Here is a 57,671-nt window from a genome sequence, read left to right as displayed (position 1 = left end):
CAGTGTGAGGACGGTGGCTGCGCCGTACGCGTCGATGGTCTCTGGGCTCAGTTCGGCGGCCGTGAGAGGTCGCTGGCTCTGCTCGGTGAGAGACCGCTGGATGGTCGCGATGACGTCTGCGCCCACCGCCCGTGCTGCGCGTCGCCGCCAGCTGGCGAGCATGGCGGCCAGCGGTCGGGCGGTGTGCTTCGGAGGGCGGTTCATGAGCGTTGCCTGCTGCCGCAAGACGTACATTTCGCGGCGCCCGGGTGATACGTCTCGGCCGTCGAGTAGAGCGGCCAGGTTGGCCTCGATCTGCTCTGTACGAGCGGAGAACTCCTGGATCAGGTCGTCGGGGACCGTCTCGATCTCGAACGCGGGGTTGCGTTGTGAGCCGCGTTCGCGGAGCTCCCAGTTGATGCCGAGCCTGCGGCTGAGATTGTCGGCGAGGAAGACGTTGTGGATCTCGGACATCGCGACGGCGGCACGGTAGAGGACACGACCGTCGAGGGTTCGCCATTTGAGGTCCGGGCCCTGCACGCGGTTTGCGACGACTACGTGGGTGTGGAGTTGGGGGTCGCCGGCGCGGGTGTCCCAGTGGTCGAAGGCCGCGGCGAGGAGTCCGCGGGCGTCGAGTTGCGCTAGGCCGTCGTGGCCGCTGCGGGTGAAGGCGGCGTGCTTCTCGATGAGGTCGAAGACGTCGTGGACCGCCTCGTGATGAGCAGCAGCTATCTGCTCTTGGACGCCGACATCGGCCGTCGCCCACAGCGCGGAGACCGACTTCACTGGGGAGAACGTGAGGTCGAATCCAGCGACTGCCTGACGTGATTTTTGGCGCATCTCGGCCCGTCGGATTTCTGCGATGGCGGCTGCTCGATCGGCATCGCTGAGGTCGATACCGAGAGCGCGGATCTGCTCTTCGATGCGTTTGGACGGGGGCTTGTAGACCCGGTACGGCTCGCCGAGCGTTCGTCCGGTAAGCGGGTCCTCGGCACGACCAAACAGTGCCTCCATGTGCAGCTCGGTGACCTCGTCTCCGGGCCGCAACTGGCCTCCTCCGAGCCCTGCCAGACCGGATCCCAGCCATCGCCCGGGCGGGTATCCGGACGCGGCGTAGTACGCAGTGAGCGGGGTCGCCATGCGTCGGTCTACGTCTGCCGTGGCGATGTGGCGAAGCAGGTATTTGTAGCCGTCGCCGGCGGTCAACCTGTGGATGCTCAGCACTTCGAGTGGCCGTTCGAGGTGTCGCTGGGCGGCGGTGTTGTGCGCTGCATATCGGGCTCAACGGCTGGGACGTCGAACAGCGAATCCCGGTGCGCGATGCCGCGGCCGCTCCTTGGATGCAAGAAGTGTGACGGTGCTGGCCCTGCCGTTGACGCCGAAAAAGTTGTCGTCGGCATCCGTTGGACTCACGAAACACTAGCCAGAGCTCAACGGAGGGCTTCAGATGAGCACACCTAACGATCCGAATCGGAAGCGAATCGCCGAACTTGTGAAGCAGGCGGAGGCGATCGTCGAAGTGATCGAATCGCAGACCGTCGACGGCAGATGGGCGATGACCGCCTTTAGCCGGTACAAGTTGTGCGACTTGCTAGAGATCGCTCCTTACGGGCCTTACGAGGGGAGCCTCGAGGGTGACCCAACCGCGCTACTTGAGGATGCAGTACGAATCGCTGAGGCGCTCGAGGTACCGGTCGAGGATCTCAGCTGGCGACTGGCGCTAGGTGATGCGCTTCGTACGGCGGCAGCAGACATCCGGATGGTGCAGGATGCGCGCGACGTATGAGGACATGCTGCGCGTCGCGCGACGCGCAGCCGTCGAAGCCGCTGGGTCGAGGTACGAACATCGGTCGCAGGCCGTCGACGATTGGAAGGCTGTCGTTGCGGCTTTGGCGAACCACCTGCGCTGGCTGAGACATCGACTTCGGGCGGCGGACCTGTACGACGTACCCGCGGTGCAGTCTGATCGGCCACTTGGGCGGCTAGCTCAGGCGATTGGAGCCGGCAGCGATCTGCTCGCGAGCCAAGACGCGGTGACAGCTCGTGCACTCGACAGCCCTTGGTGCCTTCTGGTTGCGAGAGCAGAGGTCGCATCGATCGCTCTGAGCGGCGCTGAGTGCGTCATGGGCAACACTCGCAGCAAGACAGCTGAGCGGCGCCGGCTGATGAGGTTGATGACCGAGCTAGAGGCGCTGGCTGACACCGGCGTACTGCGGAGCGGACTGGGTGAGCTCGGCGAGCTTTCGAGCGGCGGACCACTCACGGGCGATGACGAACTGTCGATGCTGGCGCGGTACGCGTGTCGTTGGGAGCGTGCCGATGTCACCGTGGCTGTGGGGTCGCTTCTGACCCGTGACCTACGATCATCCACCGCACAGATCCGGTCCGTCTGCGGATACATCTGGCACCTGACGGACCAGTTGCTCGCGTCATCCCACGCCGAGTTGGAGTCACGCCAACGTCTGGATCTCGGCGCGCTCAAGCGAGCTGTGCACGCGGCAGAAGCCGGAACATTGCGGGTCGCAGAGTCCTGGCGGAGGCGACTGTCCGATCTGTACGGGCCGACTGGAAGTCAGAGCGAGGCGATGTTCGCCGTTCTGAGGACCGCCTTGGACGAGGTGGTGCGGCCCGGTGGCCGCCTCCTCGGCGCGGACGAGCTGATACCGGACAGCGCGACCGCTGCCCGGTTGCTTGAGGTCGTCGACGAACTGCTGTGGTCCGCGGAGCAGATGGCACGACGACAACAGCGAGCATTCGCAGCGCTGGTAAGCCAGGGACGCTTTCTGGTACCGCGACAGGACCTGAGCAGGCTGGACCTGCGATATATGCGGCGGCCAGCGCATTCGAGGCCGCTCCAGACTCGCTGGCTGCGGACGACGCAGCCAGCCTTCTTTGCCGACCTCACCGAATACCTGGCCTGGAGCGCTGACCATCTCGAACGTGCCTCACGGGTCGCACGTCGATTGGCCGGTACATCGAAGGAGCGTCGGCCTGATCCTGCCGGCCCGATCCGCAGCCCCGCGCCGTACCTCGAACTGCCAGAACCCCCCAACGCTGAGTCCGAACATCGGAGGTTGTTATGAGCGACGCCCGCGAAATCTGGATCGCGCTTAGACACCAGGCTCAACTCAAAGGGTTCAGGGTGCTAGTGCGGCCAATGGAGCCATCCGCGATGGCCTATTGCTCCTATGAGCCAAAGGAGATCGTCATCTCAGATCGGCTTGATCCGATCGAGGCGGTCTCACGACTGGCGCACGAGGTGGCGCATCTGCACCTGCATGCTGACCTCGGAGGTCCGGACGATCTCCAGCATCAAGGCATCCGTGAGATCGAGGCGGAGCTTGTCGCGTACGACGTGCTGCAGAGCAACGGGATCAGACCAGACGACTCGATGATTCGCTATATGACGAGCTGGGCGAAGACCGTGACGTCCCAGAGGCCTGTCGAACTGGTCCAAGCTCTCGCCGACAGTCTCGTCGTGGAACGACGACTCCTGAGTACCTCGGTGCAGAGCTACGTGCGTGCGCACCTGCGTCCTTCAGCCTCGGTCGACGATCTCGGGCCTGATGGGCCGGGGTTGTGACATGGGCGCAAGCGAGAGAGCCGCCGCCCTGCGGCGGGCGCGAGAGCGCCAAGCGAAGATCGAGGCCGCGACGGCCGTCGTCGTCGCGGCACAAAGTAACGTGGGGCGAGCGATCGAGGCGAAGAATCAGGCGATCGAACGCCACGACGAGCGCATCGTCGCGGCCGAGGAACATGTGCAGTCGGAGACAAGCCGACTGGCGAAAGTTTGCGGGTCTGCCGAGGCCGCTGCGGAGATCCTCGGGGTATCGCAGCGCGACGTTCGTAGGATGATCAAGGCTGAGCGGAGCCGACAGGCCGGACAAGCCGCGGGCGGGGTGCGTCACGATGTCCTCTGATTTCGATCCACTGTGGGACGTCGACCAGGTATCGGCGTACCTGAAGGTTCCGAAGCGCACTCTCTACCGATGGCGATCCCACGGGTACGGGCCGCCGGCTCGACGCGTTGGTCGGCACCTCCGATATCGCGCCAGCGAAGTGATGTCGTGGTACTCAAGTCTCCCCGGCGGTGTCCGCGCCGAGTGGTAGACCTGAGGGACGAGGTGAAGGGTCTGTCATTTGGGGCGGTCCGTCTCACGTGTGAGCCGGTCTGCGATCCGCTGTAGATCGGATTTGGGGACCACGGACTGCTCGGCGCACGAAGCCAGCAGAACCGAGACGGCGCCAATTGCTAGGTCGAGCGCGTCGTCCCACCCGTAGCCGTAGACGCGCTCCCAGGGGCGACGGATGCGTGTGACGAGACGATTTGCCGTCCGCCGAAGTCGTCGCGACCCGTGGCCTCGGTGTGTGAGCGCAGGCATGTACTCATTTCCGAGGGACGTGATGAGGAAGGCGGGTTCCTGCCACTGACAGGGGAGACAGCGGCAGGAACCCGCCTTTCTCGTGATGCTTCACTACGCGGTGAGGCGCGTCGTGAAGTGGAAGGCGTGACCGACGCGGAGACCGCCCTCTCGGCACATCAGCCACGCCGGCTCAGGACAGCTGCGATGAGCTGCCAAGGACCATGGGATCGGCGTCGACATCGAACGGATCAGGGTCGAACCAGCGAATCTCCGCGGCGCCCAGGTGAGCGTGAACCTCGAGCAGATCGCCGATGCTCGGCCAGAACGTCAGGCAAGGGTGCTTGCCCAACCACTGCATCGCAATCCACTGATGGCCGTCGCCTGTGGGCGGGAACTCAACCAGCAGTGCGACGACGCCAGTTCCTCTGATGCTTGCCGGATCACGGTAGTTGTACAGCTCGCCGCGCCGCATCATTCTCGGCCTCGCGTCAGGTCGTAGGCGACGTCGACCGCCATCGCCAGGGCGATGATCAGCGTGCTCAACAGCAGGCCGCAGAACTGAAGCGTCACAAGCCTTCTCCATCAATCGGTGACTACTCAGCGACATCGCCGAGCATGGCTCAACCTTGTCGCCGACTGGCCGGACAGCAGAACCATGTCCTCAGACATTTACGGACATTTCGTGCTACTGTCCGATCAGACATTTACCGACATCTACCCTGGAGTTAGGGCGGTGTTCCTAGTGAACACGGTGCTTCGGCGCGCTATGTACGACGCAGGCCTGACGGAGCTCGATCTGGCGGTCGAACTGGCCGTGGACCCCAAGACCGTGCGCAACTGGATGCGCGGTCAGGTACCTCACGCGAGCAGCCGCAGTGCGCTGGCGGCTCTCTTGAATGTTGAGGAGTCAGTGCTCTGGCCGATGACCAGGCGCGTGGCATCCACACTGGAACGGCCCGCGGGGCTTGTAGGGGTGTATCCGCGCCCTTCGGCGGTGAGCCGATCCGACTGGTTGTCGTTGTTCACGACCGCAGAGGTTCGGATCGGGATCATGGCGAGCGACGCACCGTCGCTTCTCGAGGATCGCCAGCTGGTGGGCGCCCTCATGGAACGCACCCGGATTGGGGTGCAGACACGCATCATCGTCGTGTCGGGGGACCAAGCCTCTGTCGACCGGCTTTCCATCGAACACGTTGGGATCGAGGTGAGGCTCCATACGGAGGGTCTGTACAACTCGATCTACCTCGCCGACGATGACCTGCTCGTTAACCAGCACTCGTACGGCATGGCTGCATCGGAGTCGCCGGTGTACCACTACCGCCGTACTGAGCAAGGCGACATGTTTGACACTTACCTCTCCAGCTTCGAGGCCATTTGGGCTTCCGCTCGTGGTGCACGGTTGATCGACGGGCGAGCCTAGGCAGACATCTGCGTACGTGAAGACTTCCGGCCCTGCGGTCCCCTTGTCCAGTACGACGTCGTACTGTCGAAGGGTGATGGTTGTTGAGGAGGCAAGGTCACTCGCGAAGCGTTTGCTGTGCGAGCAACTACCGCGGCGCTGGGCCCACACCCAAGGTGTCGGCCGCCGGGCCAACGAGCTCCGCGGGATGCTGGGAGAACAGGCGCAGGTGGTCGAGGTGGCCGCCTGGCTGCACGACATCGGCTACTCGCCAATGCTGCTATCGACCGGTTTTCACCCGCTGGACGGTGCGCGGTACCTGCGAGATGTCGTCGTAGCCGATGAGATGGTCTGTCGCCTGGTAGCCCATCACACAGGAGCGATCGTTGAAGCCGATGAGCGGAGCATCCCAGAACTTCGTGACGAATTCCCGATGCCTGATCCGGATCTGCTGGACGCTCTGACCTACTGCGATGCGACGACAGATCCCGACGGATGCAGAGTCGGGGTCGAGGAACGGCTGAGCGAGATCTTGATGCGCTACTCGAACGAGCATGTGGTGCACAAGTCGATCCTGCGTTCGGCGCCTGCCATCAGAACGTCTGCACTGAACGTTCAGGGACGGCTGGGCGTCAATCGAAGTAAGGGGTCGAGCCGGGGGAGAGGTAATGCGTGATGCGCTGGCGCATCGAGCGGTGCATCTGAAGGTTAGCCAAGGCATCGCGGGCGACCCAGTGGACCTGGCTGCTCTCGTCGCTGGGAGTTGGCTCACCGCCGGTCGCGCGGGCCCGCAGGAGGATTGAGAACTCCTGCCGAGCCTCTCCGTTGCTGGTGTACAGGATGATGTGCTTCGGATCGGTGTAGATGCCGAGAACATCGAGGATCTGGCAGTCGATGCCGGTCTCTTCCTTGGTTTCGCGTACGCCGGCTTGTGACATCGATTCGCCGAGGTCGATCGCGCCTCCGGGGAGCGCCCAGTTTCCGTTGTCGGATCGCTCGATCATGAGGATCTCGCCGGCGTCGTTCTCAATGACGACGTTTACTGACGGGACCATGCTGTTGGGCGCTGGCGCGTCGGGGTCGTCGTAGTAGTCGATTCGTCCAGGCATTAGTCCTCCGTCATGGGGGCGGAGTCTTTCCAGACTCGCTCGAAGCTCTCGAGGTAGTGGGTGGCCAGTTCGCCGCCAGGAATCTTGCGCAAGTACCACACGGGTGCCTGAGCTGCCGGCAGGCCGTAGATGTGGGTGTTGACGAACAGGCGGTCGTCGGCCCGGAAGATCGAGTTGTAGAGCACAGTGCGGTGAAGCCTGAACTCGACGCCGTCGACGGTGGCAAGATCGCCGTAGAGAGTCACGGCGTTCCGGATCTTGGCGGCGAGCGCGTCGCCGATGCCCTCCTCGCGACCACGGTTCAGCACCGTCTGGTCCAACGGATCGCCGAGAAGGATGCGAATGCGGGCACCCGCCTTGGCCTTCTTCCGGAGCAGGCGCTGGATGCCGGCATCCTCCGCTAGGAACAGGCCGGCGTACACGAGAATGCCGATCTCGCTGTTTCCGGCACTGAGCAGCTGGCGCCACTCGTCGCTTGGTACGTCGGAGCGCTGTGGGTAGACCTTGACGATCTCGCTCTCGGAGACGGCGGCGGCACGGTCCCGCGTGAGGGCGTCCGGCCAGAGGTAGGACTCCTCCTTGTCGAGCCGCTTGGCTATCGCGTGCCGGTTACGCGGGAACGGGAGCAAGTCGTTGAGGACCCAACGTTCGACGGACTTCACATTGACGCCGAGGTCCTCTGCCAGGGCATGATGGGTGAGGCCATGCTCAGCCATCGCCGCTCGCAGTCGTTCATTAGGCACGAGACCTAACCTAAGACATTTGAGGACATTTTGGTGCCATTCCAGATGTCTCGGAGATGTCGGATGATGCCGTGACGCTGTCCCTCCGGTGCGAGGCATCCTGCTTGCAGGAACCTCAGGAGGGACCATGCGAGGCAGAAGGATGTACGCATTCGAGATTGCGACCCGTGGCCGCGACGGCTCGTGGTCGACGGTGGCATCCGGGTCGGGGCAGTTCAGTCGGCCGCCGAAGGCGAGCGTACGGAGCATCGCCGAGCGGTGGATCCATGAGGAGACCGGGCGCTTGAGCGGTGGCCGGCTGCTGGTGGTCGGACGGCGGCGTGGCGTTCCGCGAGGGTTCCTCGCCACTGTGCGGATCCGGCTCGTGGATCCGCAGGGCGACTATCCGCTCGCCTCGGCGTACATCGGACTCGATCGCCGGGACCACCGCCAGTTGCCTGTCGCGGAGCGGCTCAGCCGTGGCTGACAGTGGGCGCAAGCCCAACGAGCTGCTCCGGCGAGCACGGGGCTCCGTGTCGCAGGAGGTTCTGGCCGAGAAGGTCAACGCGACGATCTTCCGTGCGACCGGCAAGGGCGCCGGGATCAACGCGAAGATGATCTCGGCCTACGAACGCGGGTGGTACACCTGGCCGGGTGACGACGTGCGTAGTGCGCTGTGCGAGATCTTCCAGGCGCGAACGCCTGCGGAGCTCGGCTTCTACATCAGCCGACCCAAGCGTCGGCCGCCCGCGTCCGTTGAGCTGACGGCACTTGCCGGGAAACCCCTGACTTCTGATGCTCCAGTGAGCCTGGTGGTGCCGTCGGGTCGGTCGTACTTCGGGACTGAGCTCTCGGCGCACTACCAGGAAGCCGAGCGGCACAGTTCCAACCTCCTGCTGATCACGCCGGACGAGCAGCTGTTGGAGCAACTTCGTCGACCGGACCGGCGTTCCCTGGTCGTTGTGGCAGATCAGGAGCAGCGGAAGTACGTTGCTGACGCTCGGCGGGTCGTCGACCGGGCCCGCAGCGGGCAGGTGTCGCAAGCGGTTCCGATGGCGAATATTGTTGACGATCTGACGGTCGGAATCATCTGGGCGACCGCAAACGCCGACTCAGCCTTGCTTGCAGATGACGCTCAGCTCGAGCGAAGCCAGCTGTACGTGACGCATCAACAGAACCGCGCCGCCTCGCGAGGAGACGTCGACGAGGTGCCGTCACTGAACCGGGTGGCTGCGCACTGGCTGGGGTCGCAGTTCTGCTCGCGTTACATACTGGGGCACCTCGACGGACTGGGCGACGATCCGTTGTTCTGGACCCGTGAGCAGCGTGGAGAGGAAGCTGCAGCTTGGTTGCTATGGGCCCATAAATTCGAGTACCTCCGGGGCGTCTGGCGCAAGTTCCCGCGCGCACGGCGAGGGTTCTGCATCCCGGAGAGCGAGGTCGAGGCATCACCCAGTTTCGAGCGGGTGATGCTTCTGCTGTCGATGGCGCTCATGGAGGCCTTCGGCATCCGGGTGCAGATCAGCGCCGAACCCGACCACGGTGAGGTCGAGGGCTTCGTCTTGGCCGATCGCGCGATCGTGGCGAACTGGCTGGGCAGTCCGGGGCTGTGGTGTGTCGAGGCCAGCGCGTCTGCGTCTCGGCTGACGACCTACCGTCAGATCAGTGAGCAGGTCGGTGCGGAGTCGTTGCTGACACAGGAGACTCCGCTCGGACGTCTGGCGGCAGCTGCGGAGTACCTGCGGGTGCCGTGGGAATGGTTTCGGCGGAGATGTGGCGAGCTGGCGGCGGTCGGTGTCGACGACATCTGCCATCCACGAAGCCGTCTAGTGTCGACCCGCGGGCTGAACACCGCGCTTGGCTACGTTGCTCACATGGATGTTCTTGAAGGAGATGACTTTGCGCGCAGCTGAACTCACCATGGGCCGGACCTTCGCAGTTCATTTCGATCACGGCGACGACTTCTACGCCGCCTTGGCCGAGTTCTGCGCGGAGCACGACGTACGGCAGGGGTTCATCCCGATGTTCATCGCCGGCATGCGGGACGTCCAGCTCGTCGGCACCTGCGACAAGCTGGAGAACCCGGACGCACCCGTGTGGAGCTCAGTACATCTCGAAAACGTGGAGGCCGTCGGCGGAGGCACTCTCGCGTACGACGAGGAGACCGGCAGCGTGCTTCCGCACATCCATGTGTCGGTCGGGCTGAAGGCGCAGTCGGCAGTCGCACACACCAGTCATCTGCTCGGTGCCAAGATCCAGTTCCTCACCGAGATGTACGTCGTCGAGGTGAGCGGGCCGACGTTCTCGCGTCAGCGCGACCCTGGTCTGTACGACGTCCCGCTGCTGTCCTTCGGGTCCGCTTGGACAGATCGACCTGCGCCCTAGCTTCCTGGCAGTCCTTGATTGGTAGAACGAGGTTCTGAATCGTCTGGGTGGTCACGACTGTCGGAGTCGTGGATCACGTGGAGGCTTGGAAGAGGGCGGCGAAATCTCAGGCAGAGAAGGAGATTGCGGCGCGAGACGCGGTCTCGGGTGAGCGGCTTATCGAGGTGAACGCTGCCGCTGCCAGGTTCTATCGGCGAGAGTTGAAGTGTGACAAGAAGACCTGGGTTCGGGACTTCCTGATGCGCGGCGGGGTGCCCGAGTTGCTCGCACCGGACTCGCACTGGGCATTGGGATTCGCCCCTGATGCCCGTTCGCGTCTCGTGGACCACCTGAGATCTCAAGGGTTCAGCCTGGCTACGGTCCGCGATTCCGGACTCGGACTTCTTGACGCTGACGGGCGGACGGTCGATCGGTTCAGGGATCAATTGATGCTGCCGGCAAGGAACGATCGCTTGCAGGTCACTGGATTCGTCGGTGTCCGGACCGGCGAGCGTGCACCGTACTATGCGGCGTCGCCGGCGACTGCAGTTCATGGGCGGTCGGCAAGCCTGATCGGCGTTGCCGAGCAGTTCGACCTGCTGGACGGCGAAGCTCAACCGATACTGGTCAACGACCCGCTGGACGCCTTCGTGATCGAGCGGCTCAGCCGGCTGGGCGGAGGCCGGTGGGTCGGAATCCCGTTGTGCGACTCACTGCTGTCGGCCGACCAGGCAAGGATCCTGGGTTCCTACACGGCAGCTGACACGGTGATCGTGCTGGTCACAGGCAAGAGGGCAGCGCAGCGAGTTCTGGCAGATTGCTACCGCGATCTCACCGGATTCTTCCGAAGGGTGCAGGCTGTCGAGCTTCCTAGCGGGAATACGCCGGCCAGGCTTGCGCTGGCGCCGGGCGGCCTCCAGCGGCTCCATGACGCACTGCTACGTACACGCCCGCTCATCGACTACCGACCGTCCCGGGGGACAACTCGTTCGATGCCGCCAGCGACCGAGGTCGATGAGGCTCCAAGGCCAGAGTTGCCCTGATGCATCCGGCTAGGATTCGAAGCGCGGTGGCAAGATCGTGACTGATCTAGCGACTGCAATCGGTCGGTAACCGGATCGCCACAGAATAGGGGCTGGCGTCAACAGGTTGCTCATGGCAACACTGGCAACGTGGCCAAGCTGTCGGCCGATCTTCTCGGACCGGTCGGGTTGGAGCTTGCCCGGGCGGTTGAGCGACTGCCCGGGCAACATGGTCTGCCGGTGGCTCCGAGCTCGAGTTGAAGTGGGACGGGTTCCTTCACTGAACGAGCCAAGCTCGGACGATGTCGAGGCTTTACGGTCCCGAGCACGGCTGGGTCCGGGACATTGGCGTGCCCCATCGGAAAGCCGCTTGTGTCCCAATGCGTGATCGGCGTCTTCGCCTTTTAGCCCGGCGAGGATCGGCGAAATATGCCGCTACGTCTCGTGAGCGGTGATCGCACTGGCATCGAGGCCGGTGGCTTTCGCAGACTGATGCGCTGGTCTGTCTAGTGCGGTTCGTGAATGACTGGGTGGGCGCTGGGAGTGGGGTCCCACCAGGGGTAGTTGGGGATGCGGCTGGCGAGGGTTTCGCGGTAGGTCTCGGTGAATGCTGTGTGGATCGTGGCCACGACCTCGGGAGGGACTCGTTCGGGTCGCCATCGCAGGACTCGGCGGAACTGCAGCGCCTGGTCGACCAACGGGACGACGGCGGTGCCGGGTAGTAGGTCGATGGTTGGCGCGCAGGTCGCGATTCCGCGGCCGGCGGCGATGAGTTGCGCGATCTCGGCCTGGCCGAGTTCGTCGTACCGGAAGTTCGGGGTGAAGCCGACCGCCTCGCAGGCCGCTCGCTGGGCGGCGATCGCGCCGTCCCGTCTGCCGGCGGGAGGCACGATCCAGGTCTCGTCGGCGAGCTCAGACAACTTCACTTGCGTCTGCTCGGCCAGACGGTGATCGGCGGCCAGGATGATGAGGGCCGGTTCGGGGTCGACCATCTTCTGTTCGTGGATGCCGGGCGGGCAGGGCGGGGCGTAGGCCTCGTCGCAAACCATCAGCATGGCGATATCGAGCACGTCAGCGGCGAGCAGATCGGTCAACAGGCCGCCACACGGGTCGACCTGGGTCCGGATCTCTCGCCCCGCCAGCTCCTGCTCGAGCCGTGACAGCCAGCTGGCGAACATTACAGTGCTGATCGACCCGAGCCGCAGTGGGCTCGCCGCGCCGAGGTACTTCGAGCTGGTGTTGACCAGATCGTCCAGGTCGGCCAGCAGCGCTCGTGCACGGCCGACGACGTGCTGGCCCAGGGGAGTGGCGACCACGCCGCGAACGTCGCGCTGGAACAGCTCCCCGCCGATGACCGCCTCGATCCGGCGTACCTGTGCGGTCAGCGAGGGCTGCGAGACCTGCAGAGACGCTGCTGCCTTGGAGATGCTCCCTGTGTCAGCCACCCGGCAGATCACGCGCAGGTGGCGGAGTTCCAGCTCCATAGGCGGCAGGCTATACCTCCTTGGGATGTCTCTGCGGCGCGCGATGGTGCAAATCTTTTCTCACGCGGATCCGTAGCCGTTCACGCGGCCGCCATTTTGAACTGAAACGTGCTCCCGCCCGCCTAGTGAGGAACCGACATGCCCAAATCCCGCAAACACCGCTTGGCCATGGCCATCGCGGCGACTGCCGTAGCAGCCCTGAGCGCAACCACAGCGGGCAGCGCTCTGGCCGCCCAGAGCTCCCCGGTCGCGCAGCCGACCGGGAACTCGGCGCCGGCCAAGCAGACGGTAGAGGCGGCGCAGGCCGTCGTCACAGCGGCGACCAAGGCGGCGTTCGCGCACGCCGCGGCCACCGGCTTGGGCAAGGACGACAAGCTCACCGCCGTCGACGCCCTGGTCGACCCCGACGGTAAGCAGCACGTCCGCTTCACCCGGACCCATCAAGGCCTCCCGGTGCTCGGAGGTGATCTCGTCGTCCACCTCGACGCGCGGTCCGGTTGGGCCGGTGTGACCCGCGCCTTCCACCAGCAGGACCTCAAGGCCGGGGGCGTCGCCCCGAAGCTCACCATGAGCCAGGCCAAGAAGAAGGCCGCCGACGAGGTCAAGGGGACTGCGGCCAACGCGAAACTCGTCCTGAAGACCGGCGCGTCGGGTGTGACGCTCGCCTATCAGGTGCGGGTCGTGAACAGTAGCAGCAAGGAGTCCCCGGATCGCGAGATCCTGATCAACGCCCGTACCGGCGCTCTGATCAGCAACGCCGCCGTGACCGACTCCTTCATCACGCCGCAGGTCCACGACAAACTGCGCAAGCTCGGCGTCGCGGCCACGCCGAAGTCGGGCTTCGCCGCCGGGGTCTCAGGTTTGTCGGTGCCCCAGGCAACGGCCGCCTACCCGGCGGCCGCGGTCGGATCCGGTACGTCGCTATTCGCGGGCGTCGTCCCGCTCAACACCGTCCAGACCGCCGCGAGCTTGTACCTCCTGCAGGACTCGACCCGCGGCAACACCCAGACCCGGACCGCGAGCAACACCAACACCAACAACTTCACCAAGGGCAGGAGCTACACCTCGCCCACCAACAAGTGGGGCCTCAGCGACGCCACCAAGCCTGCTGTCGACGCGCAATACGGCATCACAAAGACCTTCGACTTCTACAAGAACGCCTTCGGTCGCAACGGCATCAAGAACGACGGCGCCGGCGCGCATGCGCTCGTCCACTTCAGCCAGAACCTCGGCAACGCGTACTGGGACCCGAACTGCGACTGCATGCTGTACGGCGACGGTGACGGCGCGACCTTCAACAAGCCGCTCGTCGTGCTCGACGTGACCGGCCACGAACTCAGCCACGGCGTCGTCGCCGCCACCGCCGCGCTCGAGCCCACCCGCACCGACTGGCGCGGCAACCAGTTCGGCGAGCCGGGCGCGCTCAACGAGTCCCTCGCGGACATCTTCGGCTCCAGCACCGAGTTCGCCACCAACAACCCGAACATCCCTCCGAACTACCTGCTCGGCGAGCAGCTCGGCCTGGCGCAGACCTTCCTGCGCCGCCTCGACCACCCCTCGCTCGACAAGCTCGAAGGCTCCGTGGACTACTGGTCGAAGGCCGCCTACGACACCGAAGTGCACGCCGGCTCCGGCATCTCCTCACACGCCTACTACCTGCTCGCCGAAGGCAGCGGCGCGAAGACCATCGGCGGCGTCAACTACAACTCCCCGACGTACGACGGCTCCGCGGTCGCCGGCATCGGCCGCACCAAGGCCACGGCCATCTTCTACCGGGCAATGACCCGGTACATGGTCTCCACCACCGACTTCCACGACGCCCGCGTCGGCACCCTCCAGGCCGCATCCGACCTCTACGGCGCGGCCAGCGTCGAGTACCAAACGGTCAATAAGGCCTGGGCCGCAGTCAACGTCACCGCGGCCAACCGCTGAGCCACAGATCAGCGGTAACCCGAGGGCGCTCCCGCATCGCGGGGGCGCCCTCATCTACGTGGTTCAGCCATAACCTGCCTATTACCGACCGTTGCGGCAACGCGAGGGCGAAGCGATTGCAACCAGGCGGTAGCCGGATCGCCACAGAGCCTGGGCCGGCGCGAGCGGTGGCCCAGGGCAACACTGACAGAGTGGCCAAGCTGGCAGACGACTTGCTCGGGCCGGTCGGGATGGTGCTGGCCCAGGCGGTGCCTGAGCTGCCTGGGAGGAACGGAATGCCGGGTGGCTCGCAGTTCGAGCTAGGACGGGCGACCGGCTGGAGCCATGCTTCGGCTGGAGTAGATGGTCTGCGTCGGCCCTGGAAGAGCCTCGACCGAACCTGCCCGGCAGAAGGCGAGGGTTCCGCTGCGGGGTCTGGCGGCTGTGGTGTTTCTGGCTGGGAACAGGCGGGAGCAGGTGGCGTTCGAACCCATGGGTAGAGAAGTCCACCAGGTCGCGCGCGTTGCGGATAACAGCGCGCGCGACCGCTTCCACTATGCGCCTTCGAGCCCGGGTTGCTCGCGGCGGTGTAAGTCCAGCTTCAGCGCGGCAGCTTGCGGGTGTCGATCAGGTCTTGGGCGACGTCGCGCAGCTTGCGGTTGGTGTCTTGGGAGTAGCGCTTGAGGATGGCGAAGGCGCGGTCGCTGTCGAGGTCGAAGCGTTCCATGAGGATGCCCATGGCCTGGCCGACGATTTTGCGGGCGTCGACGGCCTGGGCCATCGTCTGCTCTTGCCGGGCGGAGGAGAGGGCGACTGAGGCGTGCCGGGCGAGGATGTGCGCGATCGCCTCATCGTCGATGCCGAAGCTGTCGGGTGTCTGGTTGTAGAGCGACAAGACGCCGGTAGTGCGGTCACCGATGATCATCGGCACGTGCAGAGCGGTGCCGATGCCGACTTCGAGGGCCTTGTCGCGCCAGTCCGGCCACTGACACTCGGTGGCGATGTTCGGGATCAGCAGGACGGTCTGGGCTGCGAGGGCGGTGATGAGCGGCCCGGTCCGGCTGTCGATCTGGTGGCGGTAGAGCTCGTCGACGACTGGGCTGGTGACGGCACCGATCTCGATGTGTCCACGGCTGCCGGTCAGGATGACGCCGGCGTGGGTGCAGTTCTCGGCTTGGAGGGCGAACTCGACGACGGCCTGAACGGTTTCCTCGACTCCTGGCGCGTCGTGGAGCTCGATCGCGAGCCGCGCGAAGGTGTCGGCTGCTGCCGAGGTGTTCGGGTCGATCGAGTGCACGGCAGCACCCGAACCGGTGGCAGCCTCTGCTGGGCGGCCAGCGCGGGAGAGATCCATGGCGACATCATGCCCCGCGCGGACGCCCTAGATCCACGCTGGGCGCACCGTGAGATCGGCATCATCGGGTGTCGTGTTGGCGTGATGCAACCGAGCCGATGTCGCCACGAAACCGGGCGTCGATGAGACATGTCCCCGGCGGGTCGCGAGGGTGACACTGGGGCTGTGGGCAACGTTTCGCCCGGACTGGCCGGGCCAGTCGCGTTCGAGCTCGCCGAACCGGTCGGGCAGGTTCCCGGCGAGCACGCCATGTCGGGTGGTTCGAGGTACGAGATGAAGTGGGACGGCTTCCTTCACTGAACAAATCAAGAGGTTCGTGTCACTGGCTCACCTGGCTCGCAGCTTTCGCGGCTGTTGATGCTGAGGCTGTGTTGGTGAACTGAAGGTGCTCCTGACCAGCAACGACGTGATTTTGCCGAGGCGGCGGCGCGGGGCGAATCGAGGAGCACCTGCGAGGTGAAGGATCGATCCGGGCGGTTGCGCACAGAGCTGGGAAGCTCGACCCGCAGCTTCTAGGGAAGGCCGCCGTTGTGCACTGTGTAAGAGTCCACCTCGCTCAGTTCCTGGGCCGACGGCGGCTGGAAGACGGCCCTGGCCCATCGCAACTCGTCCTGTGTCATGGGATAGGACGCTGGCTCAGCCTGCTCGTTCCGAAGCCGGAGACGCTCCCACAGCGTTTCGTGGTCGACGTCGAAGACGTGCAGTTCAATCCGAGCTGAGCAGGACCTGGCATCCGCAAACTTCTCGGTACGTTCCTCGCGCATCCAAAGACCGTCCTCGAGGATCACGTCCACGCCGCGGCGCAGCAAGGCGAGTGCGTGGCGGTAGAGCACGCCCTGCAGCCGCTCGTGGAAGTCGGTCTCGGCGTGTCTCACTCCGAGGGCTGCTTGCCACTGGTCGGCGCTCAGGCGCACCCCTCGTCCCTCGGTTTCCAAGCGCGCGGCCAGCGTCGACTTGCCCGATCCAGGCAGCCCACAGAACAAGGTGAGGGTTGGCTTTGTCCGCGTAGAGAGGAAATCACTTCGAACCACGTGATCAGCATGCCCCACGTCACCGGTCCACTTGGAGCCTGGCCCGCAGTCGGGGCGCACGCGGGCGCAGCGTACTGGTGGCGCAGTAGCGCCGACCGGTAGGCCGGCAACGCGCGCGGCTGCTCCAGCTGCACCGGATCGTTGACGCCGAGCATCCGCTGCGGCAGGTAACCGCCGGCCCGGGTGGCCAGCTGCCAGCCGTACGACGGTCGCAGCACCCTGGCCACCATCAACGCGTTCACCCCTTGCGCGACCGAGGACAGCGGAGTCCGCGGTAACACCTCCGAACGCCAGGCCTTCGGGGCGAGGTCGGCGCCGCTGGCCAGCCACCGTTGCTCCCACGTATCGCCGCCGAACCGGTCCAGCCAGCCCAGCACCCGCCGGACACCGGTCCAGGTCGCCTTGCGGCTCGGGAAGACGCCCAGCACCACATCCAAGACGGCCTCGATCGTCGCGTCCAAGCCGAGGTCCTGCATTCGAAGGCCCACCGCACCGATCGGTAGGTCCGGAGGCTGAAGACCCAGGTCGTAGGCTCGACGCGGCAGGAGCCGGCCGGTCGCTCCGACCAGCAGGTCAGGGGTGACCATGCTCGGCGGTGACAGCAGCCTGGCCGTCGGTCCGGACGCCGCCCTGGTCCGGGCCGCCTGGATCCGACGTGGCGGGCGCGGATCGGTTATGAGATCGGAGCCGACGATCGGTGGAGTGGTCACGTCGGCAGTCCCAGAAGCTCCCGCACCGCGGCCTCGTCGTAGGCGGGCTCGATCACCGGACCGGCCGGTCGCGGCCGGGCATGATGCTCCAGCACCTTCGCCACCAGATGCTCCAGCCGCGGCTGCGTGTAGATCTGCGTCGTCGAGACGCTCGCATGGCGAAGGATCGTCTGCACATCAAACAGCGTGAACGCCGGATCCGCCAGCAGCCGTGCAGCCGCCGTGTGCCGCAGATCGTGCAGCGTCCAATTCGACCCCAGCGCAGCGTTCGCGCGCTGCAGCACCGCGCGTGCCGCGTGGTACGTCAGTGGGCGCGGCACGCCTTGCCGGGTCCACCACACCGGGCCGCCCGGCTCGATCGGCGGCCGTTCCTGCTGTAGATACAGCGCCAGCCACACGAACGAGTCCACGCTGGCCGGGGTCGTCGCCCGCAGCCGGCTGCCCTTGCTGACCACCGTGATCTTGTTCGCGCCCGAGTCCAGGTCGTCGCCCAGGCGCAGCCCCAGCAGCTCGCGGGCCCGCACAGCACTCGACAGCCAAAACGACACCAGCGCCCGATCGCGGTGGCTGCGCAGCACGCTGAACAGAGCGTCGTCGGCGTCGTCAGGGATCGCTCGCCACGTCGGTCGAGGCACCTTCTGCCGGTACCTCGCACGACGAACCACCACGAAGTCGTCCATCGGGTTGTGGTGCGCGTAAAACCGGCCAGCCGACCGCGAACGCTGAGACGGCACCGGATTCACCAGCGGCCCGAGGCCGGAATCGCACGCCCACTCGTAGAACCCGAACAGCACGCTCAACTGATGGTTGATGGTCCGGGCGGCGTACGTCGTACCCAACACCGGCTTTCCCGATCACCGGATTCACCGATCCCGCCGGCGGCGCCTCTGGGCGGCGACTCAGCCGCTGCGGCACCGGTGACTCCCGCAGCAGCTCCACGAACTCGCGTACGTCGCTGCGTTCGGCCCGCTCCCACGCCGTCCAGCGGCCCGATCACGCTAATCGAGCGCCCGAAGAGTTCAGTCAACTAGCCGAGCCGCTGCCGTCCGCTGCCGTGATGGAGGCTGAGGGTCGACGATGCGGATGCGAGATCGGGCGAACCAGCTTTGGATGGTTTCTTCCCGTGTCGGGTCCGGCAGGTAGATCACAAGTGCCGACCAGTCGTGGGCACTGACGAGCCGCCACCACAAGATCAGCCCGGGGCAAGCGGGGCCGCCTGGCGTCGGCTGGACCCAGCAGAACCGCCGTCTAGGATCCGGCGGTTCGGGAGGCGAATAGCTGTGTCTCCTAGTCCCCATAACCTCATAGTAGAACATCTGTTCGAGATGATATCGATCTGGGTGATCGCCCTGATGCCGCGGTGTCGCTCACGCGAGCGCTCGTCGCCAACGAAGTGAGGGCGTGTCCGCGCGAGGCTAGCGCATAATCTCACTTATGTGCTAGGCAATCGAGAATCGACTTCCAACCGAGCAGTCGGGAGCCTCGCGCCGAGGTCATGGCAGCAGGGTCTAGGCCTCCATGCGTCGCGTTGTTCTCCGTCACCGGCCACGGGCAACAGCCGGTCTGCACGCGGTCGCGATCAATCCAGCTCGCTTACTCCGAGGATTCGACGTTGTCCTTGCGTTGCGGATGATCGCGGTCAGAGCGCTCTGCGAGGTGCAGGGGGACAGGCTTACGCGTTCGGTCGTCCCAGGCAACGGCCTGATGACATAGGCGGGCGGTCAGTTCCGCTAGCACTGCCGGCTTCCAGGTGCCAGGTTTGGGAATGGTGATTTCGATGGAGGTGAGAGCGTGCCAGTCGTCTGAGTTGAGGCGCTCCTTGTTGGCAGGCAGGGTCCATCGCGTGTAGGTGGCGCCGGCCCGGGAGTTGATTTGCTGTCCGCGATAGGACTTGGATGGCTGGGTCAGCAGCCAGCTCAAGGTGCCGGCCTCGTTGTGCTCGTAGACGTAGGCTCGCGGCAGATTTGGCTGGTGCGGATCGGCTACGGAGCCGCCGTGGCCGCGGTGAGTTGCTTGAGGAACGCGGTCACCACTTGCACAGCGAACGACGGCAAGGTCAGGGTGATCGAGGGAGTCACCCGGGAGCGGGCCGCGACCGAGCGCAGCGTCGTTCAGCCCTGGCCATACACCCTTGCAGGACTCGGCATCGACGAACAGCACGACCGGAAGGTCGTGAGGGAACCCGGCTGCCTGCAGGGCCTGGTCGACGTAGGCGCGAATCTTTTCCCGGTCGTTGAAGCTGCGGGACAGGCCCTCGATCCCGATGGGCTCGCCGTAGTACTGAGCGTTGCTCTCGCGATAGCTCGTCCAGGGGCTGCCGTGAGCAGTGCTGGACTTGACGAGCCAAGGGTGATCGGGGTCAGGCCTTGTGTAGAGCGCGGTGAGGCGGATGACCAGACTGTTGGCGGCTTTACGTCTATTCTTGCGAGGTGGGGTGTGCTGGCGAATGTGAATGCCGACGAGGACGGCAGAACGGTCGAGGAGGTTCTTGCCTCGCTTGACCAGTGCTGTTCCGAGGCGATCGTCGATGACTCCAGCCTGGCGGAACAGGTCGCGCACGGCGCCGATCGCCGGATGGTCGGTGCCGGCATCAGAAGACTTCGGTCCCGACTCTAGCGGCTTGTCTCCGGCCCTGTTCTTCGCGGAGGACCGCGGCTTCGGCGGTTCCCAGTTGGAGTTCACGAACTGACAGACGACGCCGCGGTTTCCGAGAAGCCGACGTACAACCGGCTTGGCGTCGCCGGCAGGACGGTCCTCTGGGTCCCAGTAGGTCTCCGCAAGAACGGCGACCGCGGTTCCCGTCGAGCTCCGAAGCCAAGGTTCGTTGCCGATCTGACGCTGATGGTCCCCATGCTGCAGCAAGTTCCCGCCTGCTGCCATGATCACGCTGAGGCGAGGAGTCAATTGGATGACCTCGCCGTCGAGGATGCCAAGAAGCGGGTTGGTGTGCTCGAGGCTGTAGGGACCCATCGCGTCCTGCATCCGGCGTCGGACAGTGGGTGTCGAGTAGAGACAGACAATTCGAAGCCCTTCGAGCCCGCTTGCCTGGATGGCGGCGTCGATCTTCGCCGCCGGAATCGGGTGATCTTCGCTGTCTTTGACACTCAGAGCGCTCTTGGCATAGCGCAACGGTGGGGAAGCCAGTTGACGACTGACGTGTTGCCCGAGCTGATACAGGAAGCGCACGCCAGGACCTTTTCCAATGGGGTGGCGTAGCGGCTTGCCGATGGGACGGACAGGGCCGGCGTCGCTTCCGAACTCGGTGGGGAGCGTGATCGCCCTGAGGTCCAGTGCATCGATGACGTCCGCGGTATGGCCTTGGAGAAGCGGGGCCTCGCGCCCCTTTTCCGGGTAGGGAGAAAGTACCGGCAGCTTCAGGACGGGCAGTCGTGGGTCGTCGCCTCTGCTGATGTAAGTGTGCTTGACGAAGGCCCAGCTCATCGGGTGTCGCGCGACGTGGGCGTCCAGGCGTAGGTAGAGATGTGCCGCGCCGGGTAGCGTCGTGATGGTTGTCGAGATGTACTGGGTGGCGTGGCCGGTCTTTGCGGGGCCGAAGGGCCGACTGATCGGGTCGTCGAAGGCGATCAGGTTCCCGTCGGTATCCATTCTGAGCTGGATGCTTCGATGGCCGTCGATGACGAGAGGCGCAGCGGCGATTCGTTGCGCGAGTGTCCAGCGGGCAGCTTCATAGACCCAGCCGGGCGCGGACACTGCTGTCCCGGGGGCAGAGTCGATGAACTCGGCAAGCTCTCTGACGTCGGGTTTGTCGTCCACCGGCAGCAGAGCGGCCAGCTGGTCCGAGGAGTGGTCTCCGGTGGTCAGCTGTTCGAACTTCCGGATGGCGGTGCGCAGTACCCAGGGTTCGATCGGCTCGGTTGTCACCAGCAGACCGGAATCGGGCGACCCATAGGTACCGGGAAACAGGTGAACAGGCTGTCCTGTGACCGCGGTCAGCGCAGTGGTGAGGGCCGAGTACCTCGGCATGACTTCGTCGCGTCCCAGCCGATGGCGGAGCTGGGACGTGATGCCGTCCCAGCCGGCCAGGAAGTCGGAGGTCAAATGATGGAGAGCGACGGTGCCGAGCGTCTGTGGATCGATGCGGTAGGTCAGGGTGTGGAGACCCTTGTCCAGATCATTGGTCACGGTGTTCATCGTCTTCTTCTTGTAGGTCGGCGAACGCGAAGATGGCGTCCAGGGTCGAGCCGTACAGCGCTTGCATCAGCTCCAGCTCTCCTGCCGCGTCCCATTCGTCGCGGATATGACGGATCAGGGTTGCCAGGTCAGATCGGCCGGAGGCGTCGTGGAAGGCATAGTCCACGAGATGGATCTCGGCGGTGTCGCCGCCACGGCGAGCTCGGCCGGCCAGTTGGATCAGCCCGTTCAGGATCTCTTTGACGATTGCTGCTTGGACGCTGGTCGGCAATGCCACGAAGTAGGGCAGGCTCGAGAAGAGGCGGTCAAAGGCTCGGGCCGCCTCGATCCGCATGTTCTCCAGGACATCTGCCGGGCTGTCGGTGGGTGTGGCAATGGCGTGGACGTCGGCGTTGACGTGGGCCAGCAGCTCCGCGGGCTCGTCCAGGATGGGAACCGGGCGGATCACCAGCCAGACCGATCCGATCTGTGAGCGACCCTGATCGTCGACGATATTCAGGCCGCGTTCGGTTCGCGCCAGTGGGGCGATCAGGACTGAGCCTGGCTCGGTTCCAACCGTCCGGCCGAACTCCTCGAGCCGATCGGCGGGGACTTCGGTCCACCGAGCGGTGAGTCGAGCTCCTTCGGGCGCATCGCCCGGCGGTACTCCGAGGACAATTCGTTGCGCCGGTACGCCGGCCGCGGAGATACCGACAGCTAGATCCCTGGCGCCTTCGTAGGCTGTGGTGGCCAGGAGGAGCCTGGCTCGGTGAGCGGTGACAGGGTTGCTCTGCAGCTGGTGGATCTTGTGTTGCAGTTGCTTGATCCAGAGGAGCCTGCCGAGTTCTGTGAGTACTTCTCGTCGCGCTTTGCCGCTTGTGCCGGAGACCCTCAAGAACTCCAACTGCTCGTCAGCGATCGGCGTTGCGTGGATGGTGAGGCCGCCGGTGACGTCGTCGGGCACCCACCAGGTCGGCCGCACCTGCACGTGGTGGTGCGGAGCGCCTGGGAAATAGCCGGTTGCCGACAGGCCGAGCACGATGCGGCTCTGCCCGGTGTGAGCTCGCGAGGTCAGATCGCCTAGGGAGGTCACGTAGGTGTGAGGATCGCCGCCGAACCCACTGACGCGCAACGACGTGTCCAGCGGCCGGTCGTCGTCGTGCAGCTCTGTGAATGCGAACAGCACCCGCCCCATGGGGCCGTAGGGAGCTGCCCTCCAGGTTGCGAACTGGCCAAGAGCTTCGGCGATCTCGGTGGCTGCCTTGACGCCAGAGACCTGCAGCTGTGGCGCCGCGTAGACCATGGCCATGAGGCACTTCCGGAGGGTCTCCAGGTGAGCCCGCCGGATCAAGCGGTCGGCGACCTTGACGCGGACATCGCCGTCGTCCAGGCGTCCGCCGGGATATGGATGGTTCTTCAGGATCGTGGTCAGCAGATCGCGATCGGCGAGGAGGAGATCGTTCCCCTGCGAGGGGCTCACCATCGACTCCAGGATGTCGGCGATCGGCTGAAGCCAGTCGGGGATCGGTGCGAGGCTGTTCGAGCCTGGAAAGAGGGCATCCAGGGTGGCGAGCTGCTCGGCCGTGACCGGGGTGTCGACTACGTCGGGCGGCACGCCGAAGAGCGCGGCGGCCAGCCAACCGTCCCAGCGGCGGGGGAGGACCCAGCGACCGAACATCGGATGTCCCGGAGAGCGACCCGATCGGGAGCGGATGAAGTCGCCTTCAGCCAGGTGGCGGTTGTAGTTCTCGGCGAGGTATCGGGCCTGGGAGAGGACTGTGTGGATGCGGCCCTCGATGCGCGGATTGATGAGGCCGATCGCGTCGTTGAACTCAGTGTCAAAACGGCGCAATGGGGAGTTACCTGAACTCCGGCGCTTCGCGAGCTCGAGGCCGCTGGCGCTCGACCCGATGAGGCTGGCCTGGAACGCGTCGATCTCATCGATCATCACGAGATGGCTGCGGAAGAGAACTACCGACTCGACCGAGGGGCTGGGGTCGGTCCGGCCCTCCATGATCACTGGCACGTGCAGACGCCCGCCCGCGAAGTTCATGTGACTGGTGACGATGACGGACGCCGTACGAGCCCGACGGGCGATGCGGAACTTCCCGCAAGTGCTCTTCCACGGGCACTGTAACCGGGTACGGCTGGCCGACCCGTCCTCGCGAACGGCCCGTAGGTCGGTACAGGGCTCTGCTCCAGGGTTCCAGGCATCTATCCGATGCTCGGTCTCGGCGGCCGCGGGCAGGGCACACGAGTAGTGCATACGCCGATAGGCCCACTCACCGAGACCGGCAGAGCCCTTGGCTGCGGTCTCTGCTTCCACAGCCAATCTGCGAGGTGACATCAACGGCACCACCTCGCCTTGAATACCCAGAACCTGGAAACAGGCTTCCACAGCATGCGCAGTCTGTACGACAGTCGCATTCTTCGGGACGAGCAGCGTCGTCACCAGGCCACGCTGTGCACACCAGCAGGCCAGGATCTCGGCCAACACGTTCTTGCCCACACCGGTTGGAGCATTGAGTAGCCGAGTGCTACCGGAGCGAAGTACCCAGCGGCCTTGCACAAGATTCGCCGGGTCGGTCTGTATGCGGCTGAAGATTCTGTCGACCGACGCACGCCTATGAACCTGTGCGAACGCGGAATCCAGTGCATCGGCCAGCGCACCCAGCTCGTCGATGGGGATCGAGATCTCTGCGGCGGTGGCCGGCTCGCCGAGATCCACGGGCTCTTCGGGGGGCGGGGCGGCCACGGTTAGCGAGTAGCGCGCCTCGATGGCTCCGGCGCCGCGCGGCTCGCTGATCCAGGAGACGAACTCGCCCTCCGCGGCCGGCTTCTGCGGGCGCACCGTTCGGAGTTCCTGCTCCAGGCGGACGAGACTCACACATTCCGCGACCACCTCACGCGGGGGTCGGGTCATCTCAACCACAAGGACGTCATCGTCGATGAAGCGGAACTCGGGCAATTGTGATGGTACGAACAGCTCGACGAGGTCACGGAAGCCGTTGCGGTTGGCCATCGCGACCGGACGCCAACGCAACAATCGAGCGATGAGCGAGCGCTCGTCGTCCGACAGGTCGGGCCAACGCGTCCATTTGTCGAACTGGCCGGACAGGAAGAACAGCGCGTCGGAGATCCGGATGCATCGGCGGCCCTCAAGCTCGACCGGGAAGTACTCAACTGCCAAGGCGAGCGCCCCACGGACGATGTGGACCGAGGTCTTGTCCCGGGCCTCGCGAGCGACAGGAGTCATCGCGTCTCACCTCCTGCAGCGACCGCACGGACGTGTTTCATGAACTCCCGGACGGTCCAGATCGTCTTGCCCGCCAAGCTGCGTCTCAGCCGAGGGATCTGTGAGCGCCGGTAGTCCGGAACGACGACGTGTTGTGCGGCCGGCGGGTCGTCCACGATCCGGCGGACGCTGACGTGGTCCTTGACGTCGACGGTCCAACGACCGACGCCTGCGATCTCCACCAAGGCATCGAAGGTGTCCATGACAGGCCAGAGCTGGATCGAGATGCCATCAGCTGTGGACTCGAGCTCCGTCAGGGCGATCTCGGGAAGACCCGGGACCGTCACGAATCGCCATACCGCGGGATCCACACAAACTGCGCCGGCGACGGCAGCAGCTTTGGGGGTTTTCAATCGGGCGCTTGAGGCCTTCCGCAGACGGGCTGGTTGACCTGGCCCGGCGTCAAGGATGAAGCGAGCCTCGTGGGGCGAGTAGGTACAGAACACCGCGTTGTCCCTGACTTGCATCGGCCACTGACAAACTGGGCACGGCCACCAGTAGGACTCGTTGCTTCCCGCAGGCCGATGGCGCCTGTCCTTAGGGATGTCGAGATACTCAGCGACCGCTTTCGCGCCGGCGTACGCAGGGGACGTGTTCCGCTCGTCGATCAAGTGACGCCGCTGACCGGCGGGACGGTCGATCAGGAACCGGCGGGTAGCCGTGTAGACCGCCTGGTCTCCGGCTGCCCGCAAGCTCTGGAAGAGCGCACGTTCGACCTGTTCGTCTCGTTGCCATGCCCAAGCCGGCAGCCAGGTGCTCGCCGGATCAGCATCGCCGTCGAAGAGTGCGAACGTGTAGTCCGTAGCGACGTCAAGCGCGCCCTCGGACAGACATCCGTCCTCGTCAAGTAGAACGAGAGCGTCCAGCGCCTCGTCAGGTGTGTCCGTCTCGAGAAGCTCGCCAACAGGTCTCTGGAGCGCGGACACGAGCTCCATCGGGGTACGGATCTGCTGCCGCAGACCATGGATGTTCATGATTACGCCCGCCATCCGCGCGACCTCGCGCCACGCATCAGGCTGATCGGCCCGCTGGGACCAGGCAACGCTTGCCCGCAACGCGGCAGTCACGACTGCTGCGTGCGGTGAACGAAGATCAAGCACTTCGCTCCCCTTCTCGACCCTGCTGCTACTGAGTGCCGCATGTCCAGCAGAGCCCACCGACAGTTCCCGTTCGGGCGACGGTGCCCACCCCGACAGAATCGATCATCGGTAGGTGTGGAGACCTGATGAATCTCGGTGTGCTCACGTCTTGTCCAGTTGCTCCGCAGTCACGATGACGCCCGCGTGGGGGAGGTACTCCTCGATGGCAGCGACTGCCGTGTCCGGCTCCTTCGCATACAGGACTATTGCCAGTGATCTCGTGGCCCGGGATGCGCAGACGTACAGAAGTCTGCGGGTGCGATCGATGGTGGTCTCCTCTGTCGGGCCCTTCTTCGCCTCGGCCGCTGACAGCTTTCGCAGGCCGAGGAGTTTGTCGAAGGAGAACTGCGGGTGGTAGCCCTCGTCATCATCGAGAACCACGAGCACATCGGGATACTCGGTGCCCTTTACACCCTGTTGCGTCGAGTAGGGCGAGAGATTGCTGATGTAATCGGCATATCCCTGGAGCTCGGCCACGTCACACTTCATCAATGCCGCAAGCATCCGGTCCTGCTCTTCGGCGTCTTCTGCGGGGCCAGGTGCGCCCGCCGGTAGGGCGCTGAGCAGCCGCTCAGGTAGGTCGACCAGGCTGTAATCGTTGGCGATGGAGAGTGCCTCGCCAAGAGACCCGGGTCCACCGTTGGCGACGACGGTGGACAGTTTGTCGACTCCGTCCTTCAGAGTTGCAAGGGTTGAAACAATCGTGCTCTGGTCGGCGACGCCTGGTTTCAAGAGCGGGCTTGACTTTCGAAGCCTGGGCATCAGGTCAGCCCGATTTCCCTGCGCTGCCTGAACGAGTGGCAGGAGGGTGCTCAAGAACGGCGTGAGGGGCCAGGCTTTGCCCTCCAGAAAGCTCTCCCGCAGGCGAGTCTTGTCGAACACGTCGAAGAGCGTCGTGAACCGGAGACGGGTAGCGGCCATCCGGTGGGTGATCACCAGGACCTTTGCCGGATCGACGCCGCCCTCAAGACGCCACGCGCCGATGGCCGAGTTGGCTTCCAGCCATGTTCGAGCCTTCGCCAGCAGTTCGGGGCGATCGGCGTCGGACGGGAGAACGAAGTAGGTGACTTCACCCACGACCTGCTTGCCGGTTGGCAGCCCCGAGATCTGCTTCAGCTGGTCGGCTCCGTGCCGGATCGCGTTTATGACGTCCAGGACGAGCAGAGGCGAGCGGAAGTTCTCGGGCTTCTTGACGTCGACCCAGGCCGGCTCAGGGTCGATGCTGCCAACGCCGGTGGTATAGATCTTCTGCACCGGATCGCCGAAGAACCCGAGGCAGAAGTGTCCCTGCTCAGCGACGGCAATGTGACGCAGACAGGCGACGACAGCTTTGAAGGTGTCTTGGCTCTCGTCTACGAACACCACTGGATATCGACGGGATACCAGCTTCGCGAAGAGTGGCTTCTTCAGGATCAGTTCGGGAGTCAGCTTGAGGATGTCCGCGTAGCCGACAATGCCCTGACCGTAGTTCGTTGCCACTCCGAGCTGGAAGCTGGTGACCTCGTCCAGTCCGGCAAGCTCCTCGCGCCGCCGCTCGATCTTGCGCCTCTGAGTCTCGCGGGTCTGCTGCTGAGTTCTGGAGTTTGGATTGGTGTACTTGGCCTCTAGCTGCTCCAGCTCAGCCTGGCCGTTTTGGCGCAGCCAGTTCTGGATGTCATGGTGGAACGGTTCAACGAGCGTCCAGAGGAAGCTGTGGATGGTCGAGACGTGCGCGAGGGGGTTGCTCGCTAGATCGTCTTCGATCTCTTGCCTGGCGATTTCGGTGTAGGTGATGCAGGCGACTTGCTGCCGGTCCGCGAGCATCTGTTCGCCGCGATGTCTGATGACGTATTCCAGGGCCTTGACGAGCGAGGTCGTCTTGCCCGACCCGGCGCCGGCGATCATCGTGAATCCGGAGATCTCCGGATTGTCGAGTATCGATGCGACTTCCAGGTCCGCGGCCGTGTTGGGGCTATGACTCCGAGGGCTCATCAGCCGCCTCCTCGTCGGACAATGGAGGTGGTGGACTGTCCAGCGCACAGATCTCATTCGCCAGCCAGGTGAGGCCTTCTTCGATGTAAGTGGGGCAGGCCCAGTCGACCCTCCGTTCGATCAGGGACAGCGCGAACTCCGTCTTGTCGAGATCGCGAACCTTGTCGAAGACGCCTTTGAGCACCGTGGCGAGGTCGAGATCACCGTCCGGATCGTTCACGCGGAGCTTCAAGGCTGCGTTGGCCGGCAACTGGCTCCATTGGAGATTCTCATAGGCGAGAGCCTCCTCGAAGGTCCGCCCGGCCACTGCTTTCGATTCGCCGTTCCAGGTGACCGTGGTTCTGGTCTGGTAGGCGACTCGCACGGTGGCTCCCTCGGGTTTCCCGAGGTCGAACCTGTCTTCTTCCGGAGCATCCAGCAGGGCTTCGATCTCGATCTTGGCCGGGAGCCATGTCTTCAAGGTCTGGTTCGAGGTGACGGCTGCTGGTTCGTAAGTCGGGCATGCACTGCCTGTGGTGTCTGGTCCGCCGACGCTGTCGATGTCTGTGATTACCAGACAATGCAGGCCGATGAAGTGGATGAGGTCCTTGAACTTGTGCGCGAAGGCACCGCCGAGTTCGAGGATGGTCAGATGGGATGTTTGCAGGCGCGGAGCAAACTCGGCAATGATCAACGGCAGGAGCAGCCGCTCGACGTTGCCCTCGACCAGAATCGCGGCGTCGGCGAAGAAGAGATCGCAGTGCGTCAGTTTGAGGTACTGCAGCAGGAAACGTCGCTCGTCCTCGTCGGCATCCTGGTGGAACAGTGAGAGATCGCGGACGACGCTGTAGTGGAAGCCCGCACCGCTGCCGATCCGGGCAAAGTAGCGGATGGAGGTGAAATCCTCGTAGATAATGTGCGATGAGTGGGTGGTCAGGACGAACTGCGTGCCGAGACTCTGCGGATCGTCAATGATCCCGTGCAGTTGACGGATGAAGACTTGTTGCAGTTGCGCGTGCAGGTGCGACTCCGGCTCTTCGATCATGATGAGGTGCACAGGTGGTCGTGCCTCGATGGTCTGAAGCCTGGCCTGGTGGGCGGCGACGATCTCCACCACCATGTAGATCAGATTCTTGAATCCCAACCCGTTGTAGCGGTCGGGCAGAGTCATCGCCGGCTCATCGCCGAGGCCTGGGGCGGCGTAATGGACCTGGGCACTGGAGGTCAGGAGCGCTTCGCCGTGTAGTTCGGTCTTGATCAGCAGTCTCGGGTTGTCGACTCCGGGATAGCCCAGCTTGTTCAGCCGCTTCACGATCGGATCGAAGACTTCCCCGAAGTGCCGATTCAGCATCTCCTCGGAGTCGGACAACGCCTGGATGGCGGCCTGCTCCGGCTCTGGCTTCCTCAGATATCGCTTGTAGTACCGGCCGAGTGTCTTCGAGAGGTCTTCGTCGCGTCCTCGCTGCTCGGTGTCTGTGAGGTGCCGTTGTGCTGCCAGTAGGTCGACCTTGATGATCGACCGCACGATGCTCGCGCCTCTGTCCAGAGGGTGCAATGTCTGCTCGGGCTTGAGCGCGAGTTGCTCGTCGAACTGCCGATGATCGAGCTTGTAGTAGACGAGGTGATACTCATCGCGCAGGAGCCTGCGAAGGTAGTCCTGAAGGCTGGTTGGCCACTGGCCACCGGCCTCCTTGGCCGCGAGATAGTTGGCGTGGAGGCCGGCTTTGTCCTTCGGCTGGTACGACAGCCTTACTCCGACCGGTGCTGACTCCTGCCACTCGAGATCCGGAAGCAGGTCGATGACCCTGTGAAGGTTCGCCTGGTCGACCTCGAACCATAGATCGAGCGTGATTCTCGGAAGGCTGGACGTCTCGACAGCCGGATCGTATCCGTCGAATTCCGCCCAACACTCCGCGCTGAAGTCGTGGATGGTGAAGGAGGGAGTCGCCGCCAGGAAGTATTGGAAGACGTGCATCGCAGAGGTCTTGCCGCTGTTGTTCGCCCCGACGAAGATGGTCGCCTTGGGATCGAGGTCGATCTTGACCCTCTGCAGTCGCCGAAAATTTCCGACGACGAAGGACTGCAGGCGCATGGAAACTTCCCCTCTTGCGGCCGGCCGGATGCGACGTTCGAGCCGATCAAGTCGAGGATTATGCACCTGCGCTGAGAGCCTGCCAATACCTGGCGGTCACCACCCCGAGTCTTCGATGAGCTGGTCGGCGCGGTGGCGGCACAGCAGCAGCGATGACGCCTCGCTGAACGTCAGCGTGAAGGCGATCATCTCTGCACGGTCGGTCGTGTCGTTGCGGAGGGTATGCGGTTTGCCGGCGTCGTACTCGACGAACTGGCGTTCTTTGACGACGTACTCGCGGTCGCTGTCAGGGAGTACGAGTTCGCCGGAGACGACCCAGCCGAGGTTGGCCTTTCTATGCCGAGGCGGGCGCGTCGTTCGTGTCGGTCAATGACCGGAGGTACGCGATGTCCTTCAACAGCGGGAGGAATCGCGCACATCCAGTTCGGGCACGCCGAGGATGAGCCGGTGATCATCGATGCCGACTCGATTGAGAGGAACCGGCCGACGATCGTGTTCAGCGCCGGGTGTCTGTCCGCGTGTCAGCTTTCGCTGGGGGTGCTCAGCTTCAATCCGCTCATGAACGAGAGCTCGATCGGATCGTCTGCCCAGTGCCTGACTTCGTCTGAGTCCGCGACGAGGACCTCTCCGCGCGCGGTCTGCGAGATGAGGTCAGCGCCTGACAGGCCGTCGCCTGAGTCGAGGATCCACATTGCTGCGTCGGCGAGATTGTCGGGGTCGTCGACAGGAATCTGCCGGCCGTCTTCCTCCTCGTCCCAAGGCACCCAATTCTGTGCGGCGGCCTCTGCGATGAGCCGTTGGGGGTCATAGATGTGAAACTCCTCCAGGCGGGCGATCCGCACGACCACGCCGCTGAGGTCTGCTAGGCGAGCATCGGCCGGGGTCCGGAACTCCGCATCGCGCTGGCTCGGGCTGGCTCCCTTGTCATCGGACTGCTCGAACGCGTACCTGCTGTGAACCTCGGCCCAGTTGATCGTGGTGGGGGCGTCCCAGTCGTGGGCGATAGCGGCTTCGATCTCTTTGCGGAATGACGCCGCGGGTGCATCGGGAAGCGCCGCTGCGACGCGCTCCGCTTCGAGGTTGACGTGGGGACCCGACCCGCTCGCCGCGATCTGAGTCAGCACATGGGCGGCGTGCTCGGCCATTGAACGGTCGCTGCAGGTCAGTACGGCCCGCAGCGTCGGCGGAGAGTTCGGAGTACTGAGCAGAGCCAGTACCCGGCTCTTGGAGTTCGCGTGCTCGCAGTAGTAGCTGTCGACAAAGACCTCGGACATGGCAGATCTCCCGGATGAAGGTGAGTGTCTGCTGGTGGACGAGGTGCAGCCTCATCCCCGGACAGGTGAAGTCGAATCCCGCTGGTACCAGCGATGCGATCGCCAGCCCGTATTCGGTCTCTGCAGCGTATCCCACTCGGACAAGTCGTTCGCCGGATAGGCTGACCCGATGGTGAACGACTTCGCAAGCCGCCGGTCCATAACAGTCGCGGTAGCGGTTGCCGTCTCGCTCGCGCTCACCGCATGCGGGTCAGGGAACCAGGCCGTCGACACGACTGCGCCGCAGAGTGCCAGTACTCCGACCAAGGAGACGAAGGCGAACCTCGGTCAGATTGTCGAGTCCGGATTCGGCCAGTCCGGCCAGTACGTCTGGGTGACTGCCCTGGTCAAGAACATGTCCGACCACGGTGGGCAGACGGTCACGGTCAACTTCAACCTGCTGGACAAGGCCGGAAAGATCCTCAAGAGCGAGTCCCAGGTCGAGTCGTTCGATTTGGCGAACCAACTCCGGGCGGTCGGCACTCAAGTCGACGTCGGTCTGAAGGGCAAGGTGGCTTCAGTCCAGTCGACGCTGCTGGTGAAGGACGAGGACGCCTTCAAGGAGAGCAAGACAGACCTCGGCATCTTCAAGTCCGACAGTATTGCCGCAGACCAGTACGACAACACTGTGTGGCACGCAAAATTGACGATCAAGAACCCGACAGCCGAGCCGTTGCAGTCGCCACGAATTGGCGTCATTTGTAAGGGCGCAGACGGCAAGGTGAACGGTGGAGGGTCCGAGTATCCTGAGCTGGTGCCGCCGTCCGGACGGGTCGTCGTCGATCCACACCTGATTACTAATGGCAGGCCCAGTACGTGCACGGCGTACGTGGCTGCCGGAATGTGACGGTGTGCCTCAGCCGGGCGCAGGGGCCCGCGACTGCCACCGGATCACCCTCTCCACAGGCATAAGCCGCTTCGAGTCTGCACGTCCTTGATCCCATCCCGATCCGTCGGTTGACGTGTCTGGCGCAGGCCCGATCTTCAGCGGTCCGAATGAATAGATGGCCATCGATGAGCCGGCTGATCGCCGCTGGTAGCGGGACGCTGGTCATTTGGCGGTGATGATGGCCCGAGCTGCTCGATGCCGTGCCCTGTGGTGCCAAGCATGCCGCTGAAGCTGCACGGCTCGTGCCCCAGACGGATCCACAGAGGTAGCCTGTTGTGCAGCGCTGGCAGTAAGTCCTGCAAGGGTCGAAGGCGCCAAGGCATGGGACGACCGAAACTGGCCGTCGGCACCCTGGGCAGCTCGTCACGCGTCGATCATCAATGATCGAGCCCATCGTCTGCCAGCCTGTCGTGCGGCCGGGAGATCAGAGGATAGGACGGACGATTCGTCCGGTGGCGGCGTCCCAGTGCCATGTCCGGATGCCTGCCCACAACGGTGGTAGTTCGGTGAACATCGTCGGTTGTGGGTATGCACGAGGGTGGGAGGGATCGACGAGCATGCCTGTTTCGGGATCGATGAGGACTTCACGCTGAACGGATCCCCACGGTTGCCAGCCTGGTTTCCCGGTGATGACGGCGTAGACGCTTCCTGCTGGCAGGTGTAGCAGGGGATGCGGAGCGCGCCACTCCCGCTCGTGGAGCCAGTCCGACCGGCTGTAGGGGTTGGCGTCGAACCGAACCGCCCAGGAGCGATGTGGTTCGCTGAGCTGTTCGTGCTGCTGAGATCTGGCATACCAGACGGGACCGCCGTCGACCTGATAGACGGACTGCCTAGTGAAGACAAGGCCCCAGGGCTGCCACCCACGTTGGAGCAGCCAGTCGAGATGGTCAGGTGGGCTTTCGCTGAAACAGACCATCGGTGTCGAGGCCGCGAACGGCGCGAATCCGCGGAGCTGCTGTTGCCACAGGATGGAGTAGAGACGGACCTCGGCGCTCATCGCGCGAATGTCGTCTGGCACCGATGGCGTTGGTCGACGACCGTACGGTCGCCCGCAGAAATGGACCAGCAGGTCAGCCTGTGCCGGGCCAGCCTCTCCGAGCGCCTCGAGCAGAGGGAATGACTGCGTGGTCACGCGAAACCAACCTGTGCTGAGTCGCTCATTGATGGATCCTCCGCTCGGTTTGCTGCCGATGATCTGCCCCAGGGCGTGACACCCTAGTCAGATGTCGGACGCCGAGGAAGCCGCCATCACATTTGTCCGGGCGTGGGGAGAGGCCGTTCTCCGAACCGTCGAGCGAGTTGCTGATGTACGGCGGCGCGCAGCCGCGTTGAACCGTGAACTCGATCGGGTGTGGGACCGTGACGGCGAGGCGACGCTGACTGTGATTTGGCGGGAGAACTGGACGGAGGAGCACACGCTCATCTGGGCTCTTCATCAGCTCGAACGGTGGGTGGCCCGCCTGGCCGTCGAGCGGGGAGAGGAGGCGCCGCAGGAGAACGTGACGCTACGAAACGTTCGAAACGCTCTTGAGCATCTTGATGAGGCGGAGTTGCCCGACGACGCCACTGCGGCGGTAGCTGGTGACAACGACAGGAGGAACCGGTCGCTCCGGACCTTGCCTGGCGGTCAGCTGTATATAGCGACGGGCGGTCGGATCTTTGGCGCCTTCGACCTGCGCGATCTGGCAGCGATCGCGCAGGCGCAGGTCGACCGGGTGGACTTGGAGGCGACGGCTCGGCATGAGGCAAGTGTCGACGCTGCTGCCGACTCCTACGCCGATAAGGTGATTGACGAACGACGGGACACGCCTTGACGGGCGGCCTGCAGGTTGGGCAGTCGTCGTCATGCAGCTTGCCGAGCTGTCTGGTTTGTCGCTGGCCCGTGAACGTGGAGTCCCGCTTGTGAGCTTCTGCGCCGACCCGGTGATCCGCTCCTTGAACTGGCCGGCCGACGTCGTGGAGCAGTGGCTGTACGACCACGGCGGCAAGGCCGCGTTTCTCCAGGACTACGGTGGCCTCGATCTATCGAGCATTGTCTGGGACGTCGAGATCGTGCCGCTAGAGGCGTTCCTCGTGATGCCGACGGGACCATCGGATTCCGGATGTATCGAGGAGTACGCCGGGCACCCAGACCACTGGGTTCGTCGGCGGACTACAGGGATTCATCGCGGTGTCCCTCAGACCTGGGAAGCGCACGGAACCTGGAAGCGGTGGCCCTTGCTGCTCGATCGACGGCTGCTTGAGCCCTCGGCGACCGGCCTGCAGGTGGTGGAAGGCAGAACGCGGGTAGGTGTGTTGCGGGGACGGCGGTCCCAAGGATCGTTCGTCGCGCCCCGACATCTGGCGTGGGTGGGAAGACCAGCCAGCTCCAGTGCGACGGACCCAGCATCATGACTCACCTGTCGTGACCGCCACCATGCCTCCGAACACCTGAATCTGTCAGGCCATGGACGGAGGCAGACGCCCGGATGCTCATCGGAGAAGATCGGCTGCGGGTGCCAAGTCCTGCTCCGTCACTGCTCCGTGAGACGCTGACAAGCGGTGGTCAATGTCGCGAACCGATGAGTGCAAAGATGCAGGTCAGAGGCCGAATTGAGAGCTTGGTCCGGTTTGGGTCCGCATGCACTTGCAAGATCCTCGACATCTTCGAAGGCACCCAACAGATCCAGCAACTCATCGTCGCCCGCCGACTCCTCGGCAAAACCTCCGCCGAGCTGAAATAGCCTTGTAGGTAGAGGGAATCGGGGCTGGCCTGCAGTTGCGTAAGACCAGTCCCGGACCTAGGTTTGGGTCCTCGTGATCCGGCGCGGTTTCAGCCCTGCTCCGTGTCGTGGGACGAGGGCAGCATCTGCGGGTACATCTGCCGAGTGAAGCCTGCTGGTCGTCGCCGGCACGGTCCTCGCGGAGGAGGGCGCCGACGCGTCGATGCGTGACATCGCGCGCCGGGCCGGGATGGGACTGGCGACACTGCTGCGTCATTTCCCCACCCGGGATGCCTTGCTCGAGGCGCTGCTCCGCACAAGCTTCGACGAGCTGACGGCTCGGGCTGACGCCCTCGGCGACACGGGCTCGCCGCGGGACGGGCTGCTGCTGTGGTTGCGGGAATTCGTCGCCTTCACGACCGAGCACTATGGCGTGGTGACGTCGACGGTGAAGGCAATCGAGGAACCCGGATCTGCGCTCCACGACTCCTGTGTCGCCCTGCACGCGGCTGGAGCCCAGCTACTGGCCCGAGCCCAAGCGGCGGGCGAGGCCCCGGTCGATGTCGACGGGGCCGACCTGTTCGCCCTGGTCTCCGCCTTCGCGTGGCTTGGAGACCAGACGCGTCAGGAGCAGCGTGCGGAGCGGCTCTTCGGTCTGGTGACAAGCGCGATCCTCTCCCGGTGAGTGCCGCCGCCGGACGGCGGGTCGGTCAGGACAGTTGGGCGAGATCGAAGGCGCCGGCCATGGCGGTGTAGCCGGCGGCGCTGGGGTGCAGATGGTCGCCGGAGTCGTAGCGGGGGAGTAGTTTGCCCGGCGCGGCGGGGTCACGGAGGGCTCGGTCGAAGTCGACCACTGCGTCGTAGCGTCCGGAGTTTCGGATGAAGTCGTTGAGGGCCTGGCGGTCGGCCTCTCCTTCGGCGGTGTAGTAACCCGCGCCCTGATAGGGGGTGAGGGTGGCGCCGATGACTTTGAGGCCGGCTTGGTGGGCGCGTTCGATGAACTGCCGCTGGACTGCGATCAAGAGACCGGCGTCGATCGACCCCGAGCTGTTGCCGATGTCGTTGATGCCCTGGAGGAGGACGACCGTACGGACGCCGGTCCGGGCGATGACGTCGCGGTCGAACCGTTTCAGAGCGGAGTCACCCGACGAGCCGGCGTCGGTCGCGAGCCGGCTGCCGCTGATCCCGGCGTTGAGGACGCCGACTTTGTCTGGCTGGTCGGCCTTCAGCCGGTCGAAGAGTTGATCGGGGTACCGCAGGTTCGCGTCGACGGGTGACGCGACCCCGTCCGTGATCGAGTCGCCGAAGAGCACCACCGAGCCACGCACCGGGCTCTTCACGTCGACGCCTTCGAGGACCAGCCGGTTGAGCTGCGTGCTCGTTGCGTACTGCGATCCGCTGTCGCTGGTCTGATCACCGGCCGCCCTGAATACCGTGGAGAGTCCGCGTGAGTGCTGGCTGAGCGGCCCGGTCGGGCCGGGGAGATAGAGGCTGATGACGAGATCACTGTCATCGACCGTGTGGATCTTGACCGGGTCGGAGATCCACTCGGTCCCGACCGGAATCGTGACGGACGGCTTGCCGTCGAAGAGGACCGCCGCCGTACGGCGTGGGTCGGTCAGCGCCGTACCCGTCAGGCCGTCGGCGCGAGGGGACACGGCGGCCTTGCCGATGACCAGCGGGCTGGTGCCGTAGACATTGGACAGGTGGATCCGGACTTCCGAGCCGCCGACAGACAGATGGGCGACCTGGCGGAGCGTGGCGTTGGTGACGCCCACGGCCGACGTACCGGTTGCGGTGGGCGGGGCCGAGGCAGCGGCCCAGGAGCCTGTCCAGCCGCGGCCGGGATCAGAATCGGTGCTGCGGAGAGCGATCCAGGATTCGACCGGGAGGTGGTCGCTCGGGTACTGGCCGTTCTGGCTGAAGGTGTTCACGACCGACTTGGACACCTGCGATCCCGGCGTCGTCAGGATCCAGTCGATCGCCTTGTCGTTCATCTTCGGCGTCTGGTAGCCGGGAGCCGTCCCGTACGCCGGGCCGACTTCGTCGGCGGTCGCCCAGGCATCGGCCAGGTGCCCACTCGTCACGAGCTTGGTGTAGACCGTCGAAGCAGGTCCGGCCGGCTCGTTGAAGTCGCCGGTCATGATCACCGGGAGCCGGTGGTCGAAGTTCTTCAGCCGGGCGAGCACCAGGTCGGCCGACTTCGAACGTGCGGTTGCATCGAACGCCTCGAAATGCGTGTTGACGGCGTAGAACTGTGTCGAGGAACTGAGGTCCTTGAACTTCACCCAGGTCACCATCCGCCGGCAACAGCCGTCCCAGGTTTTCGATGCCACCACATCCGGGGTGTCCGACAGCCAGTAGTCGCCGGTCTGCAGTGCTTGCAGCCGCTGCTTGTTGTAGAAGACCTTCATGTGCTCGCCCTCGTCACCGCCGTCGCGACCGCGACCGATCGCGCCGTACGACGGCCCGAGGTCGTTCGCGAGATCAGCCAGCTGGGCGGTCAGCCCCTCCTGCGTGCCGAGCAGGTCCGGCTTGGCCTGCCGAAGCTGCTCGCGCATCACCGGTCGGCGGGCCGCCCAGTCGTTTGGCGGTGTCGCACTGGCGTAGCGCAGGTTGTACTGCATGACGTGCAAGGGCGGCGACGGACGGGAGCTGTGCCCGGTGGCTGGTTGGGGTGCTGCACCGAGGGTCGTCAGAACGAGAGTCGCGACGGTAAGCAGGGAAGCCGAGCGTCGGCTGCTGGCGCGCATGGGTGCCTCCTCAGAAGTTGCCTCAGGTTCTGAAGGTAGGGACTCCACCACCCCGGAGTAAGGACTTGCGCAACTGGTTGCGCGGTGCTGTGCGTTCGCGAACCCCGTTCCGGGACATAAAATTCGTTTTCGCAACTCAAGCGGCGGACAGCTGTTGCGCAACTGCCCGTTCGGCGCTGACAAGGCGCCGCCTGGCGCTGCGTGCTCGCGACCGTTCGCGGACGGGTGCTACGAAGGTCGCATCCACCTTCGTACTCCGAGAGGTCCGCCATGCCTTTTCGCCGGAAAGTCGCCGGACTCGTCGCCTTACTGACGCCCCTGATCCCCGCCGGGATCGTTGCTGACGGCCACGGCCACGGCCACGGCCACGGCCACGGTCAGCATCCTCCTGAGCAAGCAGCACCGAAGAGCTGTGCTGCTGCTGCCGCCGGGTTCGAACCGGTCCTCCAGCTCGACCTGCCGGAGAAGGCGGGCTTCCTCGACAAGGATCTCCCGTACAGCCTCGACCGGCGCGCCGAGGTCGGCGCGAACTTCGATCGCGTCGCGTACTGCCTGCAGCTGAACGGTCCGGACGGTCCGCAATGGGTGTGGACGGCGATGGAGCCGTTCTCGAAGGACGCCGCGCGGATCGGCATCCCGACCCGCGCCGGTGAGGTGGTACGGCAGCGGGTCGACGACCTCGACGTCTGGTCGAATGTCCCGAGCGTGACCAGTGGCGCCCGGCAGTCCGGCTACCTGGAGATGTGGCCCAACAACTACGCGGAGGTCGCGAGCACACAGGTCGCGAACTCGTCGGCGACGACCTACGACGCCGACGACAGTCCGACCGCGGGCCTGGGATACGGCTCGTTCCAGGTCTCACAGGTGGGCCCGGCGCGGCCGTCGAACCTGGCTGCCACGACCGTCTTCGCGGTCAATTCGGTCACCCAGCCGGCCGCGAACGCGCTGTCGATCGGCATCGGGACGAATCCGGCGGGTCAGCCTGACTGGACCTTCACCAACAATGCTGCGGTGTACACGCAGCGCCGGCTGACCGCCTACGTCCGGCCGGCGGTGGTCAGCCTGACCGAGGCACCACAAGATCGGCAGCTGTATCCGCGGGACAAGGACAACCACGCGACCGTGCCGGTGGCCGGACACATCACCGACCCCAAGGTTCGGGAGGTCGAGCTGCGGGTCACCAGTAACGGCCGGACCGACACGTACCGGTCGCGGGCGCGAGACTTCCGGTTCACCCCACGCATCGAGGCCGCGCTGCGGCAGTACGACTTCGAGCTGCGCGCGGACGATCGTGTCGTGGCCAGGCGGACCAATGTGGTCGCGGGCGAGGTGTACGTGATCGAGGGGCAGTCCAACGCCGAGGCTGCCAAACGGAGCGGAGCGGCAAACCCGGAGGAATCGCCGTACCTGCGCAGTTTCGGCAGCTCGACCGCGGATCCGGCACTGTCCCAGGCCGACAGGTCGTGGAACTATGCGACCGGTGATGTGACCGTGCAGTCCGGGTCGGTCGGCCAGTGGGCGATCCGGGTGGGCCGTCGGATCGTCGACACCTACAAGGTGCCGGTCGCCATCGTCCAGGGTGCCCATGGCGGTAGGCCGATCGCGTTCTTCCAGCGCAACGACGCCAACCCCGACGACATCACCACGAACTACGGCCGGTTGCGCCAGCGCCTGGTCGCGGCCGGCGTTCTGGGGAACGTGCGTGCGGTGCTGTGGTACCAAGGTGAGAACGACAACGACGACGCCACCACGCACGTCAAGGGGTTCCGCGCGCTGCTGTCGGACTGGCGGAGCGACCTCGGTGACATCCACTACTACGTCAGCCAGGTTCGCACCTCGCCTTGCAACAACGCGACCAACATGAAGGTCCGCGAAGCTCAGCGTGAGCTCGGCGACACCGACAACGTCACCGTGTTGTCCACCACCGCTCTCTCAGGTCATGACGGCTGCCATTACGCCTACCTCGGCGGCTACCGGGAGATGGGCGACCGGACCTTCAACGTGATCGCCAAGGACCTGTACGGCGGCCCCTCGAAGGGTGCACTCCCGCCGAACCCGTCGATCGTGCAGCGCGCCGGCAACCAGCTCCTGGTGAAGCTCCGGTCGACCGAACCGCTGACGGTCGACGCCGGGGTTGCTGCGGACTTCAAGGTCAACAGCGGCACCGTCACCGCGGTGACGTACCAGCCGGGTGGGAACCTGCTGCTCGATCTCTCCGGCCCCGCAACCAGCGTCACGACGCTCACCTACCAGGGCCACCTGAAAGCCGGTCCGTGGATCACCAACTCGACGGGCGCCGGCCTGCTGGCCTTCACCTTGCCGGTGACCTGACCGTCCGGCCGCGGAGGCGCCGTACGGCTTCAGTCGCTGCGGTGACCAGCAGCGCCACACCGATGCCGACGGCAATCGCGAGCAGCGTGTTGTCGCGGAAGACGACGCCGCCCAGATAGCCGGTCAGGGCGGTACAAGTGCTCCAGCTGCCGGTCGCCAGCGCAACGAAAACGACGAGGGCGAACACGTCCGGCAGCTTCGGGTTTCCGTACAGTCCGGCGTCGTCCTTCCCGTACGGCGTGCGGACCAGCAACACGGGGAACGGCCCATCGCCGGCGGGCGTCCAGACGTTGGTGGTCAGTTCGACGCCGTCGCGCATCAGCACCGGTACGTCGACCTCCACCGTGAAGGTCACACCGTCACCTGCTGGGTGAGCATCCAATGGCTGAAGGCGGCATAGTTCCGCGCGAACTCTTCGGGCGTGGGCGAGTGCTCGACCGCCGCGGACAGCTTGGCGATGTCGGCGTAGCGAGGGATCTGGTATGCCGCGTAGGTCTCGAGAGCCTTCGGTACGTCGGCCCCCGGGGCGAGCAGATGGCCGAGCAGCGCGGCGTCCTCGATGCCGAGCGTGGCGCCGGCGGTGATGTGCGGCGACATCGCATGAGCAGAGTCCCCGGCCAGCACCACCCGCGCAGACGTCCAGTGGGGCAAGGGCGGGACGAGCATGATCTGGTTGTGCAGGATCTTCTCCTCGGGCGTGGCAGCGATCAGCTCGGTCAGGATCCCCTGGTCCAGATGGGCTGCCCGGTCCAGAGCTTGTTGCTTGCGGCTACCAGCCGGCTCGGTCGAGTTGAACTGGTTCACGAGCCAGTAGACGGCCCCGTCATAGTTGAGGAGATAACCGCCCCGGGTGCCATGGCTGCCCAGGAGCAGCCGGTTCTCCGACAGCGGGATCCCCGGATTTTCGATGACCGCACGCCAGGCGTGGTGGCCGGCATGTTCTTGCGCGGCGCTGCCCGGCACCAACTGTGCCCGCACGGCGGAGTAGGTGCCATCGGCACCGACCAGTACGTCGGCCGCCGTGCTGCTGCCGTCGGACAGCCGGACGGCGACGTGGTCGTCATGCTCCTCGTACTCGCCGAATCCGGTGGCCGGCTTGATGTTCTCCCGGCCTACCGCGTCGGCGAGCAGCTCGTTCAGTTCCGCTCGGGGAACCAGGACGAACTGGTGATCTTCGGGCTGGAACCCCGGTGGCGCGAGCCGGCGGCCGGCCGGGTCGTGGAAGTACATCTCGCCGGGCTTGCCGATGGCGCGGATGCGCTCGCCCACGCCGAGCTCGTCGTACACCGCCAGCGCATTGCCCCACAGCCCCAGCGATGCCCCCGCAGCTCTGATCTCCGGGGCCTGTTCGTAGATGGTGACGTCGGCCCCGGCCCGGCGCACCGCGATCCCGGTCGTCAAGCCGACAATTCCGGCGCCGATCACCACTGCCTTCATGGTCGTGCCTCCTGTGTCTGGTTGCCTGGTTCGAGCCTAGGAAGAGATTCCGATTGACACCACTGCAAGCTAGGTATGCGAGGATTGCGAATGTGATAATCGGTGAATGGACTACGTCGATCTGAACCTGATCGAGGCACTGGACGCGTTGCTGGCGGAGAACAGCGTGACGAAGGCGGCGGATCGTCTGCACACCTCGCCGCCGGCGATGAGTCGTGCCCTGGCGCGCCTGCGCCGCGCGTTCAACGATCCACTGCTGGTCCGGGCCGGGCGTGATCTGGTGCCGACACCGCGGGCGCTTGAGCTGAAGAGCGAGGTGCACGCGGTCGCCACCAGTGCGCGCGCCTTGTTCGGGCCGTCGAACGCCGCCGATCCGCGGAGCGCGGTGCGGTTGTTCGACCTTCAGGTGAGCGACATGCTGAGTACGACGTTCCTGCCGGCCTTGATGGACGACCTACGGACCGAAGCCCCCGGCATCTCGCTGCGGCTGCGTCCGGAGAGCCTCAAGGACGCCACCCCGCTGCGCGAAGGAACGGTCGACCTGGAGATCGGGACCATTCGTTCGGTCGATCCGGAGATTCATTCGGAGACACTCGCGACGGAGACACTCGTCGGTGTGGTGCGGCCGGAGCATCCGCTGGCGAAGGTGAGGACCGTGACCCCGCGTCGCTTCGCGGCCGCCGACCACATCGTGATGTCGCGGCGGGGCGAAGCCCACGGCCCGGTCGATGAGCAGCTCGCCGGTCTGGGGCTCACCCGGCGGGTAGTTGCCATTGTCCCCAGTTTCGGTACTGCGCTGTTCCTGGCCCGCGAGACGGATGCTGTCTGCGTTGCGCCGGCCAGGCTCGGGCGCCACATGCTCGACGTACTGGGGTTGCGGACCTTCGCCATCCCCTTCGAGCTCCCTGCCGTGCGGCTCGGCATGGCGTGGCATCCCCGCAACCATCACGACCGCACCCACTGGCTCCTCCGTGAGCGCACCCGCCACATCATGAGCACCATCGTCGATCCGTCACTTTCTGCCTGAGTTGCGCAAATTCCCGGCGTGCGTTTGGGTGGAAGTCGTTCGGTGTCCCGGGGCTGGAAGAACGAGGTGGAGTATGACGGCCGGCGACGAGTTGGCCACTCCCGCTCGAACACTTCTGTTCGCCCCACTGGGCGAGGCGGACGTAACGGCTGCGGTGGCACGGCGGCTGCGTGCGGTGATCGGTCTCGGCGTCCTGCCGAACGGGGCACGTCTGCCCAAGGAAGCTGATCTCGCGACTCAGCTCGGGGTCACGGTCTTCGCCCTCCGAGAGGCCCTTGCGACGCTTCGCGAGGAAGGGCTCGTGATGACACGTGCCGGCAAGAACGGCGGGAGCTTCGTCACCTATTCACCGACGAGTGCGGAGCTGGAGTGCGACGAGCTCCTCGGCCTGTCGACGGTCGAGCTACGCGATGTAGGCGACTGGCGGCAGATGCTGACGGCGCAGAACGCGGCACTCGCCGCGCAGCGAGCTACTGCGGCCAACATGACGGCGCTGTCGGTGCTGGTCGATCGGGTCGCTGCCGCCACCGATGCCGTGGAGGCCCGACGAGCACACGGGCGGTTTCAGCTGGAGCTCGCCGCTGCGGCGCAGTCGACGCGGATGACCCGGGCCGAGTTCGTTGCCCACGAGCAGATCGACTGGTTGTTCGGCCTGGTGCTGGATGGCCCCGACGAGCGCCGGCGCTGCGCACGAGCGCTCCGGAAGATCGCGGCGGCGGTCGAGGCGCGCAATCCCCGACGTGCTCGGTCCGCAGCCGAGGGGCATATCGCCGCCATGATGGAGCAGTTGGCGCAGGTCCGGCTCAAGGGGCTTGCGGAGCGGCGCCAGGTTGCGAAACGACGCACCTCCCGCAGCCTCCGTACCGAAGTCGGGGCTGTAGTGCGGACGGTGCAGGGGCTGCTCCGATCGGTTGCCACCGATCTCGCGCCGGTGCTGACCGCAGACATCGGATTCCAGCAGCGCCGCGACGAGGTCCGGCAGGTCGTGCTGGGCCGATTCGGCGAGTGTCCGCAGTACATCACCGGTCTCGCCCTGGTCGCCGAGGTCGGCCTGGTCCCGGACAGACCGCGGTGGATCGAATGGCAACTGGCCACCGGGTCGGGACCGGTGCTCGCGAACCGGCACGTCCTGGATCCCGCGCGGGAGGACTACTACGACTACGCGTCGATGGAGTTCTTCGCGCGCCCGCGGGAGACACGCAAGCCCTGGGCAGCAGGGCCCTACATCGATTCCGGCGGGGCCGACGACTACGTGATCACGCTCGCAGCGCCGATCGTCAAGGGCGGCGAGTTCCTCGGCATCACCTGTACCGACATTCTGGTAGCCCGTCTCGAATCGTGGTTGTCACCGATGCTGGCCGAGGCCGGCGAGTCGTATCTCGTCAACGCCGAGAGCCGGGTGATCGTCTCGAACTCACCGGCCTTCGGCGTGGGCGACGTGCTGCTGGACCGGGCAGACCTCGAACCGACCGAGTTTCCCGGCTACGGCTGGTCGCTGCTGACCCGCAGCTGACGCGCCGGCATCCGGTGACTCAGCCTCCATCGGCGAACTCGGGCCCGGGGCGTCGGGGTAGCTGCTCGAGACTGTCGAGTCGGCAACGCGTCGACAGCCGTGACGACCACCAGCCCGAGGATCAGTGCCAAGCATCCGATGGCTGCTGTGAGCGAGAGATGTTCACGGAGAACGACGACACCAAGGGCGGCGGCAACCAGCGGTTCAGCGAGGCTGAGTGTCCCGGCCGTGGGGGCGCTGGTGCGTCGCAGGCCGTAGGTGAAGGCTGCATAGGCCCCGGCGGTGCAGGCCAGACCGAGCCAGCCGATCAGCAGTACTGAATCTGCGTCGAGAAGGTGGCCGGGATGCCGGACGATGAGCGGCGACAGGACAACCCCGGCGATCACCAAGGTGAGGCTCGCCGCCGGGAGGGGCGGAGCGCCGGCCTGGAGAAAGCGCTTTGCGGCAACGGTGTACACGCCGTAGCACGTACCCGAGACCAGTGCGATGCCGGTGCTCGTCAGGCTGATCTGGGACGAGCCGAACGGATTCAGCAACACGGTGCAGCCGATGGTCGCGGCCAGCGTTCCGACGGTGAAGCGCTCGCGGGTCCACCATCGTGCGCACAGTCCGGTCGCGACCGGCGCGACCCCTAGCGCGATCGTCGTACCGAGTGCCGCGCCCAACTCGTCGACGGCGTGCATGAAGGTGACCTGATAGACGCCGGTGGCCAGTGCGGCCAGGAGGATCCAGCCGAGGACGTCGCGGCGCAAGGCGGCGCGCCAGGTGCCGAGCCGGAGACAGAGGATCGCGAGCGCGATGCCACCGACGAGGAGACGGGCAACACCCAGCGAACCAGGGTCTGCTGTGGAGGACGCAAGGATCTGGGCCGGTCCGACGGTTCCCCACAACGCTGCCGCGCTCAGGACGGCGGTAGCGCCCGGGAAATCCTGCCAACTCCAACTGGGCGGTCCTTCGGGTCCGTCACGGCAGCAAAGCCAGTCTGCCGACGATCCGGTCGATTCTGTTGCGGGGGCCGACCAGGCTGACCGCCGCGTATTCGAGCTGGTCGATTCCCTGCTCGGCCAGCCGCGTGAGGTAGTCGTCGTACACGCGTGTCTCCTGCGCGTCGACGGCCATGTCGGCGACGAGAACGTCGTCCCGGGCGCTGGCCAGGTTCCGGATGTTCCGTACGGTGTCCCGGTCCGCGGCGACGCAGGCAGCGATCGTGCTCTCCGGGCTGGGAACCGATACCGCCGGGATCCTCTCCGCAGGCGCCAAGGCGCTCGTGGCCGCCAACCCCCGACTCAGTGACGGCGAGGAGAGTTTGACGCGGCGCACGGTGGGGCTGGATGCCGCGCCGCCCTTCGACTTCGCCACGAATGTCAGCCGGGAGACGGTCGCTGCCGCCATGCTCGACGAGGCCGAGATGCCTCGCTTCGCCGGCGCGATTGCACTGCCGCTCGACAGCTGAGACGTTGGTGGTAAGGGGAATCGGTCTAGTTGCGCAACAGTCCATCGGGGCTGAACGATGTGGCATCCTGCGACGAAACGCGATGATCGCTGCGTCTCCCAGGGAAAGGGTCTGTCCGCATGCGCCACACCTCATGGCTCCGCCGGTGGCGGTTCAGAAGTACCGCAATCGTCACAGCACTCGGCCTGTGCGCTGCGCCGGTGCCGCTCACGCCCGCCGCGGCGGCACCGGTCAACGCCTCGGCCCCGACACTCGAGTTCGCGAACCGCGACAGCCAAGCCCTTTTCGGTACGGCGTACGCCGCCGCGCTGAAGAACCTGCTCCAGACCAACACGGTGCCGTTCGACTCCAGCCATGCCAAGAGCGGACTGATGGATCCGGCCGTCGGCATGGTGCGGGCCGGCGGCGGCTATGCCCAGCCGTGGACGCGGGATGCTTCCATCAACAGCTGGAATGCGACGAGTCTGCTGTCACCCGCGCTGGCGAAGAACACCTTGTGGGCCGTGATCGAGAAGGATGCCAACGGCAAGCTTCAGGTGCAGCAGGACAACCAGCAGTGGGATCAGGTCGTCTGGGTGACGGCCGCGTGGGAGCACTACCTGCGGACGGGGGACCGGGCCTTCCTGGTGAACGCCTATCCGGCCGCGGGGACGACCTTGTCGATCCGTGAGAAGGCCACGGAGTACGGGTTCGATGCCGGCTTCGGCCTGTTCACCGGCCCGTCGTTCTTCAACGACGGGGTCGCCGGGTTCCCGTCGCCACCTGTCGATGCGACAGAGTCCCAAGGGAGTGGAAGCCGGCGGTATCCCGGGATCGTGTCCGGCATGTACCTGAGCACCAATGCGCTCTACTACTCCGCCTACCGGTCCGCGGCCGACATGGCCGAGAAGCTGGGCCGGCCGCGGGCCGAGGCCGCCGCCTACCGGGCGAAGGCCGCAGCGCTCAAGGTGGCCGTCAACAAGTACTTCTGGAACCCGGAGACCGGGTCCTACAACTACCAACTGCTCGCCGACGGGACCCGTGGCGTCTACCAGGAAGGCACCGGGCTCGCCTTTGCCTTGATCTTCGGAATCGCCTCCGCGTCACAGGCCCGGTCAGTTGTCGCCAACGCCCAGGAGATGACCTGGGGGATGCCGGACACGTATCCCCACTGGGATCGCTATTCGAGTGCCCAACCGGGCCGGCACAACGCGATCGTCTGGCCGCTCGTGCAGGGCCTGTGGGCCAAGGCGCTGGCCGGGGAAGGGGCGCAGCAGGCCTTCGCCACGGAGACCGCGAAGCTGGCCAAACTGGCGGTCAACAACGGGGGGTTCTGGGAGATCTACAACGGTGACACCGGCGTGATCGACGGTGGGTACCAGCACCGCGACGATGTGGTGAAGTACCACTGGAACTCGCAGCCCAACCAGACCTGGTCGGCGACCGCGTTCATCGACATGATGCACACCGGCCTGTTCGGGATGAACTTCGACGACCGGGGGCTGACCTTCACCCCGACGCTCCCGGAGGGGTGGGGCGACGCGACGCTGCGCGGAGTGCGGTATCGCAACGGTGACCTGACCATCCGGCTGCACGGAGCGGGGACGTCCATCGAGTCGTTCGCGATCGACGGCAAGCGCGTGCGCGGAAACTCGGTACCGGCCTCGGTGACCGGACGCCACACCATCGACATCACGCTCGCCTCCGGCCGCGGTGGCGGCTGGGAAGACGGCGGGTGGGATCGCCACGGAGGCTTCGGTTGGGGCCACGGCGGAGGCCACGACGGAACCCGGGCGGGAGACCGGGATGGCGATCAGGTCCCGGACGCGCGCGACAGTTGCTCGGACACCAGCGGTACGCAGGCTCTGCAGGGATGCCCGGATCCTCGGCACCTGGAGGCCGAGGATGCGGTGAACAGCGGGGGAGCCAAGACGAACGCCAACCATGTCGGCTACAGCGGCAGAGCGTTCGTCGACGGGCTCAAGGTCGCCGGGGCCAGTTCGGCCTACACCGTCCACCGGCGGACGGATCGCGCGGGTGCCGGGAAGCTGACGATCAGGTACGCCAACGCGAACTCCGCCGCCCGCACGCTCACCCTGCGAGCCGACGGACAGGTCGTCCAGCAGGTGACGTTCCCGGTGGTCTCGAAGAGCTGGGACGACTGGGGAACCGTGACGATCGACGCGGTCCCGCTCCGGGGACGGCATCCGGTACTGACGCTGTCGTACGACCCAGGGGACACCGGCTCGATCAACGTGGACTCGCTGGGCGTCAGCCAGGACTGAGCTGTCGCGTGGTGTGCGTCACTTGACCTCTAAATATTTGTATCCGTAGATTATGGCTCGGTGCGGCTCGCGCCCGAGACAGTCGGAGGTGCTCATCGTGTGTGTCCCCGGCAGCCGGCGGACGGTCCCGCCGGTGTGCGCTCTCCTGTTCCGTCGTCCAGCCGGCCGCTGAGGCTGGACGATGGAACCTCACCAGGGGCGGTCGCCGCTGCGAGAGATCGACAGCAGCGGCCGCGTCACGATGCGCCAGGTGGCGCTGGCCGCGAATGTCTCGGTCACCACGGTTTCGCACGTCGTCAACGGAACGCGGATCGTCGCTGACGAGACTCGCCAGCGCGTCCAGCTGGCGATGAAGACGCTCGGCTACGACCGTCAGCCGGCGACCGGCTCGCCGTTGACCGCCTCGGGGCGAACGATCGGGCTGGCGATGACGGTGGCCAACAATCCCTACTGGGTCGATCTGATCCAGGGGGTCGAGGCCGAGGCGGCCAGGGCCGGCCTGAACCTGGTGGTGGTCGATACCCGCGACGATGCCCGCTACGAGGCTGCCGCGGTATCGAACCTGGTCGCGCACCGGATCATCGAAGGGCTGGTGATCTCGCCGGCCGCAGGGTGGCGCTCGTCGACCTTGCCGCTGGTGCGGCGGCAGCGGGTTCCGTTCGTCGCGGTCGACCGGATCGACCCGACGCTGCACGCGGACCAGGTCGGCGTCGAGAACGAGTCGGCCGCGGCGGCGGTGGTCGAGCACTTGATGCACCACGGCCATCGGCGGATCGGCATGCTGAAAGGGATCCCGGGGTTGTCGACGAGCGTCGAACGCCTGCGTGGTTTCGAACTGGCGCACAAGCGGAACCGTTTCCCCATCGATCCACAGCTGATCAGGGTCGGGAACTCGTCGACGGCCGGCGGCCGGACGGCGACCGCGGAGCTTCTCCGGCTGGCCCATCGGCCCACCGCGTTGTTCGCCGCGAACGGCGCGATGACGATCGGCGCGATGACGACCCTGCAGTCGGCGGGACTGCGGGTCCCGGAGGATGTCGCGTTGGTTGCCTTCGACGACTTCCCTTGGGCGGACCTGTTCACCCCGGCGCCGACCACGGTGGCGCAGCCGTCGGCCGCGATCGGTGCCCGGGCCGTGCAGCTGCTCGTTCGCCGGATGGAAGACCCGGACGCACCCCCCCGGATGATGCGCCTTCCCGCCGAGATCATGCATCGCAACTCCTGCGGGTGCGCGCTGGAGCCTGCTCGATCTGCCGTGCGCGCGCCTGCACGGTCTCCGCGGTGACGCCCTCGAACACCACGGGGTCCTGCCCTCGCTGAGCTCGCTGCGGCGCTCTGACCGCAGCTGCCCGGCGCGAAACATCGCTTGCGCAACTCGTTCTTGCTGGTCACCGGCTGTTGACGGCGAATATTTGGATTCGTAGATTATTTGCCACAGCAGGATGTTCGACTGTCCCGGAAGAAGTCCTGCGACTTGCGGTCTCCTGGTGCTTCAGTACACGCGCAGCGCCGCTACGGCGCCGCGATCGTGCGAGCCGTCGGCAACCATCGTGGCTGCCGCATGCCGATACTCCCGTTCCGTGAACAGGACCTGCCACCTGGCGGAACAGACCCTCTTTGGAGGCGATGACGTGCGCCCAATCAGTCGGAGAACTCTCTTTGCCGGCGGCCTCGCACTAGCGGGCAGCGCCGCGATCCCCTTACGAACCTCAGTGATCACAGCGACAGCCGCTGAGCCGTATCCCTTTCAGGTCGGGATCGCCTCCGGGGATCCCGACAGCAGCAGCGTCGTACTGTGGACGCGGCTCGCTCCCACACCGCTCAACGACGACGGGCACGGTGGGATGGCGAACGCCGACGTCGCCGTGGAGTGGCAGGTATCGCTGACCGATACCTTCGCGACACTGGCTGCCTCCGGGACGGTGACGGCAACCTCTGCGAACGCGCACTCCGTCCACGCGGTGGCTGGTGGGCTCCTTGCCGACAGGGACTACTTCTACCGGTTCCGTGCGCAAGGCCATCTGTCAGACGTCGGCCGGACCCGGACAGCTCCGGCCAGCGGTTCCAACGGCCGGACGCTGGAGATGCTGTTCACCTCGTGTGCGCACTACGAAGAAGGTTATTTCACGGTCTACCGGCGGATGGCCGAGGACAACCCGGGTCTGATCGTGCACCTGGGCGACTACTTCTACGAAGCAGGGGCGGCGTCCGGCGGAGTCCGACTGCACGCCGGGGCAACGGAACTCGTGTCGCTCGCGGACTACCGCCGGCGGTACGCGCAGTACAAGACCGACCCGGACCTTCAGGCGGCGCACGCGGCGGCGCCCTGGCTGGTGGTCTTCGACGACCATGAGGTGGAGAACAACTGGGCCGGGATGGTGCGGGCGAACAACTCGCCACCGTTGACGACCGCGGAGTGGATCGCGCGCCGTACGGCGGCCTTCCAGGCCTACTACGAGAACATGCCGCTGCGGCCCGCACAGGCGAACAACGGGAACAGCATCCCGCTGTACCGCCGGGTCCGGTGGGGGAGTCTCGCGACCTTCCACATGCTCGACACGCGCCAGTACCGCGACGATCAGGCGTGTGGCGACGGGTGGCAGGTTTGTTCGGACGCGGACCTTGCGTCGCGAAGCCTGCCGGGCAATACCCAGGAGACCTGGCTGCTGAACGGCCTGGACCAGCATTACGGCCGATGGGACATCCTTGCGCAGCAAGTGTTCTTCGCCCGGCGGTACGACTCGACGGGCGCGGCCAACATGGATACCTGGGACGGCTATCGGACGTCCCGGGCCCGGATGCAGCAAGGCTGGGTCGACCGCGGTACCCGCAACCCTGTGGTGCTCACTGGTGATGTGCACCGCGCCTGGGCCTGCGACCTGAAGGCGAACTACGACAACCCGAGCTCGGCGACGATCGGCAGCGAACTGATCACGAGTTCGGTCACCGCGAGCGGCGACGGAAGCGCGTCGACGACGATCCCCGATGTCGCGGCCAATCCCTGGCTCAAGTTCTACAGTGCGCGCCGCGGCTACGTCCGGACGACGATCACCCCGTCGCAGATGCGGGCCGACTTCCGGTCCGTCGACCAGGTCACCGTGGCCGACCGGCCTGCGGTGACGACGAAATCCTTCGTGATCGAGGACGGACAACCCGGCGTACAGCCGGCCTGATCCCGGCAGGGCCGGCGGCGCGCGACGCCGGCCCTGCCGTCCGGGCAGATGGTTGGTCCGAGCTAGACGGAGTAGCCGTTCGGGTTCGGAAGTTTGAACGTCCGGCCGCCGTGACCGCCTTCGAGGTCGACGTACTGGTCGCCGATGTTCGCCACGATCTCGTACCCGAACGACTCGATGTAGGTGCGGTGCGCTGTTTTCAGGTGGACCGTCGTGCAGGTTGCGTCCGGGTCGGCCGCGCAGGCGGTTCGCAGGTACGCCGGGTAGTCCTTGGGCCTGGGGCGCATGAACAGGCCAGGCTCGCCGCTGGGAAGGGTGGTCGGAGCGGTGAAACCGGCGTCCACGCCGATCCCGTCGGCCGTCAGATTGCCGAGCGACGCTGCTCGGGACGAGGCCCGCCGGTTGGTGACGTAGAAGATCGCATAACCCTGTTTCCGGGCGGCCGCCACCAGGTCGACCATTCCCGGGACAGCGACGAACTTCTGGTTGTCGACATAGTCGGTTCGGGCGGCGGTGCTGTTGTTCCAGTTGTCCGAGACGGCGAGGTTCCAGGTGGCGAGCGTCGTGTCGTCGATGTCGAGCACGATCGCCTTCTGCTTGCCGGGCCGCACGTGCCGCGGGCGGGACAGGTAGCGGTTGATGCCGGCTGCTACCGACCTGGTCTCGCGTGCGTAGTTGCCGTCGGCTCCGATGGCGCCGGTGCCGAGTGGGTCGCCGTAATAGTTGCGGATCTGCTGCTTGAGGATGTCGATGTTCGTGATCTGCTGTGCGCTGCGGGGTGTCGACGTCTTGATCGCCGGTTCGCCGGCGGGAGCGTCGGCAGGGTAGGCGAGTCCGGTGGCTGCCGTGGTCAGCGTGAGGGTGGCCAGGCCGACGGCCAGCAGGCGGCCAGGCTCGCGAAAGGAACTGATGCGCATCGTGGACCTTTCCAGGAGAGGAAACTGGTGGGACGAAGTCTGATCCCGGTGTTCGGGGCCGTCGGCTCGTTGCGCAAGTGCGGCATCGGGCACCCGGCATTTGCGCAACAGGCATCGGCCAGGTCGTGGTGCTCATAGCGTGGCCTCGTCGTGCACTGTCGATGGAAGGCGATCCGATGCGCATTGTCGCCGGCTGCTTGGCCGCAGCGTTCTTGCTCCCCGTACTCCCAGCCTCGGCCGGTACCCCCGGTGACAGCCGGCCGGAACACGGTTGGCCTGGCGGGGGGAGGGTCGATCCGGCGTCGTCGGTCGATCCGCTGATCGGCTCGCAGCGCGACGGGACGACCTGGCCGGGTGCGGTCCGGCCGTTCGGGATGATTTCGTGGAGCCCGACGAGCACGCGCGGCGATCAGACCAGCACGGGCGCGGCCAACGGGTACCAGTACGACGTGACGCGCGTGCGCGGGTTCAGCCTCACGCACTTGAGTGGGGCGGGCTGCAATCCCGGTGCCGCCGGCGACATCCCGATTCTCCCGTACGTCGGGGCGGTCGACTCGTCACCGACGGCTGACACGAAGGACGCGAAGTACGCGTCGAACTTCAGTCACGCGAACGAGAAGGCTGTCCCGGGCCGGTACACGGTGACGCTGGATTCGGGTGTGAAGTCCGACCTGGCGGTGACTACGCGGGCCGGCGTGGGCGAGTTCACCTTCCCGGCGGATCAGACCGCGAACCTGCTGTTCCGGACGTCGAATTCCCTGAACGGCAGTGAGGATGCGGAGATCACGATCGACCCGACTGGCCGGAAGGTGACCGGGTCGGTGCTGACTGGCGCGTTCTGTGGTCGTCGCGCGAACGGTGGGGTGAACAACCGTAAGACCTATTACCGGCTGTATTTCACTGCGTCGTTCGACCAGCCGGTGGTTGCCAATGGCACCTGGAAGAACGGTGACCTGGCCGCGGGTAGCACGCACACGACCGGCGGCGAGGGTTATGCGACTGGTGCGGATCGGGCCGGTCGTGGTTCGGGTGGTTACGTGTCGTTCGCGCCGGGCGTCAAGGTGCGGATGAAGCTGGGGATCTCGTATGTGAGTTTGGCGGGTGCGGAGCAGAACCTGCGAGCCGAGGTACGGCGGAACGCGACCGTCGATCGGATCGCGGCGGAGGGGTATGCGGCGTGGCAGCGTGAACTGCGCGCGATCGATGTCACGGGTGGGACGGATGCGCAGCGGACGACGTTCTACACGGCGCTGTATCACGTGTTGTTGCAGCCGAACATCTTCAATGATGTCGACGGCCGGTATCTGGGAAGCGACCTGAAGATTCATCATCTGAGCCGTGGGCAGCGCGCCCAGTACGGGACGTTCTCCGGGTGGGATCAGTATCGGGCGCATATTCAGTTGCTGGCGTTGCTGAAGCCGGATGTCGCGGGGGATTTCGCGCAGTCGATGTATCAGTTTGCCCAGCAGAACAACGGGGTTTGGGATCGCTGGCTGCACAACAACGGTCCGACGCACGTGATGACCGGTGACCCGGCGGCGCCGACGCTGGCCACGTTCGCCGCGATGGGGGTGCGGAACTTCGACGTACGGGGTGCGTTCGAGTCGCTGGCGCATCAGGCGCGGGTGCAGAACCCGGAGGCTGAGAACGACGGTGGTTGCCCAGGGCAATGCACCGGCCAGCGTCCTGCCCTGAACACCTACCTCGCGCACCACTATGCGCCCCAGGATGCCTGTTACTGCTGGGGCGGCGCCGCCGAAACCCTCGAGAATTCCCTCGCCGACTACTCGTTGGCCCAATGGGCGCAGCGGCTCGGAACCAGCGCGCCGGTTCTGAAAGCCCGTGGTAGTTGGTGGAAGAACACCTTCGACCCGGCAGTAGGTTATCAGCGGGCGCGGCGGGCCGATGGGACGTGGGAGCCGGGCTTCGCTCCTGACACCCAGACGGGATTCGCGCAGGGTTCGAGTGCGACGTACACGTGGATGGTTCCGCAGGACGTCTCCGGGCTTGCCGCGCTCATGGACGGCAAGGCAGTTGAGCGGCTGGATGGATTCTTTCACGATGCGAACGGCAACTGGGCGGTCAAGGGTGGGAGCGCAGTCCGCTACGACCCGACCAACGAGCCCGGTCTGCACGCGCCCTGGCTCTACAACGGCCTCGGCGTCGCGTGGAAGACCCAAGCCACCACCCGCGAGATCGTCGACACCGTGTACGGCACCGGCCCCGCCGGACTGCCCGGCAACGACGACCTCGGCACCCTGTCGGCCTGGTACATCTACGCCGCCATCGGCCTCTTCCCACAGACCGCGGGCCGGGCTGAGTTGCTGGTCGGAAGTCCGTTGTTCCCGAAAGTCGAGCTCCACCGCAGCAACGGCGTACGGATCACCGTGGAAGCACCCGCCACCTCAGACACCAACCAGTACGTCGAAGCGCTGAAGCTGAACGGACGCCCACGAACCGAGTCCTGGCTCCCCGAATCCTTCACCACCCGAGGCGGCAGCATCACCGCCCAAATGACCAACACCCAAACCACCTGGGGCACGCCGCCCATCGACCGCTGAGCGGTCTTGGTTACGCGGACAAGGAGGTCTGGCGTACTGCATCGAGCTCTGAGCCTGCCGAGCACCCGCAAGACTCTCGGTGCATGATCTCGGCAGGCAGACGGAGGATGCGGTGCGGTGCATCGCGATCGCCGAGTCGGCGGTGCATGAGCTGCACAGCGCGGGCGCCGATGGCAGCGGACGGCTGAGCGATGGCAGTCAGATGGGGCCTGAAGAGGTCGGCCCAGGGGAAGTCGTCGAAAGCGACCAGAGCGATGTCGTCCGGTACCTTGACGCCGGCCTCTTGCAGTGCGGCGAGTGCACCGACGGTCATGCCACTGTTGGCGGTGAAGAGAGCCGTCGGTGGGTCCGGCAGGCGCAGGAGTTCCGCGGCCGCCCGGCGGCCGCCACGGCTCGAGGAATCGCCGACGCGGACGAGCTCCGGGTCCATCGGCAGATTCGCGCGATGGTGGGCACCGACGTACCCACGCAGGCGCTCGGAGCTGGTGAACAGGCCGGGAATGCCGCTGAGCATGCCGATCCGGGTGTGCCCGAGTTGGATCAGGTGGTCGATGAGGGCCCTGGTCACGGATTCGTTCTCGACTCCGACCTGGTCGACACGCAGCATCGGGTCCAGCCGGTCGAGAAGCACGTGGGGCAGCGAACGGTCGCACAGCATCGGGAAGGTCCGCGCCCGCCAACTCCCGGTCGGCGCGATGATCAGGCCGTCGACGCGGTGCGCGATGAGGTTGGCCACAGCCGTGGCCTCGTGGTGAGGGTCGTCGCGGGTGTCGACCACGATCAGGTCCAGGTCGAGCCGCTCCGCCTCGCGGCCCAAGCCCTCGAGTATCTCCACCCAGTACGGGTTGTTCGCCACCGTCACAGCCACACCGATCGTTCGGTGCGATCCAGCGGAGAGTGAGCGCGTCGTCGGCCTCGGCACGTAGCCGAGGTCCTGGATGGCCCGCTGGACTCGTTCGCGGGTTGCGGGGAGGACCACTCGGGTTCCGTTGACGACATGCGAGACGGTCGTCACCGATACGCCGGCAGCGTGCGCAACGTCGGCCATGGTCATCATGTGTCGACCTCTCGGAGCAGGCGGGACGGGGTCCCGAGGCAGTTGAGTCCTTGGTAGCAGGTGCTGCCGGAGCCAGGCGACGTTTCTGCGGTCGACGGTCGAATCTGTGCGCCGAGCGCGCATTAAAGAACGGTTACAGCATGAAGTAGATCATATTAAGGCGCATTCGTTCCATTGGATGGAACGGACTGGCGTTCAATGGCTGATGGCTTCGGCTTGCGCCGTGGCTATAGCGGTGGCGATCGCGCCGCGAACTTCTGCTCTCGGCTCGAGTTTGCTGGACAGGATCGCGACTGACTCGGCGCTGGCGGGTTGGGCGTAGCGGACGACCGACTCGGCGACGCCGTCGGCGAAGGAGCGGCCCGATCCGCCGAGCTGGCCGCCGAGGATGATCGCCTCCGGATTCAAGGAGTTGACCAGGTCTGCGAGGACGCGTCCAACGGTCCGGCCGGACTCGGCCAGTACCCGGCTCGCCGCCGGATGATCGCTCAGCTCGTTCAGGGGCGGGACGTCCGCCTCGTCGGTGAGGTTCAGGACGTGGGCCAGTTCGGCCCGCACATTCGTCAGCGAGACGATCGTTCCGAGACAACCGCGGTTGCCGCACCGGCAGAGCTGGGTCGCACCGGGGACCTGGATATGACCGATCTCGCCGGCCAGCCCCGCCGCTCCGTGGTAGGTACGGCCGGCGAGAACGAGACCGGAGCCGATCCGGTCGGACACTTTGACGTACACGAAGTTTTCCATGCCCTGTGCGGCGCCCGAGATGAGTTCACCCCGGGCGCCGAAATCAGCGTCGTTGCCGACGGCAACCGGACGGCCGAAGCGATGGGAAAGCTCGTCGGCCGGGGAGATGCCACTCCATGCGGACTGGCCGGCAGTCAATCGGACAACCTGGGTACGGAGGTCCAGTGGGCGAGCGACCCCAGCGGCAATGCTGCGTACGTCGTCCATCCTGAGGCCGTTGTCCTCGAGCGCTTGGCGGGTCAGCTGCGCAGCGAGGTCAAAGGCTTGCTGTGGCCGATGGTCGAGATCCAGCACCCCTGTGGACAGCCCGAGAATGTCGCCCTTGATGTCGGCGACCGCCACCGTCACCTGGGTGTGATCGACATCCATGCCAATGACGATGCCGTTGTCGTCGGCCAGGGTGATCACGGTAGGCCGTCGGCCACGAGCGGACTGCTGCGGCCCGGCAGCAGACTCCGCGATCAGTCCGCTTTCGCGCAGCGAACCGACGCAGTCGCTGATGGCGCTTGCGGACAGCCCGGTCATCAGGCTCAGGTCACCCCTGGTCAATCCGCTACCGCTCTGCGACAGCAACGCGAGGACCTGGCTGCGGGTACGCCTGCGCCGAGCCGAGAGCGAGGCCGAATCATCGTGGTCCACGGCGACGAGCATACGAAATGCCGACAGCGAGCCGCGATCACCACAGGTCGCCTCCAGTGAAAGCTAGAGGAGCTGGCAGCGCTATTGCGCCGTTCTCGTTCCCGATGGACGAGCAGACCCGCCCCGGGTCGGGTGTCCGACCCGGACGACAACGAGCTTCACCGGCCATCGACCGGGCCGGTGACTCGAGCGGCGAGGAGGCCGCCGACGCCGGGGACCAGCGAGAGTAGCCAGATGCGGTGGTGTCCGTTCCTCACGAGTACGGCGATGACGATGGTGCTCGTGTAGGCGAGTCCATGGATCGGCCCGAGCGCGGCAGCGATCGACGGGTGATGGATCGTGACGAGGTTGGCCAGGAGCAGGACCAGTGTGACGAGCTCGAAGGTACCGATCAGGTGCAGCGCGCGCTGCGGGTTCATAGTCCGGCTCCGGTGGTCGAGCCCGGGCGGTAGACCATCAGTACGACGACGATCGCCCAGAGGAGGTTGAAGATTCCGGTCCGCATGCCGAGCTGCCGATCGCCTCGTGCGAGGTCGTGGCCCTGTTCGAGGTCGCTGAGCAGCCGGCGCTGGCCGGGCAGGATCAGTCCGATCAGGACGGCGGCGGCGCCGGCGGTCAGGACCATCGAGATGATCAGCCAGGTGTCGCCGAGGACGCCGAGACCTGCGCCGGTGGCGAGCCCGAAGACCGGGACGAAGACCGCGATCACGCTGTAGACCCGCGTGATCCGATGGAGGATCTGAACGGTGGCCGAGCCGCGGACGTCGTCAGGATGGCCGAAAGCGCCCCGGGCCGCCCGGGGAAACATGCTGGCGGCGATCGCGACCGGACCGACGGCGAGA

50 protein-coding genes and 2 pseudogenes (2 of these 52 running past the window's edge) are annotated in these 57,671 nt (G+C 65.6%); 25 read left to right on the top strand and 27 right to left on the bottom strand.

Annotation, left to right across the window (positions count from 1 at the left end; translation table 11 throughout):
• A protein-coding gene (mobF, locus tag ACIA49_RS33085) for a MobF family relaxase (protein ID WP_396381833.1) crosses the window boundary here: on the bottom strand, window positions 1–1,203 show its start. Its footprint begins 2,397 nt before the window's first position; only the first 1,203 of its 3,600 coding nucleotides appear in the window; its start codon is at window positions 1,201–1,203; its stop codon lies off the left edge, out of view.
• 223 nt (window positions 1,204–1,426) lie between these two features.
• Between mobF and ACIA49_RS33080 the strand changes: the two genes are divergently transcribed.
• The 5 genes from ACIA49_RS33080 to ACIA49_RS33060 all read left to right on the top strand — a co-directional run bounded on the left by ACIA49_RS33080 (window position 1,427) and on the right by ACIA49_RS33060 (window position 4,089).
• Window positions 1,427–1,765 (top strand): hypothetical protein, encoded by a 339-nt coding sequence (locus ACIA49_RS33080; RefSeq protein WP_396381831.1) that lies wholly within the window; start codon window positions 1,427–1,429, stop codon window positions 1,763–1,765.
• 388 nt (window positions 1,766–2,153) lie between these two features.
• Window positions 2,154–3,062 (top strand): hypothetical protein, encoded by a 909-nt coding sequence (locus ACIA49_RS33075; protein ID WP_396381829.1) that lies wholly within the window; start codon window positions 2,154–2,156, stop codon window positions 3,060–3,062.
• Complete coding sequence (locus ACIA49_RS33070; protein ID WP_396381828.1) at window positions 3,059–3,562, top strand: ImmA/IrrE family metallo-endopeptidase; 504 nt, start codon at window positions 3,059–3,061, stop codon at window positions 3,560–3,562. The genes ACIA49_RS33075 and ACIA49_RS33070 overlap by 4 nt, the downstream gene beginning before the upstream one ends.
• 1 nt (window position 3,563) lies before the next feature.
• Entirely contained in the window at window positions 3,564–3,899 is a 336-nt protein-coding gene (locus tag ACIA49_RS33065; RefSeq protein ID WP_396381826.1) for a hypothetical protein, read from the top strand.
• On the top strand, window positions 3,889–4,089 hold the full coding sequence (locus ACIA49_RS33060; RefSeq protein WP_396381824.1) for a helix-turn-helix transcriptional regulator: 201 nt from the start codon (window positions 3,889–3,891) through the stop codon (window positions 4,087–4,089). The genes ACIA49_RS33065 and ACIA49_RS33060 overlap by 11 nt, the downstream gene beginning before the upstream one ends.
• A 444-nt stretch (window positions 4,090–4,533) precedes the next feature.
• Here the strand turns inward: ACIA49_RS33060 and ACIA49_RS33055 are convergent, their stop codons facing one another.
• Entirely contained in the window at window positions 4,534–4,818 is a 285-nt protein-coding gene (locus tag ACIA49_RS33055; RefSeq protein ID WP_396381823.1) for a hypothetical protein, read from the bottom strand.
• Between the two features lie 291 nt (window positions 4,819–5,109).
• On the opposite strand from ACIA49_RS33055, the gene ACIA49_RS33050 reads away from it, so the two are divergent.
• Complete coding sequence (locus tag ACIA49_RS33050) at window positions 5,110–5,763, top strand: multiprotein-bridging factor 1 family protein (RefSeq protein WP_396381822.1); 654 nt, start codon at window positions 5,110–5,112, stop codon at window positions 5,761–5,763.
• 76 nt (window positions 5,764–5,839) lie between these two features.
• Complete coding sequence (locus ACIA49_RS33045; protein ID WP_396381977.1) at window positions 5,840–6,418, top strand: HD domain-containing protein; 579 nt, start codon at window positions 5,840–5,842, stop codon at window positions 6,416–6,418.
• Here the strand turns inward: ACIA49_RS33045 and ACIA49_RS33040 are convergent.
• Window positions 6,375–6,851, bottom strand: a complete 477-nt coding sequence (locus tag ACIA49_RS33040; RefSeq protein ID WP_396381820.1) for an NUDIX hydrolase — start codon at window positions 6,849–6,851, stop codon at window positions 6,375–6,377. The genes ACIA49_RS33045 and ACIA49_RS33040 overlap by 44 nt on opposite strands.
• The gene (locus tag ACIA49_RS33035; RefSeq protein WP_396381818.1) at window positions 6,851–7,594 is read right to left on the bottom strand and encodes a multiprotein-bridging factor 1 family protein; all 744 of its coding nucleotides are present in this window, start codon (window positions 7,592–7,594) and stop codon (window positions 6,851–6,853) included. Before ACIA49_RS33035 ends, ACIA49_RS33040 begins: the two co-directional genes overlap by 1 nt.
• Window positions 7,595–7,721: 127 nt before the next feature.
• Between ACIA49_RS33035 and ACIA49_RS33030 the strand changes: the two genes are divergently transcribed.
• From ACIA49_RS33030 to ACIA49_RS33015, 4 genes are all read left to right on the top strand, one after another.
• Window positions 7,722–8,060, top strand: coding sequence for a hypothetical protein (locus tag ACIA49_RS33030; protein ID WP_396381817.1), 339 nt, complete (start codon window positions 7,722–7,724; stop codon window positions 8,058–8,060).
• A complete protein-coding gene (locus tag ACIA49_RS33025; RefSeq protein WP_396381816.1) occupies window positions 8,053–9,486 on the top strand; it encodes a hypothetical protein in 1,434 nt (477 codons plus the stop codon). Before ACIA49_RS33030 ends, ACIA49_RS33025 begins: the two co-directional genes overlap by 8 nt.
• Window positions 9,467–9,958, top strand: a complete 492-nt coding sequence (locus tag ACIA49_RS33020) for a PPC domain-containing DNA-binding protein (protein WP_396381815.1) — start codon at window positions 9,467–9,469, stop codon at window positions 9,956–9,958. The genes ACIA49_RS33025 and ACIA49_RS33020 overlap by 20 nt, the downstream gene beginning before the upstream one ends.
• Window positions 9,959–10,026: 68 nt before the next feature.
• Window positions 10,027–10,980: a hypothetical protein gene (locus ACIA49_RS33015; protein WP_396381814.1), complete on the top strand. Its 954-nt coding sequence runs from the start codon at window positions 10,027–10,029 to the stop codon at window positions 10,978–10,980.
• A gap of 485 nt (window positions 10,981–11,465) precedes the next feature.
• Here ACIA49_RS33015 and ACIA49_RS33010 read toward each other — a convergent pair whose 3' ends face one another.
• Window positions 11,466–12,443, bottom strand: coding sequence for a LysR family transcriptional regulator (locus ACIA49_RS33010; RefSeq protein WP_396381812.1), 978 nt, complete (start codon window positions 12,441–12,443; stop codon window positions 11,466–11,468).
• Between the two features lie 138 nt (window positions 12,444–12,581).
• On the opposite strand from ACIA49_RS33010, the gene ACIA49_RS33005 reads away from it, so the two are divergent.
• Window positions 12,582–14,375, top strand: a complete 1,794-nt coding sequence (locus ACIA49_RS33005; RefSeq protein WP_396381811.1) for a M4 family metallopeptidase — start codon at window positions 12,582–12,584, stop codon at window positions 14,373–14,375.
• Between the two features lie 580 nt (window positions 14,376–14,955).
• Here the strand turns inward: ACIA49_RS33005 and ACIA49_RS33000 are convergent.
• On the bottom strand, window positions 14,956–15,708 hold the full coding sequence (locus tag ACIA49_RS33000) for a GAF and ANTAR domain-containing protein (RefSeq protein ID WP_396381810.1): 753 nt from the start codon (window positions 15,706–15,708) through the stop codon (window positions 14,956–14,958).
• Between the two features lie 165 nt (window positions 15,709–15,873).
• On the opposite strand from ACIA49_RS33000, the gene ACIA49_RS32995 reads away from it, so the two are divergent.
• Window positions 15,874–16,008, top strand: coding sequence for a hypothetical protein (locus tag ACIA49_RS32995; RefSeq protein WP_396381809.1), 135 nt, complete (start codon window positions 15,874–15,876; stop codon window positions 16,006–16,008).
• 212 nt (window positions 16,009–16,220) lie between these two features.
• Here the strand turns inward: ACIA49_RS32995 and ACIA49_RS32990 are convergent, their stop codons facing one another.
• The 10 genes and pseudogenes from ACIA49_RS32990 to ACIA49_RS32945 form a co-directional block, all read right to left on the bottom strand.
• Complete coding sequence (locus ACIA49_RS32990) at window positions 16,221–16,691, bottom strand: AAA family ATPase (RefSeq protein WP_396381807.1); 471 nt, start codon at window positions 16,689–16,691, stop codon at window positions 16,221–16,223.
• A complete protein-coding gene (locus ACIA49_RS32985) occupies window positions 16,613–17,449 on the bottom strand; it encodes a hypothetical protein (protein ID WP_396381805.1) in 837 nt (278 codons plus the stop codon). The genes ACIA49_RS32990 and ACIA49_RS32985 overlap by 79 nt, the downstream gene beginning before the upstream one ends.
• Window positions 17,446–18,291: a tyrosine-type recombinase/integrase gene (locus tag ACIA49_RS32980; protein WP_396381804.1), complete on the bottom strand. Its 846-nt coding sequence runs from the start codon at window positions 18,289–18,291 to the stop codon at window positions 17,446–17,448. Before ACIA49_RS32980 ends, ACIA49_RS32985 begins: the two co-directional genes overlap by 4 nt.
• Window positions 18,292–19,042: 751 nt before the next feature.
• Window positions 19,043–21,601, bottom strand: coding sequence for an RNaseH domain-containing protein (locus tag ACIA49_RS32975; RefSeq protein ID WP_396381802.1), 2,559 nt, complete (start codon window positions 21,599–21,601; stop codon window positions 19,043–19,045).
• On the bottom strand, window positions 21,582–24,836 hold the full coding sequence (locus ACIA49_RS32970; RefSeq protein WP_396381800.1) for a hypothetical protein: 3,255 nt from the start codon (window positions 24,834–24,836) through the stop codon (window positions 21,582–21,584). The genes ACIA49_RS32975 and ACIA49_RS32970 overlap by 20 nt, the downstream gene beginning before the upstream one ends.
• Entirely contained in the window at window positions 24,833–25,942 is a 1,110-nt protein-coding gene (locus tag ACIA49_RS32965; RefSeq protein ID WP_396381799.1) for a hypothetical protein, read from the bottom strand. Before ACIA49_RS32965 ends, ACIA49_RS32970 begins: the two co-directional genes overlap by 4 nt.
• Window positions 25,943–26,116: 174 nt before the next feature.
• Window positions 26,117–27,985 (bottom strand): UvrD-helicase domain-containing protein, encoded by a 1,869-nt coding sequence (locus ACIA49_RS32960; RefSeq protein ID WP_396381798.1) that lies wholly within the window; start codon window positions 27,983–27,985, stop codon window positions 26,117–26,119.
• Entirely contained in the window at window positions 27,966–30,056 is a 2,091-nt protein-coding gene (locus tag ACIA49_RS32955) for an ATP-dependent nuclease (protein WP_396381797.1), read from the bottom strand. The genes ACIA49_RS32960 and ACIA49_RS32955 overlap by 20 nt, the downstream gene beginning before the upstream one ends.
• Window positions 30,057–30,248: 192 nt before the next feature.
• Window positions 30,249–30,401 (bottom strand): annotated as a pseudogene (locus ACIA49_RS32950) (cupin domain-containing protein); the annotation flags it as partial.
• A gap of 176 nt (window positions 30,402–30,577) precedes the next feature.
• Window positions 30,578–31,330 (bottom strand): hypothetical protein, encoded by a 753-nt coding sequence (locus tag ACIA49_RS32945; protein WP_396381795.1) that lies wholly within the window; start codon window positions 31,328–31,330, stop codon window positions 30,578–30,580.
• A 169-nt stretch (window positions 31,331–31,499) separates the two neighbouring features.
• Between ACIA49_RS32945 and ACIA49_RS32940 the strand changes: the two genes are divergently transcribed.
• Window positions 31,500–32,216 (top strand): hypothetical protein, encoded by a 717-nt coding sequence (locus ACIA49_RS32940; protein WP_396381793.1) that lies wholly within the window; start codon window positions 31,500–31,502, stop codon window positions 32,214–32,216.
• A 466-nt stretch (window positions 32,217–32,682) separates the two neighbouring features.
• Here ACIA49_RS32940 and ACIA49_RS32935 read toward each other — a convergent pair whose 3' ends face one another.
• Window positions 32,683–33,255 (bottom strand): hypothetical protein, encoded by a 573-nt coding sequence (locus tag ACIA49_RS32935; RefSeq protein WP_396381791.1) that lies wholly within the window; start codon window positions 33,253–33,255, stop codon window positions 32,683–32,685.
• A 226-nt stretch (window positions 33,256–33,481) separates the two neighbouring features.
• Between ACIA49_RS32935 and ACIA49_RS32930 the strand changes: the two genes are divergently transcribed.
• The 3 genes from ACIA49_RS32930 to ACIA49_RS32920 all read left to right on the top strand — a co-directional run bounded on the left by ACIA49_RS32930 (window position 33,482) and on the right by ACIA49_RS32920 (window position 35,645).
• Window positions 33,482–34,072 (top strand): hypothetical protein, encoded by a 591-nt coding sequence (locus ACIA49_RS32930; protein ID WP_396381790.1) that lies wholly within the window; start codon window positions 33,482–33,484, stop codon window positions 34,070–34,072.
• A gap of 31 nt (window positions 34,073–34,103) precedes the next feature.
• Window positions 34,104–34,652, top strand: coding sequence for a hypothetical protein (locus ACIA49_RS32925; protein ID WP_396381788.1), 549 nt, complete (start codon window positions 34,104–34,106; stop codon window positions 34,650–34,652).
• A 480-nt stretch (window positions 34,653–35,132) separates the two neighbouring features.
• Entirely contained in the window at window positions 35,133–35,645 is a 513-nt protein-coding gene (locus ACIA49_RS32920) for a TetR/AcrR family transcriptional regulator (RefSeq protein ID WP_396381975.1), read from the top strand.
• A 25-nt stretch (window positions 35,646–35,670) separates the two neighbouring features.
• On the opposite strand, the gene ACIA49_RS32915 is transcribed toward ACIA49_RS32920, so the two are convergent.
• Complete coding sequence (locus ACIA49_RS32915; protein ID WP_396381787.1) at window positions 35,671–37,713, bottom strand: GDSL-type esterase/lipase family protein; 2,043 nt, start codon at window positions 37,711–37,713, stop codon at window positions 35,671–35,673.
• A gap of 270 nt (window positions 37,714–37,983) precedes the next feature.
• On the opposite strand from ACIA49_RS32915, the gene ACIA49_RS32910 reads away from it, so the two are divergent.
• A complete protein-coding gene (locus ACIA49_RS32910) occupies window positions 37,984–40,044 on the top strand; it encodes a sialate O-acetylesterase (RefSeq protein WP_396381786.1) in 2,061 nt (686 codons plus the stop codon).
• Here the strand turns inward: ACIA49_RS32910 and ACIA49_RS32905 are convergent.
• On the bottom strand, window positions 40,025–40,399 hold the full coding sequence (locus tag ACIA49_RS32905; RefSeq protein WP_396381785.1) for a CocE/NonD family hydrolase: 375 nt from the start codon (window positions 40,397–40,399) through the stop codon (window positions 40,025–40,027). The two genes, ACIA49_RS32910 and ACIA49_RS32905, sit on opposite strands and share 20 nt — an antisense overlap.
• Complete coding sequence (locus ACIA49_RS32900; protein WP_396381784.1) at window positions 40,396–41,481, bottom strand: FAD-dependent monooxygenase; 1,086 nt, start codon at window positions 41,479–41,481, stop codon at window positions 40,396–40,398. Before ACIA49_RS32900 ends, ACIA49_RS32905 begins: the two co-directional genes overlap by 4 nt.
• Window positions 41,482–41,587: 106 nt before the next feature.
• On the opposite strand from ACIA49_RS32900, the gene ACIA49_RS32895 reads away from it, so the two are divergent.
• Window positions 41,588–42,508, top strand: a complete 921-nt coding sequence (locus ACIA49_RS32895; protein ID WP_396381783.1) for a LysR family transcriptional regulator — start codon at window positions 41,588–41,590, stop codon at window positions 42,506–42,508.
• Between the two features lie 73 nt (window positions 42,509–42,581).
• Window positions 42,582–44,021, top strand: coding sequence for a GntR family transcriptional regulator (locus ACIA49_RS32890; protein WP_396381782.1), 1,440 nt, complete (start codon window positions 42,582–42,584; stop codon window positions 44,019–44,021).
• Here ACIA49_RS32890 and ACIA49_RS32885 read toward each other — a convergent pair.
• Both ACIA49_RS32885 and ACIA49_RS32880 read right to left on the bottom strand, forming a co-directional pair.
• Window positions 43,991–44,929 (bottom strand): annotated as a pseudogene (locus ACIA49_RS32885) (DMT family transporter); the annotation flags it as partial. The gene ACIA49_RS32890 and the pseudogene ACIA49_RS32885 sit on opposite strands and share 31 nt — an antisense overlap.
• Window positions 44,930–44,984: 55 nt before the next feature.
• Complete coding sequence (locus ACIA49_RS32880) at window positions 44,985–45,176, bottom strand: DUF2000 family protein (RefSeq protein ID WP_396381974.1); 192 nt, start codon at window positions 45,174–45,176, stop codon at window positions 44,985–44,987.
• Between ACIA49_RS32880 and ACIA49_RS32875 the strand changes: the two genes are divergently transcribed.
• The 4 genes from ACIA49_RS32875 to ACIA49_RS32860 all read left to right on the top strand — a co-directional run bounded on the left by ACIA49_RS32875 (window position 45,139) and on the right by ACIA49_RS32860 (window position 50,911).
• Complete coding sequence (locus ACIA49_RS32875) at window positions 45,139–45,474, top strand: hypothetical protein (RefSeq protein ID WP_396381984.1); 336 nt, start codon at window positions 45,139–45,141, stop codon at window positions 45,472–45,474. The two genes, ACIA49_RS32880 and ACIA49_RS32875, sit on opposite strands and share 38 nt — an antisense overlap.
• A gap of 200 nt (window positions 45,475–45,674) precedes the next feature.
• Window positions 45,675–47,738: an MGH1-like glycoside hydrolase domain-containing protein gene (locus ACIA49_RS32870; RefSeq protein ID WP_396381781.1), complete on the top strand. Its 2,064-nt coding sequence runs from the start codon at window positions 45,675–45,677 to the stop codon at window positions 47,736–47,738.
• A gap of 181 nt (window positions 47,739–47,919) precedes the next feature.
• Entirely contained in the window at window positions 47,920–49,023 is a 1,104-nt protein-coding gene (locus ACIA49_RS32865; RefSeq protein ID WP_396381779.1) for a LacI family DNA-binding transcriptional regulator, read from the top strand.
• 427 nt (window positions 49,024–49,450) lie between these two features.
• On the top strand, window positions 49,451–50,911 hold the full coding sequence (locus ACIA49_RS32860) for an alkaline phosphatase D family protein (RefSeq protein ID WP_396381778.1): 1,461 nt from the start codon (window positions 49,451–49,453) through the stop codon (window positions 50,909–50,911).
• A gap of 62 nt (window positions 50,912–50,973) precedes the next feature.
• Here ACIA49_RS32860 and ACIA49_RS32855 read toward each other — a convergent pair whose 3' ends face one another.
• Complete coding sequence (locus tag ACIA49_RS32855) at window positions 50,974–51,828, bottom strand: HAD family acid phosphatase (protein WP_396381776.1); 855 nt, start codon at window positions 51,826–51,828, stop codon at window positions 50,974–50,976.
• Window positions 51,829–52,004: 176 nt separating this feature from the next.
• On the opposite strand from ACIA49_RS32855, the gene ACIA49_RS32850 reads away from it, so the two are divergent.
• The gene (locus ACIA49_RS32850) at window positions 52,005–54,389 is read left to right on the top strand and encodes a GH92 family glycosyl hydrolase (RefSeq protein WP_396381774.1); all 2,385 of its coding nucleotides are present in this window, start codon (window positions 52,005–52,007) and stop codon (window positions 54,387–54,389) included.
• Window positions 54,390–54,399: 10 nt separating this feature from the next.
• Here ACIA49_RS32850 and ACIA49_RS32845 read toward each other — a convergent pair whose 3' ends face one another.
• From ACIA49_RS32845 to ACIA49_RS32830, 4 genes are all read right to left on the bottom strand, one after another.
• Window positions 54,400–55,446: a LacI family DNA-binding transcriptional regulator gene (locus tag ACIA49_RS32845; protein ID WP_396381773.1), complete on the bottom strand. Its 1,047-nt coding sequence runs from the start codon at window positions 55,444–55,446 to the stop codon at window positions 54,400–54,402.
• 195 nt (window positions 55,447–55,641) lie between these two features.
• Entirely contained in the window at window positions 55,642–56,829 is a 1,188-nt protein-coding gene (locus tag ACIA49_RS32840) for an ROK family protein (RefSeq protein WP_396381771.1), read from the bottom strand.
• 158 nt (window positions 56,830–56,987) lie between these two features.
• Window positions 56,988–57,248, bottom strand: coding sequence for a hypothetical protein (locus tag ACIA49_RS32835; RefSeq protein WP_396381769.1), 261 nt, complete (start codon window positions 57,246–57,248; stop codon window positions 56,988–56,990).
• A protein-coding gene (locus tag ACIA49_RS32830) for a hypothetical protein (protein ID WP_396381767.1) crosses the window boundary here: on the bottom strand, window positions 57,245–57,671 show its 3' portion. 41 nt of this gene lie beyond the right edge of the window; only the last 427 of its 468 coding nucleotides appear in the window; its start codon lies off the right edge, out of view — the gene reads right to left on this strand; its stop codon occupies window positions 57,245–57,247. The genes ACIA49_RS32835 and ACIA49_RS32830 overlap by 4 nt, the downstream gene beginning before the upstream one ends.

Source organism: Kribbella sp. NPDC051587 (genome assembly GCF_044453945.1).
GTDB lineage: Bacteria > Actinomycetota > Actinomycetes > Propionibacteriales > Kribbellaceae > Kribbella.
Note: the sequence above shows the minus strand (reverse complement) of the source record. Positions and strands in the feature narration are given on the sequence as shown.

Coding starts and splice junctions, on each gene's coding strand:
- ACIA49_RS32960 (WP_396381798.1), bottom strand. CDS start 27,985: ATGAGCCCTCGGAGTCATAGCCCCAACACGGCCGCGGACCTGGAAGTC.
- ACIA49_RS32900 (WP_396381784.1), bottom strand. CDS start 41,481: ATGAAGGCAGTGGTGATCGGCGCCGGAATTGTCGGCTTGACGACCGGG.
- ACIA49_RS33075 (WP_396381829.1), top strand. CDS start 2,154: ATGACCGAGCTAGAGGCGCTGGCTGACACCGGCGTACTGCGGAGCGGA.
- ACIA49_RS33040 (WP_396381820.1), bottom strand. CDS start 6,851: ATGCCTGGACGAATCGACTACTACGACGACCCCGACGCGCCAGCGCCC.
- ACIA49_RS32955 (WP_396381797.1), bottom strand. CDS start 30,056: ATGCGCCTGCAGTCCTTCGTCGTCGGAAATTTTCGGCGACTGCAGAGG.
- ACIA49_RS32875 (WP_396381984.1), top strand. CDS start 45,139: ATGTCGGCGACGAGAACGTCGTCCCGGGCGCTGGCCAGGTTCCGGATG.
- ACIA49_RS33045 (WP_396381977.1), top strand. CDS start 5,840: ATGGTTGTTGAGGAGGCAAGGTCACTCGCGAAGCGTTTGCTGTGCGAG.
- ACIA49_RS32850 (WP_396381774.1), top strand. CDS start 52,005: ATGCGCATTGTCGCCGGCTGCTTGGCCGCAGCGTTCTTGCTCCCCGTA.
- ACIA49_RS32855 (WP_396381776.1), bottom strand. CDS start 51,828: ATGCGCATCAGTTCCTTTCGCGAGCCTGGCCGCCTGCTGGCCGTCGGC.
- ACIA49_RS32895 (WP_396381783.1), top strand. CDS start 41,588: ATGGACTACGTCGATCTGAACCTGATCGAGGCACTGGACGCGTTGCTG.
- ACIA49_RS32975 (WP_396381802.1), bottom strand. CDS start 21,601: ATGAACACCGTGACCAATGATCTGGACAAGGGTCTCCACACCCTGACC.
- ACIA49_RS32890 (WP_396381782.1), top strand. CDS start 42,582: ATGACGGCCGGCGACGAGTTGGCCACTCCCGCTCGAACACTTCTGTTC.
- ACIA49_RS33010 (WP_396381812.1), bottom strand. CDS start 12,443: ATGGAGCTGGAACTCCGCCACCTGCGCGTGATCTGCCGGGTGGCTGAC.
- ACIA49_RS33065 (WP_396381826.1), top strand. CDS start 3,564: ATGGGCGCAAGCGAGAGAGCCGCCGCCCTGCGGCGGGCGCGAGAGCGC.
- ACIA49_RS32930 (WP_396381790.1), top strand. CDS start 33,482: ATGTCGGACGCCGAGGAAGCCGCCATCACATTTGTCCGGGCGTGGGGA.
- ACIA49_RS33050 (WP_396381822.1), top strand. CDS start 5,110: ATGTACGACGCAGGCCTGACGGAGCTCGATCTGGCGGTCGAACTGGCC.
- ACIA49_RS32910 (WP_396381786.1), top strand. CDS start 37,984: ATGCCTTTTCGCCGGAAAGTCGCCGGACTCGTCGCCTTACTGACGCCC.
- ACIA49_RS33080 (WP_396381831.1), top strand. CDS start 1,427: ATGAGCACACCTAACGATCCGAATCGGAAGCGAATCGCCGAACTTGTG.
- ACIA49_RS33070 (WP_396381828.1), top strand. CDS start 3,059: ATGAGCGACGCCCGCGAAATCTGGATCGCGCTTAGACACCAGGCTCAA.
- ACIA49_RS33060 (WP_396381824.1), top strand. CDS start 3,889: ATGTCCTCTGATTTCGATCCACTGTGGGACGTCGACCAGGTATCGGCG.
- ACIA49_RS33030 (WP_396381817.1), top strand. CDS start 7,722: ATGCGAGGCAGAAGGATGTACGCATTCGAGATTGCGACCCGTGGCCGC.
- ACIA49_RS32970 (WP_396381800.1), bottom strand. CDS start 24,836: ATGACTCCTGTCGCTCGCGAGGCCCGGGACAAGACCTCGGTCCACATC.
- ACIA49_RS32940 (WP_396381793.1), top strand. CDS start 31,500: ATGGTGAACGACTTCGCAAGCCGCCGGTCCATAACAGTCGCGGTAGCG.
- ACIA49_RS32915 (WP_396381787.1), bottom strand. CDS start 37,713: ATGCGCGCCAGCAGCCGACGCTCGGCTTCCCTGCTTACCGTCGCGACT.
- ACIA49_RS32835 (WP_396381769.1), bottom strand. CDS start 57,248: ATGAACCCGCAGCGCGCGCTGCACCTGATCGGTACCTTCGAGCTCGTC.
- ACIA49_RS33005 (WP_396381811.1), top strand. CDS start 12,582: ATGCCCAAATCCCGCAAACACCGCTTGGCCATGGCCATCGCGGCGACT.
- ACIA49_RS32865 (WP_396381779.1), top strand. CDS start 47,920: ATGGAACCTCACCAGGGGCGGTCGCCGCTGCGAGAGATCGACAGCAGC.
- ACIA49_RS32935 (WP_396381791.1), bottom strand. CDS start 33,255: ATGAGCGCCGAGGTCCGTCTCTACTCCATCCTGTGGCAACAGCAGCTC.
- ACIA49_RS32925 (WP_396381788.1), top strand. CDS start 34,104: ATGCAGCTTGCCGAGCTGTCTGGTTTGTCGCTGGCCCGTGAACGTGGA.
- ACIA49_RS32845 (WP_396381773.1), bottom strand. CDS start 55,446: ATGATGACCATGGCCGACGTTGCGCACGCTGCCGGCGTATCGGTGACG.
- ACIA49_RS33020 (WP_396381815.1), top strand. CDS start 9,467: ATGACTTTGCGCGCAGCTGAACTCACCATGGGCCGGACCTTCGCAGTT.
- ACIA49_RS33055 (WP_396381823.1), bottom strand. CDS start 4,818: ATGATGCGGCGCGGCGAGCTGTACAACTACCGTGATCCGGCAAGCATC.
- ACIA49_RS33000 (WP_396381810.1), bottom strand. CDS start 15,708: ATGGATCTCTCCCGCGCTGGCCGCCCAGCAGAGGCTGCCACCGGTTCG.
- ACIA49_RS32945 (WP_396381795.1), bottom strand. CDS start 31,330: ATGTCCGAGGTCTTTGTCGACAGCTACTACTGCGAGCACGCGAACTCC.